A 57671-nucleotide genomic window follows, 5' to 3' on the forward strand; every position below is an offset into this window, starting at 1 on the left:
CCTTGTGGCTCCTGTTTTTTCGTTCAATTACTTTGTTTCTGGTTGAAACTTGTATGGAATGGCTACTTCTAACAAAGATTCAAATCCTCCGCCATAGTATGGGAAGCGCTCATTCGCAATTGTTCGACCCACCCACTCTATTGCAGAAATTTCACCTTCATCTTCCGCAATAAGTTCACCTTTTACTACATTCGCTCGGAATGTAAAAAATAGTGCATGATTCCCTGATTCTTCAAAGAATTTTTCATTGATCGCAACAAGTCCACCTAACGCAGCAGTTAAACCTGTCTCTTCTTTCACTTCTCTTATTAGTGCTTCCTCTAATATTTCACCTTTTTCCACAGCCCCGCCTGGCAATGACCAAACGTTTTGTTCTACATTATGTACCATTAATATTTTATCTGTTTCTTCGTCATGTATTAGTGCATATACGACATCAACTCTTTGCATGTTGCATTTCCCCTTCAATTAACTCATCCATTGTAAATAAGGAGTGCAACTGCAATCCATCTTCTAATAAGTTATCTCTTCCTTCTTTTGTTCGTTCAATCACACCTAGAACATGATTAACTTTCGCACCTAGTTCTCTTAAATCTTTCGTGCTTAATAATATTTGACCGCCTGTCGTAATGACATCTTCAACAACACAAACATTTTTCCCAGCAATATCAACACCCTCTGCCAACTTACATGTGCCGTACTTCTTCGCTTCTTTTCTTACAAATACGACTGGTATACCTGTTTGTAAAGATAATGCCGTTGCTACTGGAATTCCTCCCATCTCTAAACCAGCGAGTGCTTCTGTATCAGGAGGAATGAGCTCTTTCAACTGTTTAGTAATTTCTAATAACAGTACTGGATTAGATTCAAATAAGTACTTATCAAAGTATTGATTTGATACTTGTCCTGATCGAAGTTTAAATGTTCCCGTTAAACGTGACGTATTGTAAATTTCCTTTGCTAACTCCCATTTCTCCATTCCTTGTCTCCCCTTTACACACAAATTAACTCATTCTATCACATTTGTAATTATTTGCATATTCCCAAAATACAAATAAAAAGAGTCGATTCCTAAGAATCGACCCTTCCTATTAATTCATCACTAACTCAGCTGCAAGCTTTTTTTTTAACTTAGCCAGCATGTCAGTTGTCATTTTATCTAAATCGTATTCTGCTTTGAAGCCCCACTCTTTCATTGCTGCTGTTGCGTCAATAGAGTTTGGCCAGCTATCAGCGATTGTTTGACGAGCTGGATCTACTGCATAATCCATTGTAAACGTCGGAATGTGTTTACGAATTGACGCTGCAATTTGCTCTGGCTCGAAGCTCATTGCTGTAATGTTAAATGCATTTCTATGCACTAGCTTACTTGGATCAGCTTCCATTAATGAAATGATCGCTTGTAAAGCATCAGGCATATACATCATGTCCATGTACGTTCCTTCAGCAATGTATGAGGTGTATGCACCTTTTTTAATCGCCTCATAATAAATTTCAACTGCATAATCAGTTGTTCCGCCTCCTGGAGGAGCTACGTAAGAAATTAAACCTGGGAAACGGACACCGCGCGTATCTACGCCAAATTTTTGATGATAATAATCACACAGTAATTCTCCCGCTACTTTGTTTACCCCATACATCGTAGTAGGACGTTGAATTGTATCTTGCGGTGTATTATCTTTTGGCGTTGATGGACCGAATGCACCGATAGAACTTGGCGTGAAGAACTTACAGTTTAATTCACGAGCTGCTTCTAGAGCATTTACAAGTCCACCCATATTTAGGTTCCATGCAAATAGCGGATTTTTTTCTGCTGTTGCTGAAAGTAAAGCTGCTAAATGAATAATTGTATCTACTTCATTACGCTTTGCGATATCATGTAGTTTTTGTCCATCTGTTACATCTAACGTTTCAAATGGACCAGACGTTACTACTTCACTATCTGTTTCACGAATATCTGTTGCAATAACATTTGATGCGCCGTATACATCACGAAGTTTCATTACTAGTTCAGAACCAATTTGCCCTAAAGAACCGGTTACTAGAATTTTTTTCATTTTCCCCACTCCTCATTTGCAAGCTATTCAAAAGATGTCGTTACTTAAATGATGCCCATTTCTTTCCCTACTTTTTCATACTTACGAATTGCTTCATCTAACATTTCTTTCGTATGAGCTGCTGTAGGCATATTACGAACACGACCTGTTCCTTTTGCTACAGTTGGGAACACGATAGATTTTGCGTATACGCCTTCTTCATTTAGACGTTTACTAAATTCTTGTGTTAATACTTCGTCCCCAATAATACAAGGTGTAATTGGCGTTTCACTTTCCCCAATGTTAAAGCCAAGTTCTTTTAACCCTTGTTTTAAATAGCGACCGTTTTCCCATAGACGATCATGTAACTCTGTGCTTTCCATTAAGATTTCAATTGATCTCATGCAAGCTGCCGCATCAGCTGGTGTTAATGCTGTAGAGAATAAGAATGGACGTGAACGAACTTTTAACCAGTCAATTAAGTTTTGTTTCCCTGCTACATATCCACCAATTACCCCAATTGCTTTTGATAATGTACCAATTTGGAAATCAACTTTATCAGAAAGACCGAAGTGCTTTACAGTTCCTGCACCTTTTCCAAGTACACCTGAACCGTGTGCATCATCTACGTATGTCATTAAATCTAACTCTTCTGCAATCTCAACAATTTCTGGTAGTTTTGCAACATCTCCATCCATTGAGAAAACACCGTCTGTAATTACCATTAATTTATTGTAAAGACCTGATTCTTTCGCCGCGATTGCTTTTTGGCGTAAATCTTCCATATCAGAATGTTTATAAACAATAATTTTTGCTTTTGATAGACGACTACCGTCAATAATAGATGCATGATTTAATTCGTCTGAAAGAATCGCATCATTTTTATCCATAACAGCTGAAATCGCTGCCATATTACAGTTAAATCCTGATTGATAAGCAATTGCTGCTTCTGTATGTTTAAACTTTGCAATTGTTTCTTCTAACTTAATATGCAAATCTAAAGTACCGTTAATTGTACGAACAGCCCCTGCTCCAACACCGTACTTATGAATAGCACCAATTGCTGCTTCTTGCAAACGGCTATCTGTTGCTAATCCAAGATAGTTGTTTGAAGATAAGTTAATATATTCTTTTCCGCCAATTGTAATGATTGGTCCATTCGAACTCTCAAGCGGATCAATTACGTTATAAAGCCCCTTTGATTTTAAATCCTCTAAATTTTCTTCTAAAAATTTCGCAAGTGTTTTACTAGACATTGTGAAGCCTCCCATCGTTCATGTAAGCGGATTATTGTCTTAATAGTTCTAATAATCCCTCTACTAGCTTAACACGTTTTCAGAATTTATTATAGAAAAATAGTTTAAAGTAACCGCTTACAATTCTAGATTATATATGATTCATTACAATAAATCTATCATTTACTTTTCATATTTGAGAGAATTAAAAAAATATTTAGGGAGGCTTCAAACATGGCATTTACAGAATCTGATGTATACAATAACACAGCATTTTTCGAACAATATATGAAACGAAAATACCGAGAAAATAGCCCAAATGAATCCATTGAAAAACCAGTATTCTTTCAGCTCATTGGTCATGTGCAAGGAAAACAAATTCTCGATTTAGGCTGTGGTGATGCTAAGTTTGGTGCGGAATTATTAGAAAAGGGATGCTACTCTTACACCGGCATTGAAGGCTCCGAGCTTATGTATGGAAAAGCTAAAAAACAACTAGAAAATAAAAATGGATGTGTTCATTTTTTAAACCTCAAAGATTATACCTATCCCTCTTCCACTTTTGATTTAGTAACCTCTAGACTCGCCTTACATTATATTGAACATCTTGATATCATTTTTCAAAATGTGTTTCAAACTTTAAAAACAAATGGCACCTTTATCTTTAGCGTTCAACATCCCGTTATTACTTCTTCATTTGAAAGCTTACAAACAAGTGGTAAAAGAACGAGTTGGCTCGTCGATGATTATTTTAAACTAGGCAAACGGGTTGAACCATGGATTGACCAAGAAGTTATTAAATATCATCGTACAACGGAAGAGTATTTCACATTATTACAGCAAGCTGGATTTACCATTACATCATTAAAAGAAGCTACACCAAATCCAACCTATTTTCAAGATGAAGAAGAGTATAAACGTCGCTTACGTATTCCTCTCTTCCTCTTATTTTCTTGTACCAAATAAAAAAAACGATGACTCACTCATCGTTTTTTTATCTCATTGCCTGAGCAACTTCTTTAACTACACGTCTTCCTCTTCCGTGAGGGATACAAAGCGGTGTTCCAAACAACGGATCCGTACTAATTTGACACTCCATTCGGAATACATCACGTACTAGTTTCTCATCTACCACTTCTTCAGGTTTACCTTGTGCATATATTTGTTTATCTTGAATTGCTACAATGTTATCTGCATAGCGGCATGCTAAATTCAGATCATGTAATACCATAACAATTGTTCTTTGTTCTGTTTCATTTAATTCGAATAATAAATCTAGCACTTCAATTTGGTGAGTCATATCTAAGTATGTAGTTGGCTCATCCAGTAAAATGATATCTGTATCTTGTGCAAGTGTCATTGCGATCCAAGCACGTTGACGCTGCCCACCTGAAAGAGCATGCACATCACGCTCAGCAAATTCTGTCATACCTGTTGCTGCAAGTGCCTTCTGTACCATTTCCTCGTCTTTTTCTGACCATTGCTTCAGCCATGTTTGATATGGATAGCGTCCTTGCTTTACAAGTTGTAATACTGTAAGTCCTTCTGGTGCTTGTGGTCCTTGCGGTAAAATCGCCATTTGACGAGCAATTTGCTTCGTTTGCATACTTTGAATTGCTTGATTATCTAAAAAAATATCACCATTTGTTGGCTTTAATAATCTGGCTAGTGAACGTAATAAAGTTGATTTCCCGCAACCGTTAGAACCGATAAAAATTGTAATTTCTCCTTTTGGAATTTCTAAGTTCAGCTCATCAATAATAATTGTTTCACCATAAGACAACGTCAAGCGTTTCGTCTCCAATGCTTTTTGCATATTCATCTCCCTTTATGAATTCCGACTTTTATAAAGTAAATAAATGAAATAAGGTGCACCAATTGCTGATGTAAATACCCCTGCTGGAATTTCAAGTGGTGTGAAAATTGTACGCCCTATTAAATCTGCAGCAAGTACTAGAATTGCACCGACAATAGCTGCAACTGGGAGTAATGCACCGTATAAAGAACCAACTAATCTTCGTGAAATATGAGGTGCCATTAAACCGACAAATCCAATCCCTCCGGCAAAAGCTACCGCACCACCAATTAAAGCTGTACTAAGTAATAACATAAATACACGCGACTTCGTTAAAGGAACCCCAAGTCCTACCGCTATATCATCCCCTAGCTCTTGTGCATTTAAATGCCTAGCTGCGATAAATGATATTACTGTTAAAATGAGAACCCAAGGCGCAAGTACCATAACATTTTGCCAAGAAGAGCCGTAAACGGTACCCGTAATCCATACATTCGCTTGGCTCGCTTGATAAATTGGTGCTAGCAACATAAATAATGTTGTCGCCGCCTTCGTTAATGCCCAAAATCCAACACCAATTAAAACGAGACTAATTGGTGATAATCCATCATTTTGCCATGCAAATAAGTATACAAAAACCGCTACAATCGTTGCTCCTGCAAAAGCTGCGAGCGGCATATAATGAATACTTACCGTTAGTGCATTATTTTTATCACTAAATAACGCTAAAAATAATACAACTGCGACACTTGCCCCGCCCGTAATCCCGATGATATCAGGAGAAGCAAGTGGATTTCGAACGAGCCCTTGTAAAATACAGCCCGCTACCGCAAGCGCAATTCCTACGAGGATAGCAATTAAAATACGTGGCATACGAAACTTATTTACAACCATATTTGACATTGCATCGCCATTTCCGGTAATTGCTTGCCATACGTCATAAGGAGCAATTTTCATGTCTCCCATACCTGCGCTCGCAAAGAATAATCCTATTAAAACAACTAGTAAACTTAACAAGACGAGACAAGCTCGTTTATACATTAAAAACGAGAGCTCGCCTTTTCCTATACGAAACGGAATATATTTCTTCATTTGCTAAGCCCTCTCTTACGTGCAATATAAATAAAGAACGGTGCTCCAATAAATGCTGTCATAACTCCTACTGGTACTTCTTGTGGCATAATGACATATCTTGCTGCTATATCAGCCAATATTAGTAGTATTGCACCTAACAATCCGCTATAAGGCACTCTCCATCTGTGGTCAACTCCAACAAGAAATCTAGCAAAATGCGGAGTAATAATTCCAATAAATCCAATTGGGCCAGCAACCGCAACTGAACCACCAGACAATAGTACAATAATAAGTAACACGAATGATTTCATTAAAATTGTTCGTTGTCCAAGTCCTTTCGCGACGTCTTCTCCCATCATCAATGTATTTACTTTCCCTGCCATCATAAGAGATGCAATCCATCCTATTAATAAATATGGGAATACAGATTGTAAAATTTCTAACTTTCTCCCTTGCACAGATCCGGCAAGCCAAAATAATACCTCTTCAAGCGCTTTTTCATTTAACACAAGTAATCCTTGTGTTAATGATGAAAATAACGCACTAATTGCGACCCCTGCTAACGTTAACTTAAGAGGAGTAGTCCCTTCTTTTCCTAAAGAACTAGAAGCAAATACAAGTACAGCGGCAACCGCCGCTCCTAAAAAGGCAATCCATGTGAAAGCTGATAATGATGTTACTGAAAAGATTACAATTGCTACAACTATGAAGAACGCAGCACCTGAATTTAATCCAATAAAATCTGGAGAAGCAAGTGGATTCTTAGTTAAAGTTTGCATAAGACAACCCGCGATGGCTAAACTAGCACCAACACTTGCTGCTATAAGTGCCCTTGGAAGGCGCACATTTTGAATAATAATATGTTCATTAGAACCATTAAAATGGAAAAAAGCATCTAGCGCTAATTTCCAGCTCGTATTTGTATATCCGAAAATAATACTTCCCCAAATACAAATAACGACTGCAATGATTCCAACAAATAATCCAATCCATTTTGCTTGATTTGTTTTTAATAACATGCAGCGTTTCCCCTTCAATGTATAATGATACGTTGTAAGTGTATTTCAACTTAATTCTTATTGTCAACGGAAATGAGAATTATTTTCAACCATATGTATTGACAATCAAAAGATAAAGGCTTAATATCATGCTTGCTATTGAAAAATATTCTCAACATGTAGGGGGTACATAATGAATTTCATGCGGAAAAAATCGTTTACAGTATTTGTATTTTTACTAGCATTTTCAATGCTTTTAAGCGCTTGTGGAAAATCAAATAACAAAGAAGAATCTACAAAAGAAGATAATAAAAAAGAAGTGGTTACTGTAGAACATGCAATGGGTAAAACAGAAGTTCCTGCTAATCCAAAACGTGTAGTTATCTTAACAAATGAAGGAACTGAAGCTTTACTTGAATTAGGTGTGAAACCAGTTGGTGCTGTAAAGTCTTGGACTGGTGATCCATGGTATCCACATATTAAGGATAAAATGAAAGATGTAAAAGTTGTTGGTGATGAAGGACAAGTTAACGTTGAAACAATTGCTTCTTTAAAACCAGACTTAATTATCGGTAACAAAATGCGTCACGAAAAAGTGTACGAACAACTAAAAGCAATTGCACCTACTGTGTTCTCAGAAACATTACGTGGGGAATGGAAAGATAACTTCAAATTTTATGCAAAAGCATTAAATAAAGAAAAAGAAGGTCAAAAAGTTTTAGCTGATTACGAATCACGTATGAAAGATTTAAAAGGCAAACTTGGCGATAAAGTAAATCAAGAAATCTCTATGGTTCGTTTCATGCCTGGTGATGTTCGTATTTATCATGGCGATACATTCTCTGGTGTTATTTTAAAAGAACTTGGATTTAAACGTCCTGGAGATCAAAACAAAGATGATTTTGCAGAGCGTAACGTATCTAAAGAGCGTATTTCTGCTATGGATGGTGACGTATTATTCTACTTCACATTCGATAAAGGAAATGAGAAAAAAGGATCTGAACTAGAAAAAGAATATATAAACGATCCTCTATTTAAAAATTTAAATGCCGTAAAAAATGGTAAAGCATACAAAGTCGACGATGTTATTTGGAATACAGCTGGCGGTGTAATGGCTGCTAACCTATTACTAGATGATATCGAAAAGCGCTTTGTTAAATAATTTCATTCTAACCAGCTCTCTCTTTGATGGAGCTGGTTTTTTCATTTCACTGAAGTGTCACATTATTTCATTTTGTATTTTTATTCCCAATATGTTATATTATAAAAGTAAATAGAATATATTTTCTTTATATCAGAATAGATTTTTTAATCTAAATTTTCTGATTAATCACTATTTTATTTTCTTTTAGAATTCAATTATTACATTTGAAAACGCTTATCATCTCGTTTTCAGGGCAAAATACAGTAACGGTTGAAGAAAAATAGAACTTTTTTAGAAATTTTCTTTCTATTTCCATATAATTCTATTGACTTCTAAATATTTTGTAAATTAAAATGATTACATAAATATCCGTTATACAGGATTAGGGGGAAACAAACATGGATGCAGCTTTAAAATTAGACAAAGCTGGAGAGCAACAATCACCAAAAAAACATCCACCAGGGTTATACTTGTTGTTCTTTACAGAGGCATGGGAAAGATTTAGTTATTACGGAATGCGTGGCTTATTAGTTCTTTATTTAACAACGAGCTTAGTAAGCGGCGGTTTAGGATTTGATAAAGCAGTTGCAGTTCAAATTTACGGTATTTTCACAATGCTTGTATATTTCACACCTATTATTGGTGGTTGGTTAACTGACCATTTCATTACGAAGCGACATGCCATTACTATTGGTGGTATCATTATGGCGCTTGGTAACTTCGTACTATTTTCAATGAATACGAAAACTGGACTATTTTTAGGATTAGGATTATTAGTTATCGGTAACGGATTCTTCAAACCGAATATTTCGACTTTATTAGGTCAATTATATAGCGACAACGATTCTCGTCGTGATAGTGCCTTCACTATCTTCTACATGGGGATTAACTTAGGAGCTCTTATCGCTCCATTCATTTGCGGGTACTTCGCAGATTATAGATACGGTTTCTTAACAGCTTGTATCGGTATGATTATTGGACAGATTGCATTTAACTTATTAGCACCTCGTTACTTAGGATCAGCTGGAACAACAGTTGTGGGTAAAAAATCTAAAGAACAAAATGCAAAAGCTGTTGAGAAAAAACCTTTAACACCACAAGAGAAAAAACGTACTGTTGCAATTTTAATTTTAACTTGTTTCGTTGTATTCTTCTGGGCAGGCTTTGAACAAGCTGGTAGTTCTTTAACACTTTACACAGATAAGTTCGTAGATCGTACAATTGGTGGATTTACAATTCCAACACCTTGGTTCCAATCTGTAAACCCACTATTCATTATCTTACTAGCATTACCTGTTTCTGCGTTATGGATTAAGCTTTCAAAAACAAAAAATGGTGATTTAAAAATCCCAACAAAAATGGCATTAGGTATGATTTTACTAGGGATTGGATATTTAGTTCTAACTTTAGCTGTTTTAAAAACTGGTAGCGATGAAGGTAACATTACAATGAAAGCAAACTTACTATTCATTGTATTCACTTACATGTTCCACACAATCGGTGAGTTATTCTTATCACCAATCGGATTATCTATGGTAAGTGCAATCGCTCCTGTTAAATTAGCATCATTATTAATGGGTGTATGGTTAGCTGGTACTGGCTTCGCAAACTTATTAGCAGGACAATTAGCCGCTTTCACTCAATCTTTAGGATATTTAGAAGTATTCGCAAGCATCGGTATTATCGTAATTGTACTGGGATTAGTACTTCTTATGTTCTCTAAGAAAATTGCACATATGATGGAATAACAAAAAGACGCTTCTAAAATTAGAAGCGTCTTTTTTATTATTTCTCCTCTAAAGCTGTCACGTCCACATGAACGCTCTCACCAGGATTAGATACATCATACACTTGAGCACTCCCCTTCTGCTCATCACAGCTCTCAATCCATACTGGTACGCCCTCATATGTAACGTCAATTCTACTTGAAGAAGATAAGATTTGTTTCACACGTTTCACATCCATACTAATATCCCTCCTTTTGCTTACTACACTCCTTTCTATTTTTTCTTTTCCTTTTAGAATATATTCCGTAAAGCAGCATGTTGATTGATAGTCATTTCTTCCTCACATGCTAATATTTACTCTCTCGCTACCTTTCCGACAAATAAAAAAAGACGTATATTCTACACGTCTTTTTCCATAATATTCAAATTTTAAGAAAATAATGTTTTTACTACCGCACTTACTTTATCATTATGGATTTGGTAATACACTTCTAATCCTCGTCTTTCAAAGCGCACTACTTTATTTTGCTTTAACTTCGTTAAATGTTGTGAAACCGTTGATTGCGGAATTTCTAATACTTCCTGTAGTTGTGTTACATTACATGTTCCTCTTTGCATAAGTTCCATTACTAGACGTAGACGAAGTGGGTGAGCTAACGCTCTTAACATTTGTACATCTTCTTCTGAAATACGACATTCGAATTGATTTTGGCTCATAAAGTTCCCCTCATTTTCGTTTTTATTTGCGTTTTTATGTTCTTTTTATTTATTTATATATCTGTTCTTATATTTCCTGTTACGACATAACTTTATCAACCTATAAAGCCGAAAAATTTTTCCATTTTCATCAACAAAAATTCAGGAAAAAATCCTTGTTGATTTTGAATATTATACTATATGATATAACGAAAAAGCAAAATAATGGCCTACGAATACTTTGCTTGCAAACGTTGTTTTATCAGGCTTTTTGTTATATTTTCACCTCATTGAAATGCACAGTAACGGTATTGTAAAATACCGTCTATAATTGATAACCTATCGTAATGTAGCTGAACTATACTTAACCTCTTTGTTACGCTAAAAGGAATTTTCAGTAAAAAGAGATGATGTGGTATTAAAAATTTGTTTCTAATTTTTTATTCGTATTGCAAGCGGTTGGACTGTTGTGCCAAACTTCCTATTAAATCTACTCACCATTCCTCCCTCACTAGATCAAACAGGACAGATCAGTTCATATATCAAACTTTATACTCGATATAAAAGATGCATCTAATATACGCCTATAAGGAACATGCCATCTGAATAAGCAAAATAATATGCAAATAACTTATACAGCACACTTAAATTCATTTGAGTGTGTTTTTTGTCTACTTTATGAACAAAGCTTTTCTTTTAACACTATTATGGAATAATTATACTTTTTTACGTTGACAATAGTGTTGAAGGAGAATATACTAAGCATGTAAGTTGATTGTGAATAGTTTCACAAATAATGTGAATTTCTTCACATATAATAGATAGGAGTTGTCATTATTATGAGTACTTGGACACAAATTTATGACCCATTAAACAATATTTGGCTATCTGCACTAATCGCAGCACTTCCAATCTTTTGTTTCATCATTTGTTTAATGGGATTCAAAATGAAAAGTTACATGGCTGGTCTTTATAGTGTGATTGTCGCTATTATCCTTGCAATATTTGTTTATAAAATGCCAGCAACAGTAGCTGTAGCATCTGCCGGATTCGGTGTTTTATCTGGATTTTATCCAATTTGTACTATCGTTATCGCCGCAATTTTCCTTTACAAATTAACTGTTAAAACAGAGCAATTCAATATTATTCGCGATAGTATTTCAAGCATTACAAATGATCAACGTTTACAAGTATTATTAATCGCTTATTCTTTCGGTGCTTTCTTAGAAGGCGCAGCTGGTCTAGGGGTTCCAGTTGCTATTACAGCTGCACTACTTGTAGGTATGGGATTTAACCCATTAAAAGCAGCAGGTATTTGTTTAGTAGCTAATATCGCTGGTGGTGCTATGGGTGCTATGGGTATTCCAGTTACAGTACCAGCACAATTAACTGAACTTGACGCATTAACTATCGGTCGTCAAACTGTTCTTATTTTACCTTTCATTAGTATCATCTTACCTTTCTTACTTGTTTCAATGGTCGATGGAATTAAAGGTATTAAAGAAACTTGGCAAGGTATTCTTGTAAGTGGTGTTTCTTTCGCAATTACTCAATTCGCTGTAACTTACTTCTTAGGTGCAGAACTTACTAATATTTTCGCAGCCGTTGTAAGTATGATTGCTCTTGCATTATTCTTACGTGTTTGGCAACCAAAATCTTCTACTAAAGAAGAAAAACAAGAAACTAAAGTATCACATACATTCAATCAAATTTTATATGCTTGGTCTCCATTCGTATTCTTAACTGCATTTGTAACAATCTTTAACTTAAAACCGATTAAAGCTTTATTTGCTCCAGATGGTGCGTTAGCGAACTTAGTATTTAACATTCAGTTCCCTGGTCTTCATAATGCTGTTATGAAAACTACACCAATTACAAAAGCTGATACACCTTTCGCAGCTGTTTTCAAATTCGATGTATTCTCTTCTACAACTACTGCGATTGTACTAGCAATTATCGTTTCACTTATCGTTTACCGCGTAAAAGGTAAAATGGTTAAAGAATTAATGATTGAAACAATGAAAGAATTAAAAGCTCCAGTATATACAATTTGTAGCGTTATCGCTTTAGCTTACGTAGAGAACTACTCTGGTATGTCATCTACACTTGGACTTGCATTCTCTTCTACTGGTAATGCATTCCCAGTTCTTTCTCCAATCTTAGGATGGATTGGCGTATTCATTACAGGTTCAGTAGTTTCAAGTGGTTCTTTATTCGCACCACTTCAAGCAGTAACAGCAGACCAGTTAAACATCGTTCCTTCTACACTCGTTGCCTTAAACGTAGTAGGTGGTACAATGGCAAAAATGGTTTCACCACAATCTGTAGCAGTTGCTTGTGCCGCAGTTGGACTAGTTGGGAAAGAATCTGCTCTATTTAAAACAGCAATGAAATACAGTTTAATCTTCTTAGCTGTTATTAGCTTACTTCAATTAAACGCTGTATTTAATATCTTTTAAAAATAAAACACCGATCCAAATGGATCGGTGTTTTTCACATTACATTTTTTTATTTTTTAATAAAGAAGCTCCAGCAATTTCAGGGTGAGTCATTTCGAATGGATCTAAAATAATATCCAATTCCTCTTCTGTCAGTACACCATGTTCTAAACATAACTCCCTAACAGATTTTCCTGTTTCAATTGCTTCACGTGCAATACGAGATGCTGCTTCATAACCAATATGAGGATTAACTGCTGTAATAATTCCAACACTTTTCTCAACATATTGCTTCAGCAATTCTTCATTTGCTGTAATTCCTTCAATACAATATTCACGGAATACACGGAATCCATTATTCATAATACTTATAGATTGAATTAAATTAAATACAAGCACAGGCTCCATTACGTTTAACTCTAATTGTCCTGCTTCTGATGCTAAGCAAATTGTATGATCGTTTCCGATTACTTGGAATGCGACTTGGTTAATCACTTCTGCCATAACTGGATTTACTTTACCTGGCATAATCGATGAACCCGGCTGACGTGCTGGCAATTGAATTTCAGCTAACCCAACACGTGGACCAGACGCCATAATACGAAGATCGTTTGCAATTTTAGACATGTTCATCATACATACTTTAAGTGCTGCAGATACTTCTGTGTATGCATCTGTATTTTGCGTTGCATCAACTAAATGCTCTGCACCAACAAGTGGGAATCCACTAAACGTTCTTAAATGTTTTACCACTTGTTCAATATACGTAGGATTTGCATTTAATCCTGTACCAACAGCTGTCGCCCCCATATTCACTTCATATAAATGTTGACGAGACTGTTTAATTCTTTTTATATCACGCTCAAGCACTCGGCTATACGCTTCAAATTCTTGTCCAAGGCGAATTGGAACTGCATCTTGTAAATGTGTGCGTCCCATTTTAATAACGTGATCAAACTCTTTTGCTTTTTTACGAAAAGCAGAATGAAGTGCTTCCATTGTAATAAGAAGCTCTTCTAACATCATAAGAGTTGCAATATGAATCCCTGTTGGAAACGCATCGTTCGTTGATTGGGCCATGTTCACATGAGTGTTTGGACTAATTTTCGCATACGCACCTTTTTCATACCCCATACGTTCTAACGCTCTATTCGCAATTACTTCATTTGTATTCATATTAATAGAAGTTCCGGCTCCGCCTTGAATAGGATCCACGATAAATTGATCATGAAACTTTCCATCAACAATTTCTTGCGCTGCTTCTGCAATTTCATGTCCAATGTCTTTAGCTAAATAACCAGTATCTATATTCGCAAGTGCCGCCGCTTTTTTCACGATTGCCATTGCTGTAATGAGTGATGGATGAATGCGATATCCTGTAATTGGGAAGTTTTCTACGGCACGTAATGTTTGTACACCATAATAAGCTGCATTTGGTACTTCTTTTTCACCTAAAAAATCTTTTTCTATACGTATATCCTTCGTTGCTATCATTTTTATCACCTATACTTTTTCATTCTAAATCCTTATCCAAAAAATCCGCCCTCTAAAAACACGAGTATCATTCAGAAGAATTTTTCAGTATCCACCTTCACTATATAGCACCTTTTTTGAAAGCGCAAACATTTATTTTTCTGTATATCCTTTTTATTAAAGTTTATAGAAAATCATTCTTCTACTTTCCTTATTTCCACTCGTTTAATTTGATGCATATCCTTTTCAAGGACTTTAAAATAAAAACCGTGTTTCTCAATAACATCTCCTTCAGCAACGATTTGTTTTTGTACCATAATCCAGCCACCAATTGTATCTACATCATCAGCAATTAAATGTATGCCAAGCAAATCATTTACTTCACTAATAAGCACTTTTCCCTCTACGATTTTATAACCTTCACTTACATGCTCTATAGGTGGATTCTCATCTTCATCGTATTCATCTCGAATTTCTCCAACAATTTCTTCTAAAATATCTTCTAGTGTAACAATCCCTGCTGTACCACCATATTCATCATACAATACAGCTAATGGAATGTGTTTTCTTTGCATTTGTAATAGTAAATCATGAATTGGAATATTTTCTAGCACTTCAATAACTGGCCTTGTATATGGCATAATCGAGCACTCCTCGTCCCGATTCCCATCCATATAACGAATAAATAAATCTTTTACATTAACCATCCCAATAATTTCATCTTTATCTTCACCAAATACAGGATATCTCGTGTACTTTTCTTGTGCGATTACTTTAATATGTGTTTCAAATGGTTCGTCCTCATATAAGCCTACAACTTCCGTACGAGGTACCATAATTTCTTTTGCTACTCTATTATCAAATTCAAAAATATTATTTACATATTTAAATTCCCTTTGGTTAATCTCTCCGCTCTCATAGCTCTCAGATAAGATTAACCTTAATTCTTCTTCTGAATGAGCTACTTCATGTTCAGAAGCTGGATGTAATCCGAATAAACCAGTTACAACCCTCGCTGAACCATTCAAAGCCCAAATAAACGGATACATAACTCGGTAAAAATAAATAAGTGGTTTCGATAACAATAAGCTAACTTGTTCTGCTTTTTGTATAGCAAATGTCTTTGGAGCAAGTTCCCCAATGACAACATGTAAAAATGTAATTACTGCAAAGGCAATAATAAATGAAACTGTACTGGAAATTGCAGGTGAGAATTGTAATTTTAAAAACAACGGCTCGAGTAAATGTTTAATAGTTGGTTCCCCTAACCACCCGAGCCCTAAAGCAGTAATTGTAATACCTAGCTGACAGGCCGATAAATATTCATCTAAATTTGAAGTTACCTTTTTAGCTGCCAGTGCACCTCGTCTTTTTTCGCTAACGAGTTGATCAATACGACTGCTACGTACCTTAATAATTGCAAACTCAACAGCCACAAAAAATGCTGTTAACCCAATAAGAATGACTACCATCAATAATTTTAAAATATCCACATATGTCCTTTAGCTTTCTTAGCTAAAGTTACACCTCCTTTTAAAAAGAAGTTTCACTTTAGTTTCTTCAATTATTGGAAAGCAACTCTATATAAAATCCACCAATTTTCAAACCTCATACAATTCTAAAGGTAAACCATCGGGATCTTGGAAAAAGACGAATTTCTTCTCCGTTATTTCATCAATACGGATCGATTCTGTCTCAACACCACATTGATTTAAATGCTTCACAGCTTCTTCTATATTTGTAACAGCAAATGCTAAATGTCTAAGACCTGCTGCTTCTGGAAAACTTTTGCGCTCAGGCGGATTTGGAAATGAAAATAATTCGATTTGATACTCTTCTCCTACACATAAATCTAATTTATAAGAATCTCGTTCCTTTCTATATACTTCATTCAGTTCTTTAAATCCTAATATTCTAGTATAAAAATACTTTGACGTCTCATAATTCGAACAAATAATTGCAACGTGATGCACTCTACATATATTCATACTCTCTCTATTCCTTTCTTTACCAAAGATGCATATTCTCTCTTGAAATGAAAAACATATATAGCAGAATATCTCTTTTAGGGGGCTTATCATGAAATTCATTACTTTTTTCGTCGGACTAATTGTTGTTTTCTTGCTCGCTTATATTGCTAGCAATAATAAGAAGCATATTAAATTTAAACCAATTTTTATCATGCTTATTATACAGTTAATTTTAACCTATTTACTACTAAATACAGAAGTCGGCCTCATACTAATTAGAATCATTTCCAGTTTGTTTACCAAGCTACTCGAGTATGCTGCTAATGGAATAAATTTCGTATTTGGTGGTCTTGCAAATAAAGGTGAAATGCCATTTTTCCTTAATGTATTATTACCAATCGTCTTTATTTCTGTTTTAATTGGCATATTACAACATTTCAAAATACTACCATTTTTTATTCATTGGATCGGGTACTTTCTTAGTAAAATAAATGGTCTTGGGAAATTAGAATCTTACAACGCTATTGCCTCTGCCATTGTCGGCCAATCAGAAGTTTTTATTACAGTGAAAAAGCAATTAGCTCAAATTCCAAAACACCGTCTTTATACACTTTGTGCCTCTGCTATGTCAACCGTATCTATGTCTATCGTAGGTGCCTATATGACAATGATTGAACCTAAATATGTAGTAACTGCACTCGTTCTCAATTTATTTAGCGGTTTTATTATCGTACTCATCATTAACCCTTACGACGTTAAAGATGACGAAGATATTTTAGAAATCAAAGGTGAAAAACAGAGCTTTTTTGAAATGCTTGGAGAATACATTCTTGATGGTTTTCGTGTAGCCATTGTTGTCGGCGCTATGCTCATCGGATTCGTCGCATTAATTAGTTGTATTAATGACCTGTTCCTCATTATATTCGGTATTACGTTCCAACAATTAATCGGCTATATATTTGCACCTATCGCATTCCTTATCGGTGTACCAAGTTCTGAAATTGTCGCAGCTGGCAGCATTATGGCAACGAAGCTTGTAACAAATGAATTTGTTGCAATGATGGACCTCAGTAAAATTTCTAATAGCCTTTCCCCCCGTACAGTTGGTATTATTTCTGTTTTCCTTGTGTCTTTTGCCAATTTCTCTTCCATTGGTATTATTTCAGGTGCGGTAAAAGGACTAAACGAGGAACAAGGAAACGTTGTTGCGAGGTTTGGCCTTAAATTACTATATGGAGCTACTCTCGTTAGCATTTTATCTGCAATTATCGTAAGCATTATGTTGTAATTAGGTAAAATTTTATCATTTTCTTATCTCTATCTTTTGTATACAATAACGAATAGGTGTCTTATAAATAATCAAGACATCTATTTTTTATACATGTACAATCGCTTTTATTTAGCGTAAAATATTTTTTATGTGTTTGAATACACTTCTAAATGTATACACTTTGATAGTTTTAAAGGAGAAAAAATGATGAAATCCGACACGAACAACAATAAGCGAGCCAAAAAAGGACGCTCAAAGAAAAAACGCCTACTTTGGTTCCTTCTTATTCCATTACTAATTGTAGCACTTGGAGCAGGAGGCTACTCCTTCCATATATACAGTAAAGCAAAGTCCGTCTTAAATAATGCTTATGCTGAACTAGGTCGAGGAGATAAGTCCAGTAAACGTGAAAAAGCTGTTAAACCTATGACCGACAACATTTCCGTACTTATTATGGGTGTTGATGAAAGTGAAATTAGGGAAAAAGGTTATGGAAAAGCGACTCGAACAGATGCGTTATTACTTGCAACAATTAATAAAAACGATAAATCCGTTAAACTTGTAAGCATTCCACGTGACTCACGCGTCTACATTAAATCACGTGATAAATACGATAAAATTACACATGCGCACGTATTCGGTGGTGTAGACAGCACAATTGATACGGTAGAGAACTTTTTAGATGTTCCAGTTGATTACTATGTAAAATTCAACTTTAAATCCTTTATTAAAATTGTTGATTCTCTTGGTGGTATTACTGTAGACGTTCCAGTTGAGTTCACAGAGCAAAATAGTAAAGATGAAGCAGATGCAATTCATCTTAAAAAAGGACGTCAACATTTAAATGGAGAAGAAGCATTGGCGCTAGCTAGAACTCGTCATATCGATAGTGATTATATGCGTGGCCAACGACAACAGCTTGTATTAGAGGCCATTGCTGAAAAGGCACTATCTCTTAATTCCATTAATAAAATCGGTGGCCTACTAGACGCTGTCGATAAGGATTTAAAAACCAATTTAACGTTTGATGATATGATGACAATTACAAAAAATTCAATGGATTCAAATTTAAAGATGGAAAAAATGCAAGTAGAAGGTACAGATAAATATATAGGTGGTATTTATTATTACGTTCCAAATGAAAAAAGCGTCGACACTATTTCAACTACCCTTCAAAAACATCTCGGTGTTACGAATAAAAATGAACATAAAAAATTATAATAAAAAGGCTGCTAGATCTTTCTAGACAGCCTTTTTATTATATTTTTCAACATATTTTTCATACACATTGTGACAAGAAGTGACAATTATTACAGCTATGTAACATTTTTTATGAAAACATTACACACACAGTGAAAATAATAGTATACTAGTACGTACATAATGTTATTTTCATCATTTTTATACAAAAAATGTAATACATATATTTATACATAAATTTCTGGGGGGAAATAAATGAAGCTAAGTAAAATACTGATTGGTTCTGCAATTGCTGGGGGCATATTACTTTGTGTAGGCGGTGTTGGGGGATATCAATATGTATCCAAATTAAATAATCAATTAAATACTACCGCATTACCAAATACTACATTTGAAGGTATTTCTCTCGAAGGAAAAAATAGGAAAGATATTCAAGCAATTATTAATCAAAAGGTAACTGAGTTAGATCAAAAATCCCTTACCTACATATTCCAAAACGATAAACAAACTTACACATGGAAAGATTTAGGGATAAATTATAAAGAGAAAGATATTATTGACAAAATCTTCAAAGAACAAGAAGGAAACGTAATGAATCGTTACAAAATGCGTAAGCAAGCTGAAAACGGTGAATTAAAACGTGACTATAAATTAACACCACAATTAAATGCAACAGCTTATGAAACCTTTATAAAAGATAAATATAATGAAACATTAAAAAATCCTGTTAATGCAGAATTGAGTATTGAAGGCTCAACAGTAAATGTTAGTCAAAGCCAAAACGGAGAAAAAATTGATAAAGGGAAACTAAACGATTTAACAAACGAAGCTATTACTACTGGTAAATCAGATGTTACATTGCCAGTTACATTTATAAAACCAGAACGTTCTACAGAAGACATACAGAAAATGGGTATCAAAGAAGTCATCGCTGAATATTCTACTCCAATGGCCGGCCGTAACGGAAATCAATCATTTAACGTAAATAAGTCAGCCAATACTTTAAGTGGGGTTATTGTCGCACCTGATGAAACGTTTAGTTTTAACGGCCGCGTTGGCGTAACTGATGCTGCACATGGTTACAAATCTGCAGCAGTATATTCACAAGGTAAAGTAATACAAAGTGCAGGCGGAGGAGTTTGCCAAGTCAGTAGTACATTATACAGCGCAGCTTTAAGGGCAGATTTAGGCATTGTTTCTCGAAGCAATCATTCTATGCCGGTAAATTATTTACCACTTGGGCAAGATGCAGCAGTAGCAGATTATGGTCCAGATTTAAAATTTAAAAATAATACGGGCAATCATATTTATATTCAAGCATTTTCAAATGGAGGTAGTATTACTACACGCATTTTCGGTACAAATACTGGTAAAAATGTTGAAGTTTCTTCTCAAGTAATTAGTAGGACTAGTGATAAAATAACAGCGGTTACGTATAAAAAAGTAACACAAAACGGGGAAGTAATATCAAATGGACAAATTTCAAAAAGCGTATATAAAAGCGCTCCAAAAGAATAGATAATATCCACCGAATAGCATAAAGAAAAAGGCGTGATTATATCACGCCTTTTTCTTTTGCAGTAATAGTAAAAAAGTTTCAAGATGGTCTTTCGTTTCTTCTAAAGACCACATACGATTGCCTTGCTTCGCAGCTAATACACACGCCTCTTCCCACGCGTTCTTTTTCTTCATATTTATTAATTCATCACGTAATTTCAAAACAATTTCTTCGTCTTCTTGTTCAATAAACTCTTCCATCACGCTTACTATTTCATCCTCATGAATACTTAACGTACAGTACGATTTAAGAAAGTATTGTAATGTCGTATACATAATGTACTCCCCCTTCTTATTTATCAGATGGATAAGAAGTAATAATCTTAAACCCTAATTCTCCTGACTTATCTCTTGCTAAAACAGTAACAGTTTTTACCAACTTGTCTTTTACACTCATATTTTTCTTTATTACCGTTTTTCCAACCGGGAATGAATGTGTTGTATTTAATACGAGACGAGCCTCTTTAGAATTTTTTAACCAGTCTTGAATTTCCTTATCATGCTGCTTCAAACTATCTTTTACAGCTTTCGTTGCTGTTTCCTTGTCATAGTATGTACTTGCTGCTGATACTTTATCTGTCTTCAAGCGATTCTTCAAATCTTCTTCTGATTTGCCTACATGTCTTTCAATCGTATGACCATTTTTAGGTGGCCCTTCCATTTCATCTAAAATATTATCACTAATTTTTTCTACTGATGTCGATTGATTCCCTGTTTGTTTCTCTGTTTTTTGTTCTTTTCCTGCACATCCACTTAAGATCAGCATTAGTGCCAATAAACCACTCAAGAAAAGACTACTTATTCGTTTCATCATATCACCTCTTTCATGATTATTATCGCAACTTCACTAAAAGTCAATTTCACAACGAAAAAATCTATCAGTTTTCATTTTTTTCATCTATTTTTCCATATTTACCCGCGCAATTTCATCAATCCTCTATTTTTCGACTTTTATAATATATACCCCCTATATTTTATGATTATTTCCCATATAAAAACAATGATAATATAACTATAAAACTCTTTCATACAAAGGTTTTTATAGTGTTTTTCAAAACATTTTAAAATACCCCTGTTTTTATATACCCAATACCCACATAAGGTATAAAGCCCCCTTCTTATCAACGTTTTTCTACATTATGTAAATTTACCCTTGCCTATACAAACGAAATATGGTGTAATGCAAAAAAAGATAAAGGATTTTAAACAATGGCTGAAACGATTCAAAATTTCTTAACAGAATACTATTCAATCGCAATTCCACTTAGTATCTTAATTAACATCATCATTAGTCTTTTAGGCGTTATTCCTAGCATCTTTTTAACCGCCATTAATATACAGCTCTTCGGTGTAACAAATGGCACAATCATTTCGATCGTAGGTGAGGCCTTAGGGGCTATTATCTCGTTTTATATTTACCGCATAGGCCTTCAAAAGTTCACTCACGATAAAGTAAATAAGCACCCAAAGGTAGAGCGTCTTCTTTATGTACAAGGTAGAGAGGCCTTTCTACTCGTTCTATCGTTTCGATTGATACCTTTCATCCCATCAAGTATCGTGACTTTATTTGCAGCTCTAGGGAAAATGTCATTACTCTCCTTCAGTATTGCCAGTACAATAGGTAAAATACCGGCATTATTGATTGAAGTATATTCGGCATACCAAGTCATGAACGGAACAAATGAAGCGAAGTGGATTGTGACAATCGCAGGTTGTATCGGATTATATTATTTGTGGAAAAAATGGAGAAAAAAATAAAGAAGGAGCCTATGCTCCTTCTTTATTTTTGAGGTATTTTATTAATAGCTATCCTTTAAATCCTTAGTTAATACCAACAGCACTAAACGATTGCTTAACTGCCGCTACTTCCGCAGAAGTCGCACCATATAAATCAGCTGCAGCTTGTACTGCACCAGCACGAGCTTGGCTAAATGTAGTAGATTGCGTGAAATATTGTGTATTTGCACGGTAGTAAATCGCACCTAACTTATCTTTACCAATGCCCGTTACAGTTACACCCGAATGCGTACCACCATTTGCTAATAAATAAGCTTGTTTGTTAATGATACCACTGTTTGTATGAACCCCACCGTTATCACTAGTACCAGTGTAACGCTTAGAATAATGGTCTGGGTCACCATATTTCGCTGGATCACTCATAGAGCGAAGCGCATCTCCTGCTTTACCAGGCGTGTAAATATCTTCACCAATCTCCCAATCTGGGTTACGGTTATCATAGAATTCTACTAAAGTACCAAAGATATCAGAAATCGCTTCATTTAACGCTCCTGATTCATTTTGATAAATTAAGTCCGAGCTATTTTCCGTAACAGCATGCGTTAATTCGTGACCAATTACGTCAATTCCACCAGATAATGAAGTGAATGTTACACCATCTCCATCTCCGTATACCATTTGTGAGCCGTTCCAGAATGCATTATTATACTTACTTCCGTAATGAACTGTTGATTTTAACGGTGCCCCTGCATCATTAATAGAGTTTCTATTAAATGTAGCTTTATAATAATCATATGTTTTACCTGCATAGTAATGAGCATCTACTGCCGCTGCATCATACGCTGCATTGAAAACATTATCTGCATCTACCCATAAAGTTCCTGGCAATGTAGTACGATTTTTCGCATCATATGTGAAAATCGTTGCTCCGCGCGTATTATCTTGTAAGTAGTAAGATGAGCCAGATAATGTTGTATTGAGTGATTTCGTATCTCCTAATACACCTTTACCAGTTCCTACTTTATTTGTTCCTGTTACAGGTTTTACTACTGCTTTCGCATCCTGTTTAGGAGCCTCTTGCTTAATTGGTGATTTATCTTCATTTGCTACATGATCCAATTTATTATATTTATTTAATACTTTACCGCTGTCTGCTTCAATGAAATAGTAGTAGTTTCCTGGACTTGGATCTAAGAAATTTAGATTTACAACATATGCATATGTTGTTTCTTCACCATTTTGATATACATATAAGTCCGCTTTTGGTTCTACCTCATATTTCGGTGTTACCCCTAAATCTTGCTGCGCGATTTCAATTGCTTTTGCGCCTTCAATCTTATTTTTATTTTTTAACTTTTCCTTTTTGTCTAAATCAGGTGCAACTGTTCCAGACAATACTTTTAAAGAACCGTCTTTACTTACGTGAGCTACTTGAGTAGAACCCCATACAGGTACTCCTTCGTAAACTTGTTGCATACGTACTACTGTTGAATCAGTTACAGCATCTTTCTTCACTTGTTTCACTTTGAAAGAATCTTGCGCACTCTTTTCCCCTAGCTTGTAATCACCTTTTGCTGCGTTTAAGTAATCAAACACAACAGATTCTGCTTTCTTACCAGTCGCTCCAGTTAGATCACCAGAAATAAACTCAGGTGACTGTACTGTCTCATTGTACTTCTTCGTAGAGAGTACATTTTTAGAATCCGCAAATGCAGAGCCTGTCCCTCCAAACGTTGTAACTGCCATTCCTGTCGCTAACACTAACGCTAAACTTTTCTTTTTCATGAACCTTCCCCCTAATAAAAATTTTTTTTGAAAAAGAGTAGTTTCATATTAGCATTATGTTTCCACTATTAATATACTAAAAATTCAAATAATTATTTTCTCAAGTTTTGTAGAATTTTGAGGAACAAATATTGAAAAACCCCTTTCCGGTTGGAAAGGGGTTTCTTCATTATGAATTAATTTGTTCAACGGTTTTAGCTTCTTGACCAAGGACATCTGGTTTCCAAGCATACTGAATATCTAATACTATCGCCGCAATTGACATAATTACAAATGTTCCTACAATAAACTTTTTCATAATCTCACTCCTTTTTATTCTTCTAATAATTTTATTGCTAATTTATAATAATAATTACTTTCTTTAAAATCTGCGCATTCTTCTAAGTACTCCGCCAACTCTAAATATATAGTTTTCAAATCTTTTATATTGTTTTCAGCTTTAAAAAAAGGAACTACCTCTGTTTCCAAAAACCTTTTATAAGTATCTCTTTTTTCAAAATACTTATATTGTAAACTTAATAGTAAATATAACATTCCTTTGTATCTTTCAGCTTTCTTTGCAGCAAAAATACCTTTTTCAATCCATTTCTTCGCGTCTTCAAATTCTCCCAATTGAATACATTGTAAGGATAGTTCATACATAGCATCAATATAATTCATATCCTCTTCTTTTTTATACTTTAAACATTCTATATAATACTCTTTTGCCTTCACATAATTCTTTTGACGGTAATACAAATAACCAATATTATTTAAAGCGATTGACATAATATTATCTTTATCCGCAAAAGAATTTGCTTCTCTTAGAATATGATTATAGATTTCCATCGCTTCATTATATTGTTTTTTTCGAGTATAACTAAATGCAATTAGAAATTTACAATTAATTATATTTCTAAACTTATACTCACTCTTAAAGCCTTCTAACGCAACATTGGCAAAGTATAAAGTCATGTGGTCTATTTCCATCTGACTATATGTGAGCGCTAAATTATAATATATCCCCGTTTCATAATAGCCCAGTGCCTTCGCCATGGTTTCCGTTTGCAGTAAGTACTCCAAAGCCTGTGTATATTTATACTGTAAAGAATATAATAACGCCCTACTATACGTATAAAGCATTTTTTGAAATGGTGAATATTTTTTATACACCTTTTTCAACTTATCCAATTCTTCTTCAAGAGCTACTAAGTCCCTTTTCATAATTAAATATCGCGTATACAGCAGTTTATAATAATTTATAATTTCAAAATCCAACACATGCTTCATTTCACCTTGCAACTCTTCATATATACGTTCTACTTGTTGCTTGTCTAAATGAACTAGTGCATTTAACCATTCATCCAGCTTCCCCTTCACATCTTCTTCTACATCTCTCAAATCCGTCACGGCAATTTCTAGTCTTGTGCAGAGCAATTGTAGAATTTCTTCTGATGCTTCGATCTTTCCATTTTCAATCTTACTTAAGTATGAGACAGAACAAATGCCCTGACATAATTCTTCTTGTGTCATTTTTTGCTGAAGCCGTTTGTAAAAGACTTGTTTGCCTATTTTTTCTAATGTTTGTTGCATTGTCCTCCTCCATTCTCATTACCCCATTACTCTAATAATACATAAAATCTGGAGAAATATAAATTGATAAATATAAATTTTCTAAAAAATATGCATAATTTCATTTTTTTCTCTCTTGACTTCACTTCAATATCTCTTCTTTGCTACGAATGGTGAAAAATTGGTATACTATAACCAAATTATGGAGGTGTTCTCGCGATGACTCATTATAAAGACGATAGTTATGCCTTACATACAGACCTATATCAAATCAACATGGCTTATACATATTGGAAAGATGGTATTCATAATCGCCGTTCTGTTTTTGATTTATATTTTCGAAAGCTTCCATTTGAGAACGGCTACGCTGTTTTTGCTGGCCTTGAGAAAATTGTAGAGTACATAGAAAATTTCAGTTTTACTGAAAGCGATATCGCTTATTTAGCAGAATTAAAATTTGAAGAAGAATTCCTTCATTATTTACAAAATATGAAATTCACTGGGACGATTCGCAGTATGCAAGAAGGTGAAGTTGTATTTAATAACGAGCCTTTATTACGTGTTGATGCACCACTGGGTGAAGCACAAATTATTGAAACCGCCCTCTTAAATATTGTGAATTACCAAACATTAATTGCAACAAAAGCTGCTCGTATGAAACATGCTGCAAGTAATGATGAGCTTTTAGAGTTCGGCACAAGACGTGCCCATGAGTTCGATGCCGCCCTTTGGGGGACACGCGCTGCCTTTATTGGTGGTTTCTCCTCTACAAGCAACGTTCGTGCTGGGAAACGCTTCGGGATCCCTGTAGCTGGCACACACGCTCACTCTTTCGTTCAAGCATATCGCGATGAATACGTTGCGTTTAAGAAATACGCTGAAACTCATAAGAAGTGCGTCTTTCTCGTTGATACATATGACACATTGAAATCTGGTGTTCCAAATGCAATTCGTGTTGCAAAAGAATTTGGGGATCGTATTGATTTCTATGGTATACGTCTTGATAGTGGTGATATGGCTTATTTATCGAAAAAGGCACGAAAACTACTAGATGAATCAGGGTTTACAAATACAAAAATTATCGCTTCTAGCGATTTAGATGAATACACAATTATGCACCTTAAATCTCAAGGGGCAAAAATTGACGTATGGGGCGTTGGGACGAAATTAATTACGTCCTTTGAGCAACCTGCATTAGGGGCTGTTTACAAACTAGTTGCAATTGAAGATACTGGCGGAAAATTAAATGATACGATTAAAATTTCATCTAATCCTGAAAAAATTACCACTCCAGGACTGAAACGAATTTATCGTATTATCAATCGGGTTAACGATCATGCAGAAGGCGATTATATTGCGTTAGATTCTGAAGAACCTGGAAAAGAAGAGCGCTTAAAAATGTTCCATCCAGTTCACACATATATAAGTAAATTCGTAACAAACTTTGAAGCCCGTGAACTCCATAAAGACATTTTCGTTAACGGTGAAAGAACATATGAACTACCAAGTATATTAGATATTCAACAATATAATGAACAGAGTCTCGCTCTATTTTGGGAAGAATACATGCGAACTTTAAATCCCGAAGAGTATCCTGTCGATTTAAGCCAAGAATGTTGGGATCATAAAATGAATTACATTCAAACTGTTCGAGAACAAGTTGAAAAAAACATACAAAAGTAAACAGAGAAGTTTCTCCTTCTCTGTTTTTTCAATACTATATGGATATTTGTAAAAAATATATTAAAATAATACGACGAATGTTTTTTATTTTTAAATTTTAATATTATATTATTTAAAAGTAAAATAATATTTGATATTATTTTATTAAATCAATTTCAACAAAATAACCAATAAAAAAGAGGACGCAGGTTGCGTCCTCTTTTTTATAAATCTTTCACTCGTAATACACGCATTGCATTTAACACTGCAAGTAGTGTCACACCAACATCTGAGAAAACAGCTTCCCACATTGTTGCAATACCAAAGGCACCAAGTAATAGAACGATCCCTTTTACACCTAAAGCAAAGATGATATTTTGCCACACTATACTTCTTGTGCGTTTTGCAATTTTTACAGCTGTCGCAATTTTTGAAGGCTCATCAGTCATAATAACGATGTCTGCCGCTTCAATTGCTGCATCTGATCCTAAACCACCCATCGCAACACCAACGTCTGCACGGGCTAATACTGGTGTATCGTTAATACCGTCACCAACGAAGGCAATTTTTTCTTTTCCATGCTTCGCTGCATCAATTTTTTCAATCTCTTCTACTTTTTGTTGCGGTAGTAATTCCGCATGAACTTCATCTAAGCCTAATTCTTTACCGACAGCTTCACCAACTGTTTTTGCATCACCAGTTAACATTACTGTCTTTTTAATACCTAGTTCTTTTAACTTTTGAATCGCTTGTTTCGAATCCTCTTTTACCTCATCAGAAATAACAATATAACCTGCATATTTTCCATCTACAGCAACGTGAACTAATGTACCTACTGTTTCTGGTTGTTTAAATTCAATATTTTCTTTTCTCATTAATTTTGCATTACCTGCAAAAATTTCTTTTCCTTGTACTTTTACGACTGTACCGTGACCAGAAATTTCGTTATAATCATCGATTATTTTTTCATCAATTGATTTTCCATATGCCTTTCGAATAGATTGGGCAATTGGATGGTTAGAATACACTTCAGCAAATGCCGCATACTCTAATAACTCTTCGCTTGTAGTACCTTCGCTCGGTTCCATTTTTGTAACTTTGAAAACACCTTTTGTTAATGTTCCTGTTTTGTCAAAAACAATATATTTTACATCATTTAAAGCTTCTAAATAGTTACTACCTTTTACTAACACACCACTTTTAGATGCACCACCGATACCTCCAAAGAATCCAAGAGGAATGGATACAACTAACGCACATGGACAAGAGATTACTAAGAACACTAAAGCTCTATAAATCCACTCAGAGAATGTAGCCCCTTCTAAAATAAGCGGTGGAATAAACGCCATGATCGCCGCTGTAATAACTACAACTGGAGTGTAGTAACGCGCAAACTTCGTAATAAAGTTTTCTGTTGGTGCTTTTTTACTGCTTGCATTTTGAACTAAATCTAAAATTTTCGATACAGTTGATTCACCAAACTCTTTTGTAACTTCAATTGTTAATACACCGTTTTGGTTCACAAAGCCACTTAATACATCATTTCCAACTTCAACTTCACGTGGTACAGATTCACCAGTTAATGCTGAAGTATCTACCATTGATGTTCCTTCAATTACTTTTCCGTCTAATGGTACTTTCTCACCTGGCTTAACGATAATATAATCGCCAATTTGTACATCTTCTGGTGATACTTGTTTCGTTTCATTCCCAATCTTTACATTCGCATAATCAGGACGAATATCCATTAATGAAGTAATTGATTTTCGAGAGCGGTTTACCGCAATGCTTTGGAATAGTTCTCCTACTTGATAAAATAGCATTACTGCTACGGCTTCTGAATATTGCTGAATTGCAAAGGCTCCTACAGTTGCAATTGCCATTAAGAAGTTTTCATCAAATACTTGGCCGCGAGTCATGTTTCTTACCGCTCTCCAAACGATATCTCCACCTATTAATAAATAAGCAAGGACGAATAACGGAATTGTTACCATTTGTGGTAAGCTCGCTAATGCAGCAATTGCTGTCAAAATTCCGCCGACCACTAATCTCCCTACCATCTTTTTCACGTTTGCTTCACCATGATCGTGACTATGTCCGTGGTCATGACCGTTCTTCTCTTCACGAACAACTTTCACATCTGGCTCTAACTTTTGAACGACATTTGTTATATTTGCTACAGTTGCTTCTAGTTCTCTTTTATTCGCAACTTCTACTCGTAGTTTCTTCGATACGAAATCAACAGTTGCTTCTGAGACAGCTGGCATTTCCTTCACTTTATTTTCAATTTTCATTGCACAGTTCGCGCAATCTAAACCTTCTAATATAAATACTTCTTTAGCAATTTTATTTTTTTGTTCTTCTTGCACTTTAATATGCGGTTCTAATTTTGTAACGAGTTGTTTTGCTTCCGTAACAACTTCGTTTTCTTTATTTTGTGCTGTTTCTAAGATCATTGTCTTTGTTGCGAAGTTTACAGAGCAAGAATTTACTCCTTCTATATTCCTAACACCTTTTTCAATTTTCATTGCACAATTCGCACAATCTAAACCTTCTAACATCAGTTTCTTTTTCACTAACGCTTCAGCCATCGTTCTCCCTCCTCGCGTTCTTTTTATTCTTCTTCGTTTACGTGTTCAAACGCTTGCTCGAAGATATGAATTACGTGCTGGTCAGCTAACGAATAATAAACAACCTTTCCTTCTTTACGATTCTTCACAAGTTTCGCTTGCTTTAACACACGAAGCTGATGCGAAATAGATGATTGTGTCATTCCTAATAAATAAGCTAAATCACAAACGCACATTTCAGCTTCAAATAGCGCATGTAATATTCTCGTACGTGTACGGTCACCTAATACTTTAAATAGTTCTGCTACTTTACTTAAACTTTCATCAGTTGGAATTGTTTGTTTTACTTGCTCAACAACTTCTTCATGAATTATCGTTTGAGAACATGTCTCTTGTGGTGTTTCTACTTTATTTCCAGCCATTATAGCTCACCTCTTTAATTGAACATATGAACAATTATTCATATATCTTATACTCTTATTATATGAGCGCCTACTCATATGTGTCAATGAAATCTGAATTTTTTTTATGAACATTTCGTTCACATTTTAGTAAGGCATATACATATTTTCCGCATCCTCTATATTCTCATACAAAAAAGGATGTACAATTCGCACACCCTTTTTTCATATTCCGACATAAAAATTCAACAAAGTACTATACGTTCCCTTTATTTCAACAAAAGAAAAAGCCTTGCGCGCTCCCTAGACGCACAAGGCTTACTGTGTTTATATCCCTTTAATTAGCTTGATCTAAATTATCCTGCGAACTTCCATCGTCTTTTAAATGACTATGCTTTTTCGAATAAACAAAGTATACAACTACTCCAATCGCTAACCAAATACCAAAGTATATCCATGTTGTTAACGGTAAATTTACCATTAAGAATAGACAACATGCAATTGAAATAATCGGTAAGATCGGTACAAGTGGTACCATAAATCCACGTTGTAATTTCGGATGCGTTTTACGAAGAATGATAACAGTTACACCAACCATGGCGAATGTTAATAACGCTCCAATATTCGCTAAATTCGACAATTCTTTTAAATCGATAAATCCAGCAATTAAAGCACTACCAATTCCTGTTAACCAAACTGAAAATGTTGGCGCTTCAGTCTTCTTGTTAATTTTCGCAAAAGATTTTGGTAATAAACCGTCACGACTCATTGCGAAGAATACACGTGTTGTCGCATAAATGTAAGCGAAAATTACAGCCATAATACCGATTACAGCTCCAATAGCAATTACACCAGCCACTTTATCTTGTCCTACAACCTCTAACACATATGCCATCGCTTCCGGTACATCTAGCTCTTTATAAGAAACCATACCCGTCATAACGAGACAAACTACAACATAAATGATTGTACAAATAACTAACGAAGCAATAATACCAATTGGTAGATCACGTTGCGGATTTTTTACTTCTTCAGCAGAAGTTGCTAATGCATCAAATCCTAAGAAAGCAAAGAATACTGCTGCTCCCCCTGCGAACACTCCACTTAAACCGTAAGGTGCAAATGGTATCCAGTTTTCTGGTTTCACGTAGAATACACCAACTGCAATGAATAAAACAACAATACCAATTTTAATTAATACCATTATGTTATTCACACGCTTACTTTCTTTCGTACCTCGTGATAATAACCAAGTTATCACTAACGTAACGATAACTGCTGGTAAGTTTACCATACCACCTTGCGCTGGAATTGTTAGCAACGCTTTCGGAATTTCAAGTCCCAGTCCACTCACTAAATTATTGAAATAACCAGTCCATCCGCCAGCTACTGCGGCAGTCGTTACGACATATACGGATAGTAATGTCCATCCCATTAAATGAGCAACAAACTCACCAATTGTTGCATACGAATATGTGTACACACTACCTGAAACAGGAAGTGTAGATGCAACTTCTGCATAACATAATGCTGCAAATCCACAAACAATTGCTGCAATCATAAATGAAAAAATAACTGCTGGACCAGCATCTCTTGCTGCTACTAATCCAGTTAATACTAGAACTCCTGTACCAATTATCGCACCAATCCCTAGCATTGTTAGGTCAAATGCCCCTAGCGTTTTCGTCAAAGTTTTACTTTTACTTTCCCCTAACAATTGCGTAACGGATTTCTTTTTAAATAGGTTGGCCACGATGTATGCCCCCTTTTACTAAGAAGAGCTAAGAGGTATTATCTCTTAGCTCTTATCATGTTGTATTATATATTGTTCGATTTTGTTTTGTATAATGCTTCTATTAGCAAGATACTGTTTCTGCTTCTAATAATTCTTTAGCACCTTTGTACTCTACACCGTGAGCTTCTGCAACTGCTTCAAATGTTACATAGCCATCTAATGTGTTAATACCTTTTAGTAATGCAGAGTTGCCTAGGCAAGCTTCTTTGTAGCCTTTGTTCGCAATTTGTACTGCATATGGTACTGTTACGTTTGTTAATGCAAGAGTTGATGTACGTGGAACCGCACCTGGCATGTTTGCAACTGCATAATGAACAACGCCGTGTTTTTCGTAAGTTGGGTTATCATGAGTTGTAATACGGTCAGTTGTTTCGAAAATACCACCTTGGTCAATCGCGATATCTACAACAACAGAACCTGGTTCCATTGATTTAATCATTTCTTCTGTTACAAGTTTTGGAGCTTTTGCACCTGGGATTAATACTGCACCGATTACAAGATCAGACTCTTTTACAGCTTCTGCAATATTGTAAGGATTAGACATTAAAGTTTTTACTTGGTTTCCGAAAATGTCATCTAATTGACGAAGACGTTCTGCACTTAAGTCGATGATTGTTACATCCGCACCTAGTCCAACTGCAATTTTAGCAGCATTTGTACCAGCTTGTCCACCACCGATGATTGTTACTTTACCACGTTTAACTCCTGGAACACCTGCAAGTAAGATACCTTTACCGCCTTTGTTTTTCTCAAGGAATTGCGCACCAATTTGTGCAGCCATACGACCAGCTACTTCACTCATAGGTGCAAGTAATGGTAGAGAACGGTTTTCTAATTGTACTGTTTCGTATGCAATCGCAACAACTTTCTTCTCAATTAACGCTTTTGTTAATTCTGGCTCTGGAGCTAAGTGTAAGTATGTGAATAAGATTAAGCCTTCACTGAAGTGTTTGTATTCGCTTTCAATTGGTTCTTTAACTTTCATAACCATTTCCATGTTCCAAGCTTCTTCAGCTGTATCAACAATTTTTGCTCCCGCTTCAACATACTGAGCGTCTGTGAAACCAGATCCTAAACCTGCACCCTTTTGAATGAATACTTCGTGATTGTTACGAATTAAATGTACAACACCTGCTGGTGTCATTGCCACACGGTTTTCGTTGTTTTTAATTTCTGCTGGTACCCCAATACGCATAATGAAATGCCCCCTTATAATTAACAGAAAAAAGAGATTCTTTTTTCTTTTTGTAATAATTAATAACTTATGTCCTTATTCTAGCATAACTTAAAAGTTATGAAAACGCTAACATATCATTTTTATAAAGTTTATATATTTAGAATAGTGTAAATATATAAAACATTGATTCTATTAGGGGTTTCGTGACATTCCATTATCTTTCACTCAATTTTTATTATACTTCTTCAAAATAAACAGTAATCATTTATTATTTGACAATAATGTAACAATGTAAAAAACTAAGCGATAACGTATACATATACAGTTATTACTTTACTTAATACTTTAGAGATATATTCTTTTCACAAAAAAACAGCTGCTAGCATTTAGCTAGCAGCTGGGTAACTTATAAATAATTTTAAAAACAAATCATCTGTCGTCTCAGTAATTTTATCAAACAGATCACTTTCTTCCGCTTCTTGCTCTTTTAACATCTTAATTGTTTCACGTGCATCTTCAGGGTAATCAGTTATGATACCATCTACGTTTAACTTATAATATGCCTTTAAATTTTCCATATCATTTACTGTCCATACGTAAATTGGTTTGTTTAACTTCCTTGCTTCTTTTACTAATTTCTTATTTAACATATATTCTTCTGCTACGTAAAAGTCAGCCTTCACATTCTTTAAGTTAGCTCTACTTGCATACAATATATACCCTACTTTTATATCTGGATTTGCACGCTTAAACTCTTTAATAAGCGGATAGTGTAACGTTTGAATTACACATTGCTTCTCAAATTCATTATCTTTAATCGTTTTTAAGACTTTGTTTACAAAGTCTTTTTCGCCCCCATGAAGCTTCACTTCTATATTAAGTTTGATTTTGCCATTTGCTAGCTTAATGATTTCATCAAGTGTACTTATTTGTCCTGAAAGTCCATCTTGACTAAGGGTAAGCTGCCTTAACTCAACCATCGTTAAATCTGACACATGCACATTTGCATTTGCGAGACGTTTCAGCTTCAAATCATGTATAACCGCTAGTTCACCGTCTTTCGTTTGTAATACATCTATTTCAGCGTAGTCTGCTTTTGCATCAATAGCACCTTGCACAGCTTCTTTCGTATTTTCTACGCCTTTTGATATATACCCGCGGTGCGCCATAATAATCGGTTCTTTATACGAATTTGAAATAAACGTTACAATGAAGGCAACGACCATTCCCGCAGTAATAATCCCTACAATGTATACGCCAATGAATTTCCAACGATGTTTTTGGAAGAAACATTTATCTGCTTTCGTTTTCGAATAATCTAATCCTTCTTCTAATAAAACATCTTCAACCGGTACCTTTTGTAAGTATAATCGCGTAATCGCCATAATATAAAATGGCGTCACGATAAAGCTGAATAAATACAATGTGCTCGTTAAAAATACAGAAATCGTTGATTCAGCTAATAATGCAAATGTTCCTTTCGGGTTTGTAAATTCATAAACACCCCATAGGCACAATAAATATATTCCCAAAAATACGACATATACAATTCCAATTGAAATAAAAAATCCTACTAAAAAGAGTAGTACTTTAAAAAAGCTTTCCTTTACTAAATTTGCACTTTTACGTGCTGCCACGCGAAATGATTTTTGCTCTAAAACAACAATAGGTAGAACGAAAATCCATCGAAGATTCAAATACGCGACTACAGCAAAGAACGTGTAATAACCAACTTGCCCCATCGTTGTCTTAAACAGTTCTCCTGTAATAAAGTTAGGAATTTGAATTTGCGGGATTAATGCCGTTTCATATCCCATATTTAAAAGAGGCAACAATACGACAGCATATAAAATAAATCCTGGTAAGCAATATGTGAAAAGAGTAGGTAAATACGTTACCGTTTTATATAAAATCGGACGTAATTTCACCTTCTGTCTTTTATGAGCGAAATACGAAATAATAATAAGCACCGCAAATTCCGTAAAGATAAGAAACAGTGCTAACAATGATAAAATTACGATTGCTAAGATGCCATAAGGCGTCTTTAAAAACGCTAATAATTCATCATTTGTCGCATTTGCATAACCACCAAAATACAATAACTTATTAAAAATAATTCCAAATAGCGGAACAAACACAATCGCTGCTAATAATTTATAAGCAAGTTGAAAAGTTAATACATTCCAAAAAGCAAATTTAACTGTTTGAAAGGAATGTCTCATTACTCCTGGTATAGATAGTTTTTTACGGTGTTGCATATATTCCTCCAAATTCTAAAACGGTATTTGAGATGGATTCCATATTTCCAGTTCTAATCCATCTTTTTAATAATAATATATTCCGCTTAACATGAACACTCTTATACATATAATGAAAAAAGTGATGGCTACTTCCCATCACTTTTTCATTTATTCTATTTTTTCTCTAGCCCTTGTCCAAATGCTTTCAAGAAGCTAAAACCGAATGTAATAGCTCTATTGATATCTGGATCTTTTAATACTTTAAAGAAATCCATCACTTTTGTTTTTTTGCCACTATTTAATTCATCTGTTGCAAATTGCAATCCTGTAACTAAACTTGACGTAATTTGCTTCGTTATTTCTGGGTCAACTGAAGATAACGCTTCTCCTGCCCCCATCATATTATTTAACGCATTTTTAACGGGTTCACGATTTAATTGCTCCACAGCGATTTTTGAAACATCTTCCTTCGCAGCAAGTAAACTAATTGCCGCATCTAATATACCAGCCTTCTGCAACTGTGCTAAAAGCTGCATCGTTTCTTCTACTGCTTCACGATTATTAGATAGCTCATTTAGAAGTTCATCTGCTACTTGCTGTTTCTGTTCTTCCTCTGTTACAACTTTCTTTTTAATTACAGTAATTTCTTTCGCCACTCTCTCCGCCCCCTAGTCCACAAGTGATACGTATTGTTTTCTTTGCCATTTTTGCTGGATTTCAACACCGTTTTGCGGATTACGCTTTTTATCTCTCGGGTTTGAAGATGGTAACGGACGATTCCCTCTTTCACGTAGTACACGCATCTTTACCATCGTTTGTTTGTACGCTGGTGTACACGTATAAAGATCTGTCGCCGTTCCAGTTAAAATATTGATTGCCTCTTCATTTACCGTTGCATGCATCGGTAAATATAGCTCTTTCCCCGTTACACGATCTGTAACAAGTGCCTGTACTTTAATTTTCCCAAATGGTGATGCTAATTCTACAAGACCACCATCTTTCACATTGCGCTCTAGGGCAAGTTCAGGCGAGATTTCAACGAACACTTCAGATACTTTAGATAAAATACCAGCCGATTTATTCGTCATATTCCCTTCATGGAAATGTTCTAACATACGACCATTATTTAAAAGTAAATCATACTCATCTGGCGCTACAACTGGTGGTACCCATTCATCTAATGATAGACGAGCTAGTTTATCTGGGAAGTTAAATCCGTCCACATATAATAGTGGTGTATCGCTGCCATCATGGCTACCCCAACATAAACTATTCCATCCTTCTAAACGATCGTATGTTGCCTGAGAATATAAAGGTGCAAGCGATGCAATTTCATCCATGATTTCACTTGGATTTTCATAATTCCAGTCCCCGCCAAGTGCACGAGCTACTTTTTGTAAAATCCACCAGTCTGGCTTTGAATCACCAAGCGGCTTCAATACTTCATATAATCTTTGAATACGGCGCTCTGTATTCGTAAATGTTCCCTCTTTTTCTAAGCTTGGTGCTGCCGGTAAAATAACATCAGCAAAACGAGCTGTTTTCGATAAGAACATATCTTGAACAACAAGGAAATCTAAATTCGCTAAAATATGTTGTACATGGTTGGCATTCGAATCTACTAAAGCCATTTCTTCACCCATAACATACATACCACGCAGTTTTCCTTCATCTGCCGCAAGTAACATTGCAATATTATTTAAGCCTGGTGCTTTCGGAATTGTAGTACCGTATGCTTTTTCAAATTTCGCACGGAGCGCATCATCTGAAACTGCTTGGTAACCTGGAAGCCAGTTTGGTAATGTTGCCATATCACAAGCGCCTTGTACGTTATTATGTCCGCGTAATGGATATGCTCCCGCACCAGGACGACGATAATTACCCGTAACAAGCAATAGATTTGAAATTGCTGCTGAAGTTGTACTTCCTCCAGTATTTTGCGTTACACCCATTCCCCAAAGTACACAAGTACCATCTGCTTCATATACCATACGAGCCATTTCTTTCAGATTTTCTTTCGAAATCCCCGTAATTTCTTCTGTATAATCAAGCGTATACTTTTCTACCATTTTGCTATATTCATCAAAATTCTTCACATTTTCAGCTATGAACTTTTTATCGTGCCAATCTTGATCAATAATATATTTCGTAATACCAGCGAGCCATACATAATCAGTTCCTTGGCGCGGATGAATGAATAAATCCGCACGCTCTGCCATTTCATGTTTACGAAGGTCCGCCACAATTAATTTTTGGTCATGTAATTTATGAGCACGTTTTACACGCGTTGCAAGTACAGGATGTCCTTCTGTTGGATTTGCTCCAACGATAATGACAAGGCCTGCTTCCGCAATATCCTTCACTGTTCCAGCGTCCCCTCCCATACCGACAGTTTTAAATAAACCATCTGTTGCTGGAGATTGACAATAACGGGAACAGTTGTCTACATTATTCGTTCCATATATTTGACGGGCTAGTTTTTGCATAAGATAATTTTCTTCATTCGTTACTTTCGAAGAAGAAATAAATCCAAATGCATCACTTCCATATTCTGATTTAATATGCTGCATATTGGATGCAACAACTTCAAGAGCCTCTTCCCATGAAGCTTCAACAAACATATCTCCTTGGCGAATTAATGGCTTTGTAATACGATCTTCACTGTTTACAAAATCCCATCCAAATTTTCCTTTTACACATGTGGAAATACCGTTAACCGGCGCATCTGAAACAGGCTGTACTTTCAAAATGTGGCGGTCTTTCGTCCATACTTCAAATGAACAACCTACACCACAAAATGTACAAACTGTTTTTGTTTTATTCACTTTCGTCTTACGCATCGCAGCCTCTACTTCTGAAACTGCTAAAATACTACTATATCCCGGCTCTACATCCTTTACAAAATCAATCATCGGATCTAACACATCCGGTTTCAATCCTGTCATGAATCCAGCTTCACCCAGCATTGTTTTTTCCATTAACGCATTACATGGACATACTGTTACACATTGTCCACAACTTACACAAGATGAGTCATTTATACTTACACCATTGTCCCATATAACACGTGGACGGTCTAAGCTCCAATCAATCGATATAGTTTCATTCACTTGTAAGTTTTGACATACTTCTACACACTGCCCACAAGCAATACATTGATTTGGATCATATCGATAAAATGGATGTGACATATCCACTTCACACGCACTTACTTTTGGCTCATACGGATATTTCTGTTCCTCAATTCCCATCATATGTACTGTATTATGGACTTTACAGTTACCATTATTGTTATCACAAACGGTACAATACAGTAGGTGATTCTCTAATATTCGATCCATTGCCTCAGTCTGTGCCTCTTTTGCACGCTGGGACTGTCTTTCGATATGCATACCGTTCTCTAATTTCGTTGAACAAGCACGCAATAACTTTCCATTTACTTCTACAATACACGTATCACAAGTTTGAATTGGATCTACTTCTGGTACATGACAAATTTGAGGATGTTCCAAATTACTCTCGTTAAATAATTGTAGTATCGTCTTTTCACCTGATGCAGAAAATTCTTTACCATCGACGGTTACACGGACTGTCTGTTCTGCCATAGTTTCCCCTCTCCTTACAACCAACTGTACAACACAATTATGAATCCGTTTTCAAAACCGCATTACTGTACATATTTTTGAAACGCTCTACCCAAATACTTTCTTATGAAGTCGATTCTAGATGTTATAAGGTATAACTACGAAAGCTTGAAAATATCACTATTCTACAGTTCTATTATATCGTACATATACAATAATAACCAAAATAATCTGTGATCTTCTTGTTAATAGGTGTTTTTATTTTTCCCATTGTTTTATGATAAATGTGGGAGAGAAATACATATAAAAGGGGAATTAAATATGGGGCCTACGCAAGAGACTTATACAATTGTACGTTATCAATCTGGTACATTTTCAAAACAACTTGACGAGATTGTTACAGAATCTCCTATTACTATTAAATTGAATGGTGAAGAATATGTAACAGTCGTATGCACACCAAATTATATTGAAGATATGGTAATTGGTTTTTTAATTTCTGAGGGGATTATTTCTTCCTATAACGATGTTGAAGAACTATGGGTTCAAAAAGATAACGGAATTGTCCATGTAAAATCATCAAAAGTGAATCCGCTCTATCAAACTTTATATAATAAACGATACATCACTTCTTGCTGCGGAAAAGGTAGACAAGGTTTTATTTTCGTAAACGATGCGGCAAAAGCAAAAGACTTACATGATATACATGTAAAAATTACTCCTGAAGAATGTTTTTACTTAATGAATACTTTACAACAATCTTCCACTACCTTTCGCCAAACTGGTGGTGTTCACAATACCGCGCTATGTGATCGAAATAATATCCTTCTATCAAGAATGGATATCGGAAGACATAATGCATTAGACAAAATATACGGTCATTGTTTACGCAATGATATATCTGTTAAAGGAAAAATTATCGCATTTAGCGGACGTATTTCATCCGAAATTTTACTCAAAGTTTCAAAAATCGGATGTGAAATTGTTCTATCTAAATCTGCCCCAACAAAACTAGCATTGCAACTTGCTCACGATTTAGGCATTACAGTCGTAGGATTTATTAGAAATGAATCTTGTAATATTTACACACATCCACATCGAATTGATGGTTATCAATCGAATAACTAAAATAGCTCCTCAATTGAGGAGTTATTTTAGTTATGAAAATGTAATATATTAAAGACTTGAATAGTTAATAAAGTTAATATATAATTTCATTACATATTAAAAAACAAAGCATTGTAGCATATATCTTTTCATTCTTTTACAAATTAAAAGAGACTGCTAACAAAACACATACACAATCTTATAAAAGTAATGGATTTATTTTATTTGAAATCGACCAAGGAGGTTACAACTATGGAAATTCGCTTATTAACGACAGAGGACGCAGAAATATATTTAAAAGTTTGTATGGAAGGTTTAACGAAGAACCCGGAAGCTTTTAGCTCTTCCTATGAAGATGTTTTGAAACATGAGGATCCTGTAGCTGCTATGGCAAAACGATTAAGCAATCCGGATAAGTATACTCTAGGGGTCTTCAAAGATGATGATTTAATCGGCATTGCTACTTTAGAAACAAAGCCTTTTATTAAACAAGAACATAAAGCAAAAATCGGTTCCGTTTTCGTTTCCCCAAAAGCGCGTGGCCTTGGAGCAGGACGAGCTCTTATTAAAGCAATTATTGAAAATGCCGATAAATTACATGTAGAACAACTTATGCTCGATGTTGTAGTTGGTAACGCCGGTGCCAAAAAATTATATGAATCATTAGGTTTCCAAACTTACGGCGTACAAGAGCGTTCATTAAAACATAACGGTCAATATTGGGACGAGGAACATATGGTTCTGTTCTTAAATGATTAATACTTCAATATAGTTTTCCAAAAGCATCTTTTTATTAAGAAAGATGCTTTTTTCATTACAACAATGTAATCTTCATGTCACCTTTATCGATCGTACCAATCCTTACCATTCATTATACTAAAAATATAAAGTGACACTTTACTCAGTGGGGAACCACATCTCACACTGATCGCATGTACTTGATATGTAAAGGAGAATGTGACATGAAACAAAACAAACGAGCTATGCTTTTAATATTTACTACAGCAATTATAACTTCTGGATTAGCAATTTTACCTTGGTTTATTATATAGAAATACTCCCCCTAACAACGAAAAAAGCTGATTGCTTCTTAAGAAGCAATCAGCTTTTTTTATATTATAAAATCCCCAAAATTTTATTTACGCAACTTATAATAATAACCATAGATACGGCAACGCACATGACAACCGTATTACGATCTTGCTTTTCTTTTTTTGAAATTTCTTCTTTTGAATTCATGTGTATGATCTCCTTTTAAAAAAAGTGTGAGATAGGAAATTTTTCTTATCCGATGCGAGGTGAATACGAAAACCCTCTCTATCTCACATACACAATAGAATGGAATTGTCATTTTATAAATAAAATGACATGACGTTATGTCGCAACATAGGGTATTTTGTGTCGCTACGTTTTCTATTATAAAAAATAGTTGTGCAAAACTAGTGCATTTTTTATGTCAATTACTCTGAGCGAAAAAATCAGCCCTCCATTCAATCACATAAAAAGAGTTTTTTATTATTTTCATGTAAACTATACAAGTAGAATGAACAGTTTGGGGTGCACAAGATTATGGTAAAAATTTTATTAGTAGACGATGAAGAACGTATGTTACGATTATTAGATCTGTTCTTAAGCCCTCGCGGCTATTTTTGTATGAAAGCTACCTCTGGCCTTGAAGCACTAAAATTAATCGAACAAAAAGAATTCGATATTATTTTATTAGATGTTATGATGCCAAATATGGATGGATGGGATACTTGCTATCAAATTCGTCAAATTTCCAACGTTCCTATCATTATGTTAACAGCTCGCAACCAAAACTACGATATGGTGAAAGGCCTCACGATGGGCGCAGATGATTATATTACAAAACCATTTGATGAGCATGTATTAGTCGCACGAATCGAGGCTATATTACGCCGTACAAAAAAAGATGGCTTTGTTAGTTTCAATGGTATTGAGTGGGATAAAACAAAACATACTGTCACAGTTTATGATGAAAAAATCTCGCTAACTCCTATCGAATTTTCGTTACTCGGGCTATTTTTGCAAAATACAAACCGTGCTTATAGCCGAGATGATTTAATCGAAAAAATTTGGGGCTATGAAACAGATATCGAATATAGAACAATTGACTCACACATTCGTAATATCCGTGATAAACTACGCAAAAAAGGATTTCCGATTGAAGATTACCTAGAAACGGTCTATAAAGTCGGATATAAATGGAAAAGTGAATAATTACTTCGGTCAGTGGGAAATCGTATACCACTGACTCTTTATTATGAATAAGGTATGGTGAAAAAATGAGTAAACTTTCCCTTAAAATTGGGACATACTTTTTAATATTAGCTTTATGTATTGAAACAATTGCTTTCGTATCTTTTTATAAAAGCCTTTCAAAAATGCGTATTGTAGAGGAAACAGATGCTCTTTTAGAGAAAGGTAATCGCTATAGTAAAAAAATTAAAAGCCGCGAGAGACGGGATGAATATTATAAAGAAATGAAACACGCTGAACATAATAAAAATCCTAAACGTCCTGTGTACCCTGAGTTCGATATTACGAATGAGGCTGCACACTTAGTTGAATCGGAATCAATTTCTAACTCCGATATAGCTATCATTATTACTGACCATAACGGCAAAATTATTTCCACCTCAGAACCCGTAACAAAAGATATGCAAAAACAACTTACTTGTAAAACAGAAACTGTCCCAGACGGTGGCTTAGTCGTTGAAAGGAACTGGAAAAAATCAAAGTTCATCACAACAGTAAGCCCACTTAACACAACAAAGTTTCAAGGAAAGCTATATATGTTATTAAAAACATCTTTCCTAGAAAATATGTTGCTTAAACTCATGAACCAATTTCTTATCATTAGCGTTTTAACAATTATTTTAACAACAATTTCTGTCTTTGTTTTTTCACGCGTTATTACAGAACCACTTGTAAAAATGAAAAGAGCGACAGAAAAAATGTCAAAATTAAACAAGCCAATTCAATTAGGTATTAAACGAAATGATGAACTCGGAAGTTTAGCAAAAACAATTGAAGATTTATCGAGTGAACTTACGTATATGAAAAAAGAGCGCAATGAATTTCTCGCTAGTGTCGCTCATGAACTATTAACTCCATTGACCTATATGAAAGGTTATGCGAAGGTAGCAAAGAGAGACTCTTTAACAAAAGAGGAGCGAGAAGAATACTTACAAATCATTGAGGATGAAACGGATAGTGTAACCGATCTCGTCCAAGATTTATTTATGCTTGTACAATTAGAACAACACCAATTTGTTATAAAAAAACAAAAAGTGCTTCTTCAGCCATTTTTAGAACGAATGGTAGAAAAAACAAAAACAACATTAACAAATAAGCAAATGCAGCTTCATGTATATTGCAAAGATGATTTAGAAGTTTGCATAGACGAAAGACGTATGGAACAAGTTATGTTAAATTTATTACACAACGCTTATCAACATTCGCCAGAAAACACATCTATTACGATACGTGTACTCATGAAAACAGATTCTTTTACAATAAGTGTACAAGATGAAGGTGAAGGTATTCCTGAAGAAGATATCCCGCATATTTTTGACCGCTTTTATCGTGTCGATAAATCTAGAACACGAGCTACAGGCGGAAAAGGTATCGGGCTAGCTGTTGCAAAGGAAATTGTAGAATTGCATAACGGTTCCATTCTAGTAACAAGCCAATTAGGAGCGGGAACAAACTTTATAATCGAGCTACCTTTTGAATAATATGCGTGTGAAAACACCAGTAGTAGTAAACACTACTGGTGTTATTTTGTTCATAAAAACAGCTCATCTAAGCTAAGCTTTTGAAATTATTCTTATTTCAATATAAAATAAAGTGAAACTTTAATCCATGGAAAGGTTCACTCCATGGATTATTAGTTGAACCAATCGGGCATTTACGGGCATTTATCTCCCACTTAACTTCCGCGCATTTGCCGAATTTTAAAGTTGGAGTCTTACTGCCCGCGAATAGCGGGATAAAGGTACATTTGCAAAGATTTGGAGGGTGATATAATTGGATATCCATGTATTAACAAAAGACGAAGCAGAAATTTACTTAGAACTTCGCGTAGAAGGATTAAAGCAAAACCCTGAAGCATTCAGCTCTTCTTATGAAGATATTATTAATAAAGAGTGTGCGATTGAATATAAAGCACAAAAATTAGCACAAGATGAAAACTATACGCTAGGTGCATTTAAAGATGGAAAATTAATCGGGGTTGCAACACTGGAAACGAAACCATATGTAAAACAAGAACATAAAGCTAAAATCGGTTCTGTATATGTATCTCCAAAAGCGCGTGGACTTGGAGCAGGAAAAGCACTTATTAAAGAATGTCTTGAGCTTGCTAAATCTTTAGAAGTAGAACAAGTTATGCTTGATGTTGTTGTTGGCAACGATGGAGCGAAAAAACTTTATGAATCATTAGGTTTTAAAACATTCGGTGTACAAGAACGTTCATTAAAATATAACGGACAATATTGGGACGAAGAGCATATGGTCTTATTCTTAGATGAAAATAAATAATAAAAAACATCCTCATGTTTGGAGGATGTTTTTTACTTTCTTGTAAACCATGCCGTGTGTAATAATTGAATCGCTTTCGCAATTTCTTCCTCTGATAATATCGCAAACCCAAGTAAAACTACATTTTCAGGTGCAGTATCGTCTTTATAGTACGTAGACACAGGATATATTTTGATACTATGTTTCGCAGCTTCTTGAATTAATTCTTCTTCCCGCATTCCATTATGCACTTTTAATAAAATGTGTAATCCCGAATCTTCTCCTATCACTTCAACACGATTAGAGAAATACTTCTCTATTTCAAAAACAAGTCGATCTCTCTTCTTTCGGTAGACGACACGCATTTTATGAATATGTTTTTCCCAATAGCCTTCATTTAAAAATCTTCTAATCACTTCTTGGTCCATTCTTGAAACACTTTGTGTATAAAATAAATATTGCTGTTGATACTTTTTAATTAATTTCTTCGGCAACACCATATAGCTCATCCGTAGCGATGGTAATAATGCTTTAGATAGCGTCCCCATATAAATAACTTTCCCCTCTGTATCTAACCCTTGCAGCGCCGGTATAGGCTTTCCAGAATAGCGAAATTCACTATCATAATCATCTTCAATAATATACCTGCTCTCTTCTTTCTTTGCCCATTGTAAAAGCTGCACCCTTCTCGTAATAGGCATAATCATTCCATATGGAAACTGATGGGAAGGTGTAACAAATACAACATTCGCATTGCTATTTTCTAAATCTGCAATACAAATTCCATCTCTATCTAAAGATAACATTTGGACTCTTGCTTCTCCCTGTTCAAAAACAACCATCTTCCTATGATACCCTGGGTTTTCAACTGCATAATTGCTTCCCTTTAACAATTGAAACAATAGTTTCACTAATATTTGTGTTCCCGCTCCTAATACAATTTGACTAGCTGAACAACGCACACCTCTAGATTCATACAAATAATTCGCAATCTCTTCTCTTAAGCTTGCTTCTCCTTGAGGGTGTCCTAGAAAGAGAAGTTCGTTATTATACGGCTGCCATACTTCATTTACAATTTTCCGATACATATTGAATGGAAAAGCATTTGTATCAATTCCTGTTTGTGTAAAATCAAATTTATAACTCTTCTCCTGAAACGGTACTTCTTCTATTCTATCTCCGCTATCCTCTACATGAACCATTTGCTCAATCTTGCATACAAAATAACCTTTTCTCGATATCGACTCAATATAACCTTCTGCAAGTAATTGTTCGTACGCTGCCTCTACTGTATTTTTACTTACTTGTAAATGTATCGCTAACTTTCGCTTAGCCGGTAATTTCGTAAAAGGGACAATCGATCCATCTTTAATCTCTTTTTTTATATACTCATACAATTGCACATACAATGCCTTTTTACTATTCATATTTAAATTAGGCGTTAATTCTAACATAATATCTGACCCCTTAATAAAACTAAAATCTGATACTTTTTACAGTACCAGATTTTATATATAATTCCTTTTATCATGTCACACATAAAAAATCAAATACCGGAGAGGAGAAACATGATAATGAACAATGGTAGACGTATCGGACTCATTATGATTATTACAGGGGCTACATTATGGGGATTATCTGGTCCAATGATTCAGTGGCTATTTCAACATACTAATGTATCCTCAATTGATTTTTTAACAATTCGATTGTTGCTTGCAGGAATATTTATTTTGTCTTTCTTACTTATAAAGAAACAAAACATATTTCAAATTTGGAAACACCCTAGATATTCTATACAACTTATTATTTTTTCTATTCTCGGCATGCTTGGTGCGCAATACGCCTTTATCGAAACAGTTCATATTAGTAACGCGGTCACAGCAACACTATTTCAATTTCTAGGTCCTGTTCTTATAACCATGTATGTTGCATTTGAACAAAGAAAATTCCCTGCTTCCATGCAACTATTCGCAATTATAGCCGCGCTAATAGGAACATACTTTATTATTACAAATGGCTCAATTGAAAATGTTGTTTTATCTAAAGAAGCTATTATTTTTGGACTATTAACAGCAATTGGATTTGCATTTTATACCCTTCATCCGGCTTCTCTCATTAAAGAATGCGGGACAACTGTAGTAATTGGTTGGGGGATGTTAATCGGAGGAATTGCACTACTTATTTATAATCGTTCATTCGGGTGGAATCACTTTTCACAAACCCTTACACTAAAAACTTTTTCTATGCTTATTCTTATTATTATTAGTGGTACCCTTTCTTTCCTTCTATATATCGGTAGTCTTAAATATTTAGCAGCAACAGAAACAAGCATTTTATCTAGCATTGAACCCCTTGTAGCTGCCATCGTCTCAATTACTTGGCTAAATGAATCTTTTGGAACATATCAATTATTAGGCGGCGTATGTATCGTTCTGTCCGTTATTTTTTTGACGATGCCTCAAAAAGAAACCGAACCAACCTATACAACTGAACAAGTATAAAGTGAAACTTTAATTAGTGGGGCTATCTCCCACTGATTATTAACCTACACCAATCGGGCTTTTACGGGATAAAAAATGTCAAAAGAGGTCGTACAAAACTTACGACCTCTTTTTATACTTTAAAGGAATTGTCCCGCCTTCTAGCAAATACAATTACACTAACAATAAAAACTAGGAGTGTGGCACCATGAAAAAAATCGGAACTATGCTACTTCTCTCCTTCCTCATCACTGGATGCACACCAGCACAACCTGATTCAAAAGCATCTAAAACTGAAGCTGTCACAACGTCATCCAATCAAGTGAACGCACCTTCCTTCTTTCATCTTAGTGTTTTAAAAGATGTAAATTGGGAAGAAGCCCCCTCATTCATAGACGGAAAAATACCTTTAAAAGGCATCGAAGGAAAAATCGCAATGGCTGATAGTCCTATTATCGCGAATGAACAAAATGAAATAATGTGGTACTTTCTAGATTCTGAAATACCAACTGGAAAATTGTCTATTATTGCGCTAAAACAAGGATCTGTAACTCCGACACCAGTACTCTTTCAAAAAGAAACTTCCAAACAAACTTGGACCACTTCAAATACAATCGATTCTACTGCAAACGAACTCCCTCTCACTATGTCACTACCTTCATCTGGATTATGGTTATTAAATATATATGTGAATGAAAAATATTATGATCAGTTTGTAATCACTGCTGAGTAAAGTGACAAAAATAAACCACTTTCTTACAATAATGTAATTTCTACGTCATGTACTTCGATAGTTGAATTATCTCTCTTCTCTTATACTTAAAGTAAGAAATGAAACGAGGAGAGATGAGAGATGAAAAAAATGATAGAAGTAATCGTAGCAGTAACTGAGGTTTTAGTGAATGGTAAACAAGTTGCAATGGAATTAAATAAATAGTGAAGAAACATAAATAATTCTACACTTCTTCATTATTTTGATTTCTTATCTCAAAAAAGCAGTGCCTTTTAGGCACTGCTTTTAGCTATTAATAACTTGGTATTTTCGTAATTTGCGCCACGCCCGAATCAATAGCTGCTTTCGCTACTGCTTCTGCAACACTTGGAACAACTCTTTTATCTAATGGATTCGGGATTACATAATTCGCATTACGTTCTTCGTCAGTAATGATGTTAGCGATCCCATATGCTGCCGCTAATTTCATCTCTTCTGTAATATCAGTTGCGCGCACATCTAACGCACCGCGGAATATTCCGGGAAACGCCAATACATTATTTACTTGATTCGCATAATCCGAGCGCCCAGTTCCTACTACAGCTGCCCCAGCCTCTAATGCATCCTCAGGGAAGATTTCTGGAATTGGATTCGCCATTGCAAACACAATTGCTTTCTCATTCATCGTCTGTACAAGTTCTTTCGTTAATACGTTAGGAGCAGATACGCCAATAAAAATATCAGCTTGGTGAATCGCTTCTTTTAACGTTCCACGCACATGTTCACGATTTGTCTTTTTGGAAACTTCAATTTGTGCTTCGTTCATCCATGTTTCACCTTCACAAACAATACCTTCTAGGCTAACTAGCGTAATGTGATTTGCACCAGCCTTTAATAATAATTTTCCAATTGCAATTCCTGCCGAACCCGCACCGTTAATAACGATTTTCACATTATCCATTTGTTTACTAACAACTTTTAATGCATTAATAACAGCTGCTAAAACGACAATAGCTGTTCCATGTTGATCATCATGGAATACAGGAATATTCGTTTCTTCTTTTAGTCGTTTTTCAATTTCAAAACAACGCGGTGCTGCAATATCTTCTAAATTAATCCCTGCAAATGTAGGCTCTAAATTTTTTACAAGGGTAACGATTTCATCTACATCCGTTGTGCCTAAACATAATGGGAAAGCATCTACATTCGCAAATTTCTTAAATAAAATACTTTTTCCTTCCATAACAGGCATAGCCGCTTTCGGTCCAATGTTTCCTAAACCAAGTACCGCTGTTCCATCTGAAACAACTGCCACCATATTGCCACGTGCTGTATAGTCATACACCGTTTCTTCATCTGCCGCAATTGCTTTACAAGACTCCGCTACACCTGGTGTATACGTCAGGCTTAAATCATCCGCTGAATTTACTTCTACTTTACTTGTAATTTCAATTTTCCCTACTAATTCTTTATGCAATAACAATGATCTTTCATTAATTTGATTTGCTAACATACTTATAATCTCCCCTTAATTTGACAAGCTAGCTATATGAATATAGCTAGCTTGTTTAATCATGAAAACATCTTTAATAATATTGTCGCTGTTACAACCATTGCCGCTCCGCCTAAACGAGTAGAAATTTGCGCGAACGGCATTAATTCCATACGATTTGAAGCCGATAAAATAGCAACATCTCCAGTTCCACCTAAACCGCTATGACATCCAGTTACAATCGCCGATTCGACTGGATACATTTTCATCACTTTCCCTACAAGAAAACCTGATGCTACCATTGTAAGAACAACCGATGCGCACACAACAACATATCCTACTGAAAGAACTGCTGCTACGTCTTTTAATGGAATATATAGCAATCCTAATCCAACCATTAAAGGCCAAGTTAAATTCTTCGAAATAAATTTATATAAATGGAATGCTCCTTGCTCCATTTTTGCTGGCATTAATTTAAAGTATTTCACAAGTGCTGCTGAGAAAATCATAATGATCGCCCCAGGAATACCGATGAACTTAGAAGCAAATCCTCCGAAGATGAAGAACGTACACGCAATTAATAAACCTGCTCCCATTAATGAGAAGTCAATTGGTTTCTCTGTATTTTGTTCTTTTAATAATTCTGCTTGATTGTCTGTTTTCACTAATACACCGTTACCACTAAGCTCCGGTTTCTTCTCACCTAAACGCTTCATATACCCTGCACTTACAATTGCGAACATATTTCCAATAATAGCTGCTGGAATAAGCTGTGATACAAACGTTGCTGATGATTCATTTAAAATATCACTATAAGCTAGCGACAGTGGTAAAATTCCTTCCCCGATACCACCACTCACAATTGGTACGATGATAAAGAAGAATGTCTGCTTCATTTCAAATCCAAATAATGAACCGACCAATAATCCTACTGCTACAGAAGCTAACGTCCCTACTACTAAAGGAATAAACATGCGAACGAAACCTTGTACTAACACTTTACGGTTCATTCCTAAAATACTTCCGACTACTAAACAAGAAATATATAAATATAAAAAGTTCGATTTTTTCATTAACATAGTCGCGGCTTCCATTGAAGCTGGATTCATCCAGTTAAAAAATACAAGTAATGATGGAATAAATAACGAAAGTATTGCTGGACCGCCGATATTTTTTAAAATTGGAATTCTCATCCCAATATCGCCTAAGAAAATCCCCATGATCATAATAACTGCAAATCCACCAATCATATCTGCTGGCAATTTATTATATACAGATGCCCCATAAATAATAGCAGCCAATACTACATATAACGGTAAAGGTATAACACCGATTTTTACATTCATAATTTTAGAAGCGAAAGATTCTCTTTGTACTTCATTTCCTTCAGAAAATGATACCGCTTCCACATTCTTTTGAATTCCCATATGGCACCCCCTCGTTTTCTTAATAACAATATTAAAACGCTTTCAATAGTAAAAATAGTTTTTGTAAGTTTTGTAATTGATTTTGTAATTAAAAAAAGTATAAGCGACTTATACTAAGTCGCTTATACGTAAAACTCTATTTTCTTTTGATTAACACATCTTAATTTACTTACAGGTCTTCCCACATGTTGGTACATCATTTCGTTTTCTAACACCCCAATGTCAGTCAGAAACATTACATATTTTCGAATAGAAACTCTTGAAATCCCAACTAATTGTGCCATTTCATCTGTTGTAAACACGCTTCCATTCAAAGAATCGATTTTTTGCCAAATTAATTGCAACGTTTGCTTCGTTAACCCTTTCGGAAGCTCTTTCGTGACAGTAGGCTCCCTTTTTTCTTTTTGTAAAATTAACGAATCTAATTCCGATTGACTAATTTTTTGTTGTTCTTTCATGAAAGTAAGTTTTTCTCGATATATAGTTAATGCCTCTTTAAATCGTTCGAATGTAAATGGTTTAATTAAATAATCTACAACTCCGTATTGTAATGCTTTTTTAATACTCCCCATATCATGTACAGCTGAAATCATTATAATATCGATTTCTTTTTCTTGATTCCGAATATACATTAAAAGCTCAAACCCAGTCTCTTCAGGCATAAAAATATCAAGTAATACTAAATCCACTCGTGATTTCTCTAATACTTCTATCGCCGACTTTACTGAGTTAACTGCTTGAACAAGTTCAAACCCTCCTACTTGCTCTAAATAATGCGTATTTAACATTGCTACCATCGGGTCATCTTCTACAATTAAAACTTTAATCATATTTGCCTCTCATCCCTACCTTTAGGTATTTCAATTGTTATCGTTGTTCCCTTTCCTACTAATGAATGTATATCAATTTCCCCATTTATTCGCTGTATACTTTCTTTTACAAGATACAAACCATAACCGCGGTTATCTCCCTTTGTGGAATAACCTTTCGTAAATAATTCCTCTATTTCTTTTTCTTGTATACCTTTTCCCGTATCTTGCACTGTAATAGTTAATATATCCCCTTGTTGTATCTCAACTTCAACTTGCTTCTTTTCACAATTCGTCACTGCCTCTAACGCATTATCAATTAAATTTCCCACAATCGTAATAAGTTCATGAGTAATACTTTCATCATCTATTTCCGGCATATGAGAATCTTCACTTATAATTAATTTGATATTCTTCTCTCTAGCATAGCTGAGCTTACCTAGTAAAAAACCAGCAAATACTGGATTTTTTATTCTTTTCATAACTCCACCAATTTCATATTGATGCTCTGATACCATACCGCTTATATACTTCTGTAATTCTTCATACTGTTTCATATGTGTAAGCCCTAATACGACATGCATCTTATTCATAAACTCATGAGATTGTGCCCGTAATGCTTCTGCATATAGTCTAATACCAGTTAGTTCCTCTGCTAGTTTTCGAATCTCTGTTTTATCACGAAATGTTGCAATTGCGCCAACTATTTCTCCTTTTACATATAAAGGAACTCGATTCGTCACAATCGTAATTCCATAAATATTTTGTTCTTCGTTTAATTGTACTTCTCCCGTTTGCAATACTTCTTTTATACGTGAATTCGGCATATACAACTCAACATCTTTACCGATAAAATCTTCTTCAAGTCCGCTTTTTTTAAATAGACGTTTCGCTTCATTATTAATTAGCGTTACTCTAGCCTCTTTATCTACAGCAATAATACCTTCCTTTACAGATTGTAGCATCGTATTTCTTTCTTCAAGAATTTTTGCTATCCTGTGAGGTTCAAGACCGAATAAGCTTTTCTTTATATGTCTAGCTAGCAATATCGCTCCTATAATTCCGACTAATACTCCAACTCCAACTCCAATATAAATGATATATCTACTTTCCTTAACTCTCTCTTTTACATTATCTGCTGAAATACCGACCGCCACCGCTCCAAGCTGTTCACCCGTTTCAGAAAATACAGGTACAAACACTCGCATTGAAATACCTAAAGTTCCTTCTGCCAGTGATACATGTTCCTTTCCTTTCAATGCAGGCCCTTCATCTCCCCCAATAAAATGATGACCTATTTTTTGAGGATTTGGATGTGATTTTCTTATTCCATTCATGTCCATAACTACAATAAATTGAACACCTGTGTTTTTTAATATCCTATTTGTATACGTTTGGATTGCAGAAGTATCTGCTTTCCCAATCAAGCCATCGATTACAATCGAATCATTCGCCACAATGTGTGCAATTGTTTTTGCTTTCTCTGCTTGGTTATCCTCCGTTGTCCGTTCTACATTGTGACTAATTAATATATCTGTCACAAGTAAAGAAAAAATCACAACTGTACAAACTAACAATGTAATCGTTTTCCATAAATTCCATAGTCTTTTTCTTTTTTTCATCCCGTTAATGACTCCCCTAATTGCTGAATAGAAAAATAAGTAAGGTGATATTATTTTCACCTTACTTATCTGCTGTTATTATACTTTAAATTTACTAGTCATCGCTTGTAATTCTTCTGCCATCCCAGCTAAGTTTTGCGAAGCAGAACTAATTTCTTCCATTGAATTAACTTGTTCTTCTGTTGAAGCTGCAACACTTTGCATACTAGCTGTATTTTCTTCTGCAGCCGCTGCAATTTCATCAATAGCATTTGTCACTTCATTTGCATCTCCCGCAATTCTCTTCGTTGTTTCTACCATTTGATTAACTTGAGAAACAATATGTGTAGTAGAACTTAAAATTTCCGTAAAACTTACTTTCGTTTTTGTTACAACATCAAGGCCTTGTTGAACTTCTCCATTCACATTATCCATTGCCTTAACAGTATGTTCAATATCCGCCTTAATTTCTGCAATTAAATTTGCAATCTCTCCAGATGACTCTCCTGATTGCTCTGCTAATTTTCTAACCTCATCTGCTACAATAGCAAATCCTCGTCCCTGTTCACCTGCTCTTGCTGCTTCAATAGCCGCATTTAAAGCTAATAAGTTCGTTTGAGTAGCGATATTTTGAATTGCTTCAGAAATAGCTCCTACCTGCTTTGATTTCTCATCAAGAAGTTTAATAATAGCATCTGACTCGGATACCGACCTAGAAATAGACTGCATTTGTTTTGCGGTTTGTTCAACTAAATCTTCTCCCTCTTCAGCTCTTTCTCGCGCATGTAATGAGGAAATAGAAATTGACTCTGCGCTTCCAGTTACATCTTGAATTGCTGTATTTACTTGTTGTAATGTAGCCGCACCTTCTTCAACACCTTGACTTTGTGATTCAGCCCCACCTGATACTTGCTCCATTGCAATTGTAATTTGATCTGTCGCATCATTCGCTTGCTGTACGCTCGCTGTTAACTCTTCTGCCGATGCTGCAACATGTTCTGCTGAAAATCTAATTTGGGTAATAACATCTTGTAAAGACGTAGACATTTCATTAAATGAATTCCCTAGTTTCCCTATATCATCTTTGGAATGGATTGTAATTTTCTCTGTTAAATCTCCCTTACTAATTTTATGTGCCGATTCAGCTATTTTTCGTAATGGCCTTGTAATAGACTTTGTAATGAAATAAATTAATACACTACCAAATACAATAGCGATAGCAATAACAATTAAAGTCTTATAAAACACTGGATTTGCAGCTTGGGTAATTTCTTCATCGAACATAACTCCAACTACTTTCCAGCCTGTTTTCTCATTTGTTGCAAAGATTAAATTCTTTTTATCATCTTGTTCTGTATAAGACACATTTCCTTGTTTATCTTCATAAATTGGTTTAATCCAAGGATCAGTAACTTTTGTACCTGGTTTTCTAGATGGATGACTAACAATTTGCTTATTTTGATCTAAAATAACTGCATAACCTTTTTCACCAATGTTAATCATTTTGGAAATTTTTAAGATGTTATCTAAGTTTAAATTAATTCCTATAACACCTTTACCATCTTTTACTTCTTTCGCAATTGTCACTACCATATTTTTTGTAGATGCTGACTGATATGGCGCAGTAACAATTACTTTCCCTTTATTTTCATGTGCTTCTTTATACCAAGATCTATCTGTTGGATTATACCCATCAGCCATTTGAATAAATGGTTCTCTTATAAACTTTCCCGTCTCTGTTCCAATATAAATACCTTCTACTTCTGGATGAAGCTTTATATATTGTGCTAACTTCGTTCTTACTATTTCTTCTTGTCCATTTGGATATGTATCCTCTGTTAAGATGTCTGCAAAGTACGTCGCATCAACAAATTTCTCTTCTATATTTTGAGAAATAACAGTATTTAAAATCGAAACATTCTCCTTTGCCTTATCTGTCATTTGATGTTCAAAATTTGTTTTGGCAGTTTGATATGAAACACCACCGATAATAATTCCTGGTATAGTTAAAATAATAAAAAATGAAATGATTAATTTTTTATTGATACTCATACATTTAACCCAGTTAAATATTTTTTGCATAATAAGCCTCCTTTATGTAATGTGGATACTTGTGTCATTTTATACAATTAACATATATAAAACAATATATAATGATAAAATGTAATTTTTTCTTCAATTATGCATTTTTACATATTTACTCCCTATAAGTATTTTAATCATAAAAACAAGAGAACTTTAGCATTATATATGCTAAAGTTCTCTTATTTCTTAACAGCTTCTACTCTATAAAACTTCTCTTATAATCCTCAAATGTTTTATCCTTCACCTTATAGTCATATTACTAAAAATCTTCTTCCTAATTTATTTAGCGCTCTTTACATAACTAATTGCCTGACTTCCCATTTGTACCCATGCCTGTTCAAAGGTTTCTCTCGGTACTTTTACATCTAAGCTATCCTCAAGTGGATCTCGAATATATACAGATTCCTGATCATACCCAATAAGTACAACACAATGTTCATTATACGTAATAGAAACATCTCCACTATTTGTTTCCCATGTAGTAAATTCATCTTCATCTAATGGTGCAAATGTTGCATTCGTGATCATGACTACAGGTTTCCCTGCTTTTACACTCTTATAAATTTCTTCTATATTCTTCCCTGTTAAGTCTACAGCTTTATTAGGTAAATATTTTTCCGCTAACTGAAAAAGTGGCCCATGATATACACCGTATCCTGATTCAGAGAATGTATAAATATTACCTACAAATCCTTCATTTGGATTCCCGCGCACACCATCGTCTATAAAATCAACTTTTTTTATTTCATTTGCTAATGTCATCTTATCCACTGAAACACCAGCGTATTGTAACATCATCGCTAAGCTTGTCACTTCACAGCCTCTATCCAATTCTGGTAACTGCTGAATTAATGGAACATTTGATAAGATGACTTTTTCATCGTTATTACTAAACTCCGTTTCTTTTCCTCTTTGTATATTTGAGAATGTTAACTTCTCTACATACTTTGGAATTCCATTTGTATATACACTCCATATTGCTGTACCTAGTAAAGCTGTACATATATACCACTTCAATTTTCTTATCGCTTTCACGCCCTTATTAATTCGTTAAATAAGAATAAAATGCGTCAGCATCCGTTCGTATCATCGGTACAAAATTTAGTTCTTTTCCTTTTTCAGGCTGATCTTTTTTTATCTTTTCCGCTAACTCTTGAATATTCATATTCATTTTATCCATATTAAGCTCATCTGCCATTTGTAGCACCATTTGTTCATTAATTTCTCTTAATATTTGATATATATCTTTACCATACAAATCAATATGATATTTTTTTGCTTCTTCCTGTACTTTTTGTTCGTACACTTCTTGTGCTAACTCTTCAATTTCTTTTCCTTTTTGAGAAATGTCTAACTTTCCTGCTTCTTCTCTTACTTTCTTTCCGTAGATTTCTTCCGCGATGTCTTCGATTTCTTTTCCATCTGTCGAAATACCTAATTTATCTGCTTCATCTTTAATTTTAATCGCATTAATTTGAGTAATTAAATCTACAATTGATGTATTCTCTATAGATATACCTAGCTTTAATGCTTCTTGCTTTACTTTTGTTTCATAGATTTCTTCTGACAGCGTCCCAACATCTTTTCCTTCAATCGATATGCCTAACTGCTCTGCTTCCCTTCCTACTTCTGTTTCATGAATTTCTTTTTCTAGTGTAATTTGTTCTTTTCCTTCCGTTTCAATACCTAGTTTCTCTGCTTTTTCTTCTGTATGCACTGCATGTATCTTACCATTGTTCAATTGTTCTTTACTGCGCTGTGTGTAATCTGTCTTTCCTTTTTGTGTTTCAGAAGGAGAGGCACCCCCTAATATACTTAAACTCATTACTCCAATAGTGAATACCGTCATCATTTTCTTTTTCAAAATTAATTCCTCCCTCTTCCACTTTCTTTTACATCATTCCCTATACATAATCGAAATAACGTTATGATCGATATAATCTGCTCAAATACCTTTTTATAATCGCTTCTTCATACGGCGAACTTTCTGTATATCATACATGTTATAAATAGTTTCTTAACTTTCCCTTAAAAAAGACGACCTTGTAAAAACAAGATCGTCTTCTTACTTATATTTTTTGATTTTTAGGGAAAATCACTTCAAAGCAAGTTCCATCTCCCCATTTGCTCTCTACTGATATTTTTCCATAATGCTTTTCTACAATCCAATTTGCGATTGAAAGACCTAATCCAGCTCCTTCTGACGTACTTCTTGCTTTATCCCCTTGATAAAAACGATCAAATAATTTCGGAATATCTTCTTCTTTCACTCCTATCCCGTCATCTTTCACATGTATA

At 34.9% G+C, this 57671-nt stretch carries 50 protein-coding genes and 1 pseudogene (1 of these 51 running past the window's edge); 16 read left to right on the plus strand and 35 right to left on the minus strand.

What is annotated here, in order from left to right; all coding sequences use genetic code 11:
• Nucleotides 1–27 precede the first annotated feature (27 nt).
• The 4 genes from OXT04_RS24570 to OXT04_RS24585 all read right to left on the minus strand — a co-directional run bounded on the left by OXT04_RS24570 (nt 28) and on the right by OXT04_RS24585 (nt 3292).
• The gene (locus OXT04_RS24570; RefSeq protein ID WP_098854713.1) at nt 28–450 is read right to left on the minus strand and encodes an NUDIX hydrolase; all 423 of its coding nucleotides are present in this window, start codon (nt 448–450) and stop codon (nt 28–30) included.
• Nucleotides 437–979: an orotate phosphoribosyltransferase gene (pyrE, locus tag OXT04_RS24575; protein ID WP_000417032.1), complete on the minus strand. Its 543-nt coding sequence runs from the start codon at nt 977–979 to the stop codon at nt 437–439. The genes OXT04_RS24570 and pyrE overlap by 14 nt, the downstream gene beginning before the upstream one ends.
• A 112-nt stretch (nt 980–1091) precedes the next feature.
• Nucleotides 1092–2057 carry an L-threonine 3-dehydrogenase gene (locus OXT04_RS24580; RefSeq protein WP_000723124.1) on the minus strand — a complete coding sequence of 322 codons (966 nt, stop codon included), beginning with the start codon at nt 2055–2057 and terminating at the stop codon, nt 1092–1094.
• Nucleotides 2058–2101: 44 nt separating this feature from the next.
• Entirely contained in the window at nt 2102–3292 is a 1191-nt protein-coding gene (locus tag OXT04_RS24585) for a glycine C-acetyltransferase (RefSeq protein WP_000095906.1), read from the minus strand.
• A gap of 213 nt (nt 3293–3505) precedes the next feature.
• Between OXT04_RS24585 and OXT04_RS24590 the strand changes: the two genes are divergently transcribed.
• A complete protein-coding gene (locus OXT04_RS24590; RefSeq protein WP_098854714.1) occupies nt 3506–4237 on the plus strand; it encodes a class I SAM-dependent DNA methyltransferase in 732 nt (243 codons plus the stop codon).
• A 28-nt stretch (nt 4238–4265) separates the two neighbouring features.
• Here OXT04_RS24590 and OXT04_RS24595 read toward each other — a convergent pair whose 3' ends face one another.
• Genes OXT04_RS24595 through OXT04_RS24605 form a run of 3 tightly spaced genes read right to left on the minus strand, consistent with a single transcriptional unit; the run spans nt 4266 to nt 7159 of the window.
• Nucleotides 4266–5087: an ABC transporter ATP-binding protein gene (locus OXT04_RS24595; protein WP_098854715.1), complete on the minus strand. Its 822-nt coding sequence runs from the start codon at nt 5085–5087 to the stop codon at nt 4266–4268.
• 12 nt (nt 5088–5099) lie between these two features.
• On the minus strand, nt 5100–6158 hold the full coding sequence (locus tag OXT04_RS24600; protein ID WP_000760059.1) for a FecCD family ABC transporter permease: 1059 nt from the start codon (nt 6156–6158) through the stop codon (nt 5100–5102).
• Nucleotides 6155–7159, minus strand: coding sequence for a FecCD family ABC transporter permease (locus tag OXT04_RS24605; protein ID WP_000925211.1), 1005 nt, complete (start codon nt 7157–7159; stop codon nt 6155–6157). Before OXT04_RS24605 ends, OXT04_RS24600 begins: the two co-directional genes overlap by 4 nt.
• Before the next feature lie 172 nt (nt 7160–7331).
• On the opposite strand from OXT04_RS24605, the gene OXT04_RS24610 reads away from it, so the two are divergent.
• Nucleotides 7332–8300, plus strand: coding sequence for an ABC transporter substrate-binding protein (locus tag OXT04_RS24610; protein ID WP_098854716.1), 969 nt, complete (start codon nt 7332–7334; stop codon nt 8298–8300).
• Between the two features lie 380 nt (nt 8301–8680).
• A complete protein-coding gene (locus OXT04_RS24615; RefSeq protein ID WP_000338315.1) occupies nt 8681–10030 on the plus strand; it encodes a peptide MFS transporter in 1350 nt (449 codons plus the stop codon).
• Between the two features lie 37 nt (nt 10031–10067).
• Here OXT04_RS24615 and OXT04_RS24620 read toward each other — a convergent pair whose 3' ends face one another.
• Nucleotides 10068–10247: an acid-soluble spore protein H gene (locus OXT04_RS24620; protein WP_000382679.1), complete on the minus strand. Its 180-nt coding sequence runs from the start codon at nt 10245–10247 to the stop codon at nt 10068–10070.
• A 191-nt stretch (nt 10248–10438) separates the two neighbouring features.
• On the minus strand, nt 10439–10726 hold the full coding sequence (locus tag OXT04_RS24625) for an ArsR/SmtB family transcription factor (protein WP_000081428.1): 288 nt from the start codon (nt 10724–10726) through the stop codon (nt 10439–10441).
• A gap of 818 nt (nt 10727–11544) precedes the next feature.
• On the opposite strand from OXT04_RS24625, the gene OXT04_RS24630 reads away from it, so the two are divergent.
• The gene (locus tag OXT04_RS24630; protein WP_000109093.1) at nt 11545–13164 is read left to right on the plus strand and encodes an L-lactate permease; all 1620 of its coding nucleotides are present in this window, start codon (nt 11545–11547) and stop codon (nt 13162–13164) included.
• 39 nt (nt 13165–13203) lie between these two features.
• Here OXT04_RS24630 and aspA read toward each other — a convergent pair whose 3' ends face one another.
• The 3 genes from aspA to gloA2 form a co-directional block, all read right to left on the minus strand.
• A complete protein-coding gene (aspA, locus tag OXT04_RS24635) occupies nt 13204–14637 on the minus strand; it encodes an aspartate ammonia-lyase (RefSeq protein ID WP_000562125.1) in 1434 nt (477 codons plus the stop codon).
• Between the two features lie 173 nt (nt 14638–14810).
• On the minus strand, nt 14811–16109 hold the full coding sequence (locus OXT04_RS24640; RefSeq protein WP_000353320.1) for a hemolysin family protein: 1299 nt from the start codon (nt 16107–16109) through the stop codon (nt 14811–14813).
• Between the two features lie 108 nt (nt 16110–16217).
• Nucleotides 16218–16604 carry an SMU1112c/YaeR family gloxylase I-like metalloprotein gene (gene gloA2, locus OXT04_RS24645; RefSeq protein WP_001017682.1) on the minus strand — a complete coding sequence of 129 codons (387 nt, stop codon included), beginning with the start codon at nt 16602–16604 and terminating at the stop codon, nt 16218–16220.
• A 91-nt stretch (nt 16605–16695) separates the two neighbouring features.
• Here gloA2 and OXT04_RS24650 point away from each other — a divergent pair, with 91 nt between their 5' ends.
• From OXT04_RS24650 to OXT04_RS24660, 3 genes are all read left to right on the plus strand, one after another.
• Entirely contained in the window at nt 16696–17874 is a 1179-nt protein-coding gene (locus tag OXT04_RS24650) for a NupC/NupG family nucleoside CNT transporter (protein ID WP_000668876.1), read from the plus strand.
• Nucleotides 17875–18060: 186 nt separating this feature from the next.
• A complete protein-coding gene (locus OXT04_RS24655; protein ID WP_267418242.1) occupies nt 18061–19077 on the plus strand; it encodes an LCP family protein in 1017 nt (338 codons plus the stop codon).
• Nucleotides 19078–19311: 234 nt separating this feature from the next.
• Nucleotides 19312–20574, plus strand: coding sequence for a VanW family protein (locus OXT04_RS24660; RefSeq protein ID WP_098854718.1), 1263 nt, complete (start codon nt 19312–19314; stop codon nt 20572–20574).
• A 42-nt stretch (nt 20575–20616) separates the two neighbouring features.
• On the opposite strand, the gene OXT04_RS24665 is transcribed toward OXT04_RS24660, so the two are convergent.
• Nucleotides 20617–20889, minus strand: coding sequence for a hypothetical protein (locus OXT04_RS24665; protein ID WP_000288803.1), 273 nt, complete (start codon nt 20887–20889; stop codon nt 20617–20619).
• A gap of 16 nt (nt 20890–20905) precedes the next feature.
• A complete protein-coding gene (locus tag OXT04_RS24670; RefSeq protein ID WP_000822706.1) occupies nt 20906–21424 on the minus strand; it encodes an RNase A-like domain-containing lipoprotein in 519 nt (172 codons plus the stop codon).
• A 398-nt stretch (nt 21425–21822) separates the two neighbouring features.
• Between OXT04_RS24670 and OXT04_RS24675 the strand changes: the two genes are divergently transcribed.
• A complete protein-coding gene (locus OXT04_RS24675; RefSeq protein ID WP_061661012.1) occupies nt 21823–22371 on the plus strand; it encodes a TVP38/TMEM64 family protein in 549 nt (182 codons plus the stop codon).
• Between the two features lie 63 nt (nt 22372–22434).
• On the opposite strand, the gene OXT04_RS24680 is transcribed toward OXT04_RS24675, so the two are convergent.
• From OXT04_RS24680 to OXT04_RS24690, 3 genes are all read right to left on the minus strand, one after another.
• Nucleotides 22435–24135, minus strand: coding sequence for a M4 family metallopeptidase (locus OXT04_RS24680; RefSeq protein ID WP_000730376.1), 1701 nt, complete (start codon nt 24133–24135; stop codon nt 22435–22437).
• 169 nt (nt 24136–24304) lie between these two features.
• Nucleotides 24305–24433 carry an NprX family peptide pheromone gene (locus OXT04_RS24685; RefSeq protein ID WP_000713580.1) on the minus strand — a complete coding sequence of 43 codons (129 nt, stop codon included), beginning with the start codon at nt 24431–24433 and terminating at the stop codon, nt 24305–24307.
• A 14-nt stretch (nt 24434–24447) separates the two neighbouring features.
• Nucleotides 24448–25707, minus strand: coding sequence for a tetratricopeptide repeat protein (locus OXT04_RS24690; protein ID WP_061661011.1), 1260 nt, complete (start codon nt 25705–25707; stop codon nt 24448–24450).
• 198 nt (nt 25708–25905) lie between these two features.
• Here OXT04_RS24690 and OXT04_RS24695 point away from each other — a divergent pair, with 198 nt between their 5' ends.
• Entirely contained in the window at nt 25906–27369 is a 1464-nt protein-coding gene (locus OXT04_RS24695; protein ID WP_086422020.1) for a nicotinate phosphoribosyltransferase, read from the plus strand.
• Nucleotides 27370–27572: 203 nt separating this feature from the next.
• On the opposite strand, the gene OXT04_RS24700 is transcribed toward OXT04_RS24695, so the two are convergent.
• The 7 genes from OXT04_RS24700 to fdhF all read right to left on the minus strand — a co-directional run bounded on the left by OXT04_RS24700 (nt 27573) and on the right by fdhF (nt 39136).
• The gene (locus OXT04_RS24700; protein ID WP_267418264.1) at nt 27573–29939 is read right to left on the minus strand and encodes a heavy metal translocating P-type ATPase; all 2367 of its coding nucleotides are present in this window, start codon (nt 29937–29939) and stop codon (nt 27573–27575) included.
• 23 nt (nt 29940–29962) lie between these two features.
• On the minus strand, nt 29963–30340 hold the full coding sequence (locus OXT04_RS24705) for an ArsR/SmtB family transcription factor (protein ID WP_000918378.1): 378 nt from the start codon (nt 30338–30340) through the stop codon (nt 29963–29965).
• 316 nt (nt 30341–30656) lie between these two features.
• Complete coding sequence (locus tag OXT04_RS24710; RefSeq protein ID WP_001284896.1) at nt 30657–32072, minus strand: amino acid permease; 1416 nt, start codon at nt 32070–32072, stop codon at nt 30657–30659.
• A gap of 103 nt (nt 32073–32175) precedes the next feature.
• The gene (ald, locus tag OXT04_RS24715; RefSeq protein WP_001219741.1) at nt 32176–33309 is read right to left on the minus strand and encodes an alanine dehydrogenase; all 1134 of its coding nucleotides are present in this window, start codon (nt 33307–33309) and stop codon (nt 32176–32178) included.
• Between the two features lie 368 nt (nt 33310–33677).
• The gene (locus OXT04_RS24720; protein ID WP_001164721.1) at nt 33678–35549 is read right to left on the minus strand and encodes a glycerophosphodiester phosphodiesterase; all 1872 of its coding nucleotides are present in this window, start codon (nt 35547–35549) and stop codon (nt 33678–33680) included.
• A gap of 155 nt (nt 35550–35704) precedes the next feature.
• The gene (locus OXT04_RS24725) at nt 35705–36187 is read right to left on the minus strand and encodes a helical membrane plugin domain-containing protein (protein WP_001040540.1); all 483 of its coding nucleotides are present in this window, start codon (nt 36185–36187) and stop codon (nt 35705–35707) included.
• A 12-nt stretch (nt 36188–36199) separates the two neighbouring features.
• On the minus strand, nt 36200–39136 hold the full coding sequence (fdhF, locus tag OXT04_RS24730) for a formate dehydrogenase subunit alpha (protein ID WP_267418276.1): 2937 nt from the start codon (nt 39134–39136) through the stop codon (nt 36200–36202).
• Between the two features lie 300 nt (nt 39137–39436).
• On the opposite strand from fdhF, the gene fdhD reads away from it, so the two are divergent.
• Together fdhD and OXT04_RS24740 are read left to right on the plus strand one after the other, a co-directional pair.
• Nucleotides 39437–40243, plus strand: coding sequence for a formate dehydrogenase accessory sulfurtransferase FdhD (gene fdhD, locus OXT04_RS24735; RefSeq protein ID WP_000529238.1), 807 nt, complete (start codon nt 39437–39439; stop codon nt 40241–40243).
• A 231-nt stretch (nt 40244–40474) separates the two neighbouring features.
• The gene (locus OXT04_RS24740; protein ID WP_000405868.1) at nt 40475–40981 is read left to right on the plus strand and encodes a GNAT family N-acetyltransferase; all 507 of its coding nucleotides are present in this window, start codon (nt 40475–40477) and stop codon (nt 40979–40981) included.
• Between the two features lie 357 nt (nt 40982–41338).
• On the opposite strand, the gene OXT04_RS24745 is transcribed toward OXT04_RS24740, so the two are convergent.
• Nucleotides 41339–41461: a hypothetical protein gene (locus tag OXT04_RS24745; protein WP_001085006.1), complete on the minus strand. Its 123-nt coding sequence runs from the start codon at nt 41459–41461 to the stop codon at nt 41339–41341.
• A gap of 330 nt (nt 41462–41791) precedes the next feature.
• Between OXT04_RS24745 and OXT04_RS24750 the strand changes: the two genes are divergently transcribed.
• From OXT04_RS24750 to OXT04_RS24760, 3 genes are all read left to right on the plus strand, one after another.
• On the plus strand, nt 41792–42463 hold the full coding sequence (locus OXT04_RS24750; RefSeq protein ID WP_000238956.1) for a response regulator transcription factor: 672 nt from the start codon (nt 41792–41794) through the stop codon (nt 42461–42463).
• A 65-nt stretch (nt 42464–42528) separates the two neighbouring features.
• Nucleotides 42529–43983 carry a HAMP domain-containing sensor histidine kinase gene (locus tag OXT04_RS24755; RefSeq protein ID WP_063546416.1) on the plus strand — a complete coding sequence of 485 codons (1455 nt, stop codon included), beginning with the start codon at nt 42529–42531 and terminating at the stop codon, nt 43981–43983.
• Between the two features lie 292 nt (nt 43984–44275).
• Entirely contained in the window at nt 44276–44788 is a 513-nt protein-coding gene (locus tag OXT04_RS24760) for a GNAT family N-acetyltransferase (protein WP_000351212.1), read from the plus strand.
• Nucleotides 44789–44820: 32 nt separating this feature from the next.
• Here the strand turns inward: OXT04_RS24760 and pdxR are convergent, their stop codons facing one another.
• Nucleotides 44821–46221: a MocR-like pyridoxine biosynthesis transcription factor PdxR gene (gene pdxR / locus OXT04_RS24765; protein WP_086387699.1), complete on the minus strand. Its 1401-nt coding sequence runs from the start codon at nt 46219–46221 to the stop codon at nt 44821–44823.
• A gap of 120 nt (nt 46222–46341) precedes the next feature.
• Between pdxR and OXT04_RS24770 the strand changes: the two genes are divergently transcribed.
• Both OXT04_RS24770 and OXT04_RS24775 read left to right on the plus strand, forming a co-directional pair.
• Nucleotides 46342–47268 (plus strand): DMT family transporter, encoded by a 927-nt coding sequence (locus OXT04_RS24770; RefSeq protein WP_001059057.1) that lies wholly within the window; start codon nt 46342–46344, stop codon nt 47266–47268.
• A gap of 187 nt (nt 47269–47455) precedes the next feature.
• Nucleotides 47456–47980 (plus strand): DUF4871 domain-containing protein, encoded by a 525-nt coding sequence (locus tag OXT04_RS24775; RefSeq protein ID WP_025118065.1) that lies wholly within the window; start codon nt 47456–47458, stop codon nt 47978–47980.
• Nucleotides 47981–48272: 292 nt separating this feature from the next.
• On the opposite strand, the gene OXT04_RS24780 is transcribed toward OXT04_RS24775, so the two are convergent.
• The 9 genes and pseudogenes from OXT04_RS24780 to OXT04_RS24815 form a co-directional block, all read right to left on the minus strand.
• Complete coding sequence (locus tag OXT04_RS24780; RefSeq protein ID WP_025118066.1) at nt 48273–49472, minus strand: NAD(P)-dependent malic enzyme; 1200 nt, start codon at nt 49470–49472, stop codon at nt 48273–48275.
• A gap of 59 nt (nt 49473–49531) precedes the next feature.
• Nucleotides 49532–50878, minus strand: coding sequence for a 2-hydroxycarboxylate transporter family protein (locus OXT04_RS24785; protein ID WP_000512725.1), 1347 nt, complete (start codon nt 50876–50878; stop codon nt 49532–49534).
• A gap of 122 nt (nt 50879–51000) precedes the next feature.
• On the minus strand, nt 51001–51708 hold the full coding sequence (locus OXT04_RS24790) for a response regulator (RefSeq protein ID WP_098854722.1): 708 nt from the start codon (nt 51706–51708) through the stop codon (nt 51001–51003).
• Nucleotides 51705–53309, minus strand: a complete 1605-nt coding sequence (locus OXT04_RS24795) for a sensor histidine kinase (protein ID WP_000746401.1) — start codon at nt 53307–53309, stop codon at nt 51705–51707. Before OXT04_RS24795 ends, OXT04_RS24790 begins: the two co-directional genes overlap by 4 nt.
• A 78-nt stretch (nt 53310–53387) precedes the next feature.
• Entirely contained in the window at nt 53388–54335 is a 948-nt protein-coding gene (locus tag OXT04_RS30210; protein ID WP_439329580.1) for a methyl-accepting chemotaxis protein, read from the minus strand.
• Nucleotides 54327–55370 (minus strand): annotated as a pseudogene (locus OXT04_RS30215) (HAMP domain-containing protein); the annotation flags it as partial. The pseudogene OXT04_RS30215 and the gene OXT04_RS30210, both read right to left, overlap by 9 nt.
• Nucleotides 55371–55652: 282 nt before the next feature.
• The gene (locus OXT04_RS24805; RefSeq protein ID WP_086387701.1) at nt 55653–56408 is read right to left on the minus strand and encodes a C39 family peptidase; all 756 of its coding nucleotides are present in this window, start codon (nt 56406–56408) and stop codon (nt 55653–55655) included.
• Nucleotides 56409–56415: 7 nt separating this feature from the next.
• Nucleotides 56416–57237 carry a transporter gene (locus OXT04_RS24810; protein ID WP_097920154.1) on the minus strand — a complete coding sequence of 274 codons (822 nt, stop codon included), beginning with the start codon at nt 57235–57237 and terminating at the stop codon, nt 56416–56418.
• A 205-nt stretch (nt 57238–57442) separates the two neighbouring features.
• Nucleotides 57443–57671, minus strand: partial view of a sensor histidine kinase gene (locus OXT04_RS24815; RefSeq protein ID WP_080017751.1) — the final stretch only. 1022 nt of this gene lie beyond the right edge of the window; the window shows 229 of its 1251 coding nt (coding positions 1023–1251); its start codon lies beyond the right edge, outside the window — the gene reads right to left on this strand; its stop codon occupies nt 57443–57445.

It is taken from the genome of Bacillus sp. GC_Bacil_1 (assembly GCF_026540675.1).
In the GTDB taxonomy this organism is placed as follows: domain Bacteria; phylum Bacillota; class Bacilli; order Bacillales; family Bacillaceae_G; genus Bacillus_A; species Bacillus_A cereus.

Coding starts and splice junctions, on each gene's coding strand:
- OXT04_RS24570 (WP_098854713.1), bottom strand. CDS start 450: ATGCAAAGAGTTGATGTCGTATATGCACTAATACATGACGAAGAAACA.
- pyrE (WP_000417032.1), bottom strand. CDS start 979: ATGGAGAAATGGGAGTTAGCAAAGGAAATTTACAATACGTCACGTTTA.
- OXT04_RS24580 (WP_000723124.1), bottom strand. CDS start 2,057: ATGAAAAAAATTCTAGTAACCGGTTCTTTAGGGCAAATTGGTTCTGAA.
- OXT04_RS24585 (WP_000095906.1), bottom strand. CDS start 3,292: ATGTCTAGTAAAACACTTGCGAAATTTTTAGAAGAAAATTTAGAGGAT.
- OXT04_RS24590 (WP_098854714.1), top strand. CDS start 3,506: ATGGCATTTACAGAATCTGATGTATACAATAACACAGCATTTTTCGAA.
- OXT04_RS24595 (WP_098854715.1), bottom strand. CDS start 5,087: ATGCAAAAAGCATTGGAGACGAAACGCTTGACGTTGTCTTATGGTGAA.
- OXT04_RS24600 (WP_000760059.1), bottom strand. CDS start 6,158: ATGAAGAAATATATTCCGTTTCGTATAGGAAAAGGCGAGCTCTCGTTT.
- OXT04_RS24605 (WP_000925211.1), bottom strand. CDS start 7,159: ATGTTATTAAAAACAAATCAAGCAAAATGGATTGGATTATTTGTTGGA.
- OXT04_RS24610 (WP_098854716.1), top strand. CDS start 7,332: ATGAATTTCATGCGGAAAAAATCGTTTACAGTATTTGTATTTTTACTA.
- OXT04_RS24615 (WP_000338315.1), top strand. CDS start 8,681: ATGGATGCAGCTTTAAAATTAGACAAAGCTGGAGAGCAACAATCACCA.
- OXT04_RS24620 (WP_000382679.1), bottom strand. CDS start 10,247: ATGGATGTGAAACGTGTGAAACAAATCTTATCTTCTTCAAGTAGAATT.
- OXT04_RS24625 (WP_000081428.1), bottom strand. CDS start 10,726: ATGAGCCAAAATCAATTCGAATGTCGTATTTCAGAAGAAGATGTACAA.
- OXT04_RS24630 (WP_000109093.1), top strand. CDS start 11,545: ATGAGTACTTGGACACAAATTTATGACCCATTAAACAATATTTGGCTA.
- aspA (WP_000562125.1), bottom strand. CDS start 14,637: ATGATAGCAACGAAGGATATACGTATAGAAAAAGATTTTTTAGGTGAA.
- gloA2 (WP_001017682.1), bottom strand. CDS start 16,604: ATGAATATATGTAGAGTGCATCACGTTGCAATTATTTGTTCGAATTAT.
- OXT04_RS24650 (WP_000668876.1), top strand. CDS start 16,696: ATGAAATTCATTACTTTTTTCGTCGGACTAATTGTTGTTTTCTTGCTC.
- OXT04_RS24655 (WP_267418242.1), top strand. CDS start 18,061: ATGATGAAATCCGACACGAACAACAATAAGCGAGCCAAAAAAGGACGC.
- OXT04_RS24660 (WP_098854718.1), top strand. CDS start 19,312: ATGAAGCTAAGTAAAATACTGATTGGTTCTGCAATTGCTGGGGGCATA.
- OXT04_RS24665 (WP_000288803.1), bottom strand. CDS start 20,889: ATGTATACGACATTACAATACTTTCTTAAATCGTACTGTACGTTAAGT.
- OXT04_RS24670 (WP_000822706.1), bottom strand. CDS start 21,424: ATGAAACGAATAAGTAGTCTTTTCTTGAGTGGTTTATTGGCACTAATG.
- OXT04_RS24675 (WP_061661012.1), top strand. CDS start 21,823: ATGGCTGAAACGATTCAAAATTTCTTAACAGAATACTATTCAATCGCA.
- OXT04_RS24680 (WP_000730376.1), bottom strand. CDS start 24,135: ATGAAAAAGAAAAGTTTAGCGTTAGTGTTAGCGACAGGAATGGCAGTT.
- OXT04_RS24685 (WP_000713580.1), bottom strand. CDS start 24,433: ATGAAAAAGTTTATTGTAGGAACATTTGTAATTATGTCAATTGCGGCG.
- OXT04_RS24690 (WP_061661011.1), bottom strand. CDS start 25,707: ATGCAACAAACATTAGAAAAAATAGGCAAACAAGTCTTTTACAAACGG.
- OXT04_RS24695 (WP_086422020.1), top strand. CDS start 25,906: ATGACTCATTATAAAGACGATAGTTATGCCTTACATACAGACCTATAT.
- OXT04_RS24700 (WP_267418264.1), bottom strand. CDS start 29,939: ATGGCTGAAGCGTTAGTGAAAAAGAAACTGATGTTAGAAGGTTTAGAT.
- OXT04_RS24705 (WP_000918378.1), bottom strand. CDS start 30,340: ATGGCTGGAAATAAAGTAGAAACACCACAAGAGACATGTTCTCAAACG.
- ald (WP_001219741.1), bottom strand. CDS start 33,309: ATGCGTATTGGGGTACCAGCAGAAATTAAAAACAACGAAAACCGTGTG.
- OXT04_RS24720 (WP_001164721.1), bottom strand. CDS start 35,549: ATGCAACACCGTAAAAAACTATCTATACCAGGAGTAATGAGACATTCC.
- fdhF (WP_267418276.1), bottom strand. CDS start 39,136: ATGGCAGAACAGACAGTCCGTGTAACCGTCGATGGTAAAGAATTTTCT.
- fdhD (WP_000529238.1), top strand. CDS start 39,437: ATGGGGCCTACGCAAGAGACTTATACAATTGTACGTTATCAATCTGGT.
- OXT04_RS24740 (WP_000405868.1), top strand. CDS start 40,475: ATGGAAATTCGCTTATTAACGACAGAGGACGCAGAAATATATTTAAAA.
- OXT04_RS24745 (WP_001085006.1), bottom strand. CDS start 41,461: ATGAATTCAAAAGAAGAAATTTCAAAAAAAGAAAAGCAAGATCGTAAT.
- OXT04_RS24750 (WP_000238956.1), top strand. CDS start 41,792: ATGGTAAAAATTTTATTAGTAGACGATGAAGAACGTATGTTACGATTA.
- OXT04_RS24755 (WP_063546416.1), top strand. CDS start 42,529: ATGAGTAAACTTTCCCTTAAAATTGGGACATACTTTTTAATATTAGCT.
- pdxR (WP_086387699.1), bottom strand. CDS start 46,221: ATGTTAGAATTAACGCCTAATTTAAATATGAATAGTAAAAAGGCATTG.
- OXT04_RS24770 (WP_001059057.1), top strand. CDS start 46,342: ATGAACAATGGTAGACGTATCGGACTCATTATGATTATTACAGGGGCT.
- OXT04_RS24775 (WP_025118065.1), top strand. CDS start 47,456: ATGAAAAAAATCGGAACTATGCTACTTCTCTCCTTCCTCATCACTGGA.
- OXT04_RS24780 (WP_025118066.1), bottom strand. CDS start 49,472: ATGTTAGCAAATCAAATTAATGAAAGATCATTGTTATTGCATAAAGAA.
- OXT04_RS24785 (WP_000512725.1), bottom strand. CDS start 50,878: ATGGGAATTCAAAAGAATGTGGAAGCGGTATCATTTTCTGAAGGAAAT.
- OXT04_RS24790 (WP_098854722.1), bottom strand. CDS start 51,708: ATGATTAAAGTTTTAATTGTAGAAGATGACCCGATGGTAGCAATGTTA.
- OXT04_RS24795 (WP_000746401.1), bottom strand. CDS start 53,309: ATGAAAAAAAGAAAAAGACTATGGAATTTATGGAAAACGATTACATTG.
- OXT04_RS30210 (WP_439329580.1), bottom strand. CDS start 54,335: ATGTCTACGTCTTTACAAGATGTTATTACCCAAATTAGATTTTCAGCA.